General features: G+C 58.6%; 55 protein-coding genes (2 of these 55 cut by a window edge). 16 read left to right on the top strand and 39 right to left on the bottom strand.

Going from position 1 to position 57063, the window contains the following annotated elements; genetic code table 11:
• The 5 genes from cysB to FW796_RS09360 all read right to left on the bottom strand — a co-directional run.
• Positions 1-826: the 5' portion of an HTH-type transcriptional regulator CysB gene (gene cysB, locus FW796_RS09380; RefSeq protein ID WP_102860894.1), read on the bottom strand. 149 nt of this gene lie to the left of the window's left edge; the window shows 826 of its 975 coding nt (coding positions 1-826); its start codon is at positions 824-826; its stop codon lies beyond the left edge, outside the window.
• Positions 827-937: 111 nt separating this feature from the next.
• Complete coding sequence (locus FW796_RS09375) at positions 938-1438, bottom strand: universal stress protein (protein WP_102860893.1); 501 nt, start codon at positions 1436-1438, stop codon at positions 938-940.
• Between the two features lie 95 nt (positions 1439-1533).
• On the bottom strand, positions 1534-2439 hold the full coding sequence (locus tag FW796_RS09370; protein ID WP_346632170.1) for a 5'-nucleotidase: 906 nt from the start codon (positions 2437-2439) through the stop codon (positions 1534-1536).
• Between the two features lie 25 nt (positions 2440-2464).
• Positions 2465-3421 carry a putative 2-dehydropantoate 2-reductase gene (locus FW796_RS09365; protein WP_346632171.1) on the bottom strand — a complete coding sequence of 319 codons (957 nt, stop codon included), beginning with the start codon at positions 3419-3421 and terminating at the stop codon, positions 2465-2467.
• Positions 3421-3807, bottom strand: coding sequence for a thioredoxin (locus FW796_RS09360; protein ID WP_346632172.1), 387 nt, complete (start codon positions 3805-3807; stop codon positions 3421-3423). The genes FW796_RS09365 and FW796_RS09360 overlap by 1 nt, the downstream gene beginning before the upstream one ends.
• Between FW796_RS09360 and FW796_RS09355 the strand changes: the two genes are divergently transcribed.
• Both FW796_RS09355 and FW796_RS09350 read left to right on the top strand, forming a co-directional pair.
• Complete coding sequence (locus FW796_RS09355) at positions 3806-4240, top strand: PilZ domain-containing protein (RefSeq protein ID WP_102860889.1); 435 nt, start codon at positions 3806-3808, stop codon at positions 4238-4240. The two genes, FW796_RS09360 and FW796_RS09355, sit on opposite strands and share 2 nt — an antisense overlap.
• Positions 4241-4380: 140 nt before the next feature.
• Positions 4381-5457: a 3-deoxy-7-phosphoheptulonate synthase gene (locus tag FW796_RS09350; protein ID WP_016967428.1), complete on the top strand. Its 1077-nt coding sequence runs from the start codon at positions 4381-4383 to the stop codon at positions 5455-5457.
• Positions 5458-5517: 60 nt separating this feature from the next.
• Here FW796_RS09350 and FW796_RS09345 read toward each other — a convergent pair whose 3' ends face one another.
• Positions 5518-5799: a GNAT family N-acetyltransferase gene (locus FW796_RS09345; RefSeq protein WP_011062548.1), complete on the bottom strand. Its 282-nt coding sequence runs from the start codon at positions 5797-5799 to the stop codon at positions 5518-5520.
• Positions 5800-6444: 645 nt separating this feature from the next.
• Here FW796_RS09345 and oprI point away from each other — a divergent pair.
• Positions 6445-6696: an outer membrane lipoprotei OprI gene (oprI, locus tag FW796_RS09340; protein ID WP_003448337.1), complete on the top strand. Its 252-nt coding sequence runs from the start codon at positions 6445-6447 to the stop codon at positions 6694-6696.
• A gap of 127 nt (positions 6697-6823) precedes the next feature.
• On the opposite strand, the gene FW796_RS09335 is transcribed toward oprI, so the two are convergent.
• From FW796_RS09335 to FW796_RS09325, 3 genes are all read right to left on the bottom strand, one after another.
• Positions 6824-7798 carry a L,D-transpeptidase family protein gene (locus FW796_RS09335; protein WP_404937443.1) on the bottom strand — a complete coding sequence of 325 codons (975 nt, stop codon included), beginning with the start codon at positions 7796-7798 and terminating at the stop codon, positions 6824-6826.
• 134 nt (positions 7799-7932) lie between these two features.
• Positions 7933-8226 (bottom strand): hypothetical protein, encoded by a 294-nt coding sequence (locus tag FW796_RS09330; RefSeq protein ID WP_007931378.1) that lies wholly within the window; start codon positions 8224-8226, stop codon positions 7933-7935.
• A gap of 56 nt (positions 8227-8282) precedes the next feature.
• Complete coding sequence (locus FW796_RS09325; protein ID WP_346632174.1) at positions 8283-8888, bottom strand: arylesterase; 606 nt, start codon at positions 8886-8888, stop codon at positions 8283-8285.
• A gap of 10 nt (positions 8889-8898) precedes the next feature.
• Here FW796_RS09325 and FW796_RS09320 point away from each other — a divergent pair, with 10 nt between their 5' ends.
• Both FW796_RS09320 and FW796_RS09315 read left to right on the top strand, forming a co-directional pair.
• Complete coding sequence (locus FW796_RS09320; protein WP_102860886.1) at positions 8899-9582, top strand: ABC transporter ATP-binding protein; 684 nt, start codon at positions 8899-8901, stop codon at positions 9580-9582.
• Complete coding sequence (locus tag FW796_RS09315) at positions 9582-12086, top strand: ABC transporter permease (protein ID WP_404937444.1); 2505 nt, start codon at positions 9582-9584, stop codon at positions 12084-12086. The genes FW796_RS09320 and FW796_RS09315 overlap by 1 nt, the downstream gene beginning before the upstream one ends.
• A gap of 33 nt (positions 12087-12119) precedes the next feature.
• Here the strand turns inward: FW796_RS09315 and greB are convergent, their stop codons facing one another.
• Positions 12120-12593 carry a transcription elongation factor GreB gene (gene greB, locus FW796_RS09310; protein ID WP_346632176.1) on the bottom strand — a complete coding sequence of 158 codons (474 nt, stop codon included), beginning with the start codon at positions 12591-12593 and terminating at the stop codon, positions 12120-12122.
• 300 nt (positions 12594-12893) lie between these two features.
• Between greB and FW796_RS09305 the strand changes: the two genes are divergently transcribed.
• The gene (locus FW796_RS09305) at positions 12894-13523 is read left to right on the top strand and encodes a response regulator transcription factor (RefSeq protein ID WP_317069484.1); all 630 of its coding nucleotides are present in this window, start codon (positions 12894-12896) and stop codon (positions 13521-13523) included.
• Positions 13524-13668: 145 nt separating this feature from the next.
• On the opposite strand, the gene FW796_RS09300 is transcribed toward FW796_RS09305, so the two are convergent.
• The 3 genes from FW796_RS09300 to FW796_RS09290 form a co-directional block, all read right to left on the bottom strand.
• A complete protein-coding gene (locus FW796_RS09300) occupies positions 13669-13977 on the bottom strand; it encodes a class I SAM-dependent methyltransferase (RefSeq protein ID WP_346632177.1) in 309 nt (102 codons plus the stop codon).
• A gap of 298 nt (positions 13978-14275) precedes the next feature.
• A complete protein-coding gene (locus FW796_RS09295; protein WP_346632178.1) occupies positions 14276-14710 on the bottom strand; it encodes a DoxX family protein in 435 nt (144 codons plus the stop codon).
• Between the two features lie 102 nt (positions 14711-14812).
• On the bottom strand, positions 14813-16234 hold the full coding sequence (locus FW796_RS09290) for a transglycosylase SLT domain-containing protein (RefSeq protein WP_346632179.1): 1422 nt from the start codon (positions 16232-16234) through the stop codon (positions 14813-14815).
• A gap of 235 nt (positions 16235-16469) precedes the next feature.
• On the opposite strand from FW796_RS09290, the gene FW796_RS09285 reads away from it, so the two are divergent.
• The 3 genes from FW796_RS09285 to FW796_RS09275 all read left to right on the top strand — a co-directional run bounded on the left by FW796_RS09285 (position 16470) and on the right by FW796_RS09275 (position 19339).
• Positions 16470-17276, top strand: a complete 807-nt coding sequence (locus FW796_RS09285) for a TatD family hydrolase (protein ID WP_346632180.1) — start codon at positions 16470-16472, stop codon at positions 17274-17276.
• An 85-nt stretch (positions 17277-17361) separates the two neighbouring features.
• Complete coding sequence (locus FW796_RS09280; RefSeq protein ID WP_446439269.1) at positions 17362-18843, top strand: methyl-accepting chemotaxis protein; 1482 nt, start codon at positions 17362-17364, stop codon at positions 18841-18843.
• 145 nt (positions 18844-18988) lie between these two features.
• Positions 18989-19339, top strand: a complete 351-nt coding sequence (locus FW796_RS09275; RefSeq protein WP_446439268.1) for a terminase — start codon at positions 18989-18991, stop codon at positions 19337-19339.
• 4 nt (positions 19340-19343) lie between these two features.
• Here FW796_RS09275 and FW796_RS09270 read toward each other — a convergent pair whose 3' ends face one another.
• The 3 genes from FW796_RS09270 to FW796_RS09260 all read right to left on the bottom strand — a co-directional run bounded on the left by FW796_RS09270 (position 19344) and on the right by FW796_RS09260 (position 21441).
• Positions 19344-20141 carry an acyl-CoA thioesterase gene (locus tag FW796_RS09270; RefSeq protein WP_346632183.1) on the bottom strand — a complete coding sequence of 266 codons (798 nt, stop codon included), beginning with the start codon at positions 20139-20141 and terminating at the stop codon, positions 19344-19346.
• Between the two features lie 110 nt (positions 20142-20251).
• Complete coding sequence (locus FW796_RS09265; protein WP_346632184.1) at positions 20252-21019, bottom strand: CHAD domain-containing protein; 768 nt, start codon at positions 21017-21019, stop codon at positions 20252-20254.
• Between the two features lie 143 nt (positions 21020-21162).
• Complete coding sequence (locus FW796_RS09260; protein ID WP_213665776.1) at positions 21163-21441, bottom strand: hypothetical protein; 279 nt, start codon at positions 21439-21441, stop codon at positions 21163-21165.
• A gap of 221 nt (positions 21442-21662) precedes the next feature.
• Between FW796_RS09260 and FW796_RS09255 the strand changes: the two genes are divergently transcribed.
• Positions 21663-22697 carry a patatin-like phospholipase family protein gene (locus tag FW796_RS09255; protein ID WP_123727037.1) on the top strand — a complete coding sequence of 345 codons (1035 nt, stop codon included), beginning with the start codon at positions 21663-21665 and terminating at the stop codon, positions 22695-22697.
• 28 nt (positions 22698-22725) lie between these two features.
• Here FW796_RS09255 and FW796_RS09250 read toward each other — a convergent pair whose 3' ends face one another.
• From FW796_RS09250 to kdpF, 6 genes are all read right to left on the bottom strand, one after another.
• Entirely contained in the window at positions 22726-23421 is a 696-nt protein-coding gene (locus FW796_RS09250; protein ID WP_346632185.1) for a response regulator, read from the bottom strand.
• 103 nt (positions 23422-23524) lie between these two features.
• A complete protein-coding gene (locus FW796_RS09245) occupies positions 23525-26176 on the bottom strand; it encodes a DUF4118 domain-containing protein (protein WP_404937450.1) in 2652 nt (883 codons plus the stop codon).
• A gap of 74 nt (positions 26177-26250) precedes the next feature.
• Positions 26251-26796 (bottom strand): potassium-transporting ATPase subunit KdpC, encoded by a 546-nt coding sequence (kdpC, locus tag FW796_RS09240; protein WP_446439267.1) that lies wholly within the window; start codon positions 26794-26796, stop codon positions 26251-26253.
• Between the two features lie 36 nt (positions 26797-26832).
• Positions 26833-28911, bottom strand: coding sequence for a potassium-transporting ATPase subunit KdpB (gene kdpB, locus FW796_RS09235; RefSeq protein ID WP_346632558.1), 2079 nt, complete (start codon positions 28909-28911; stop codon positions 26833-26835).
• 16 nt (positions 28912-28927) lie between these two features.
• Complete coding sequence (gene kdpA / locus FW796_RS09230) at positions 28928-30622, bottom strand: potassium-transporting ATPase subunit KdpA (RefSeq protein ID WP_404937452.1); 1695 nt, start codon at positions 30620-30622, stop codon at positions 28928-28930.
• 11 nt (positions 30623-30633) lie between these two features.
• Positions 30634-30723: a K(+)-transporting ATPase subunit F gene (gene kdpF / locus FW796_RS09225; protein ID WP_016964080.1), complete on the bottom strand. Its 90-nt coding sequence runs from the start codon at positions 30721-30723 to the stop codon at positions 30634-30636.
• A 343-nt stretch (positions 30724-31066) separates the two neighbouring features.
• Between kdpF and eat the strand changes: the two genes are divergently transcribed.
• Positions 31067-32431, top strand: a complete 1365-nt coding sequence (eat, locus tag FW796_RS09220) for an ethanolamine permease (protein WP_346632189.1) — start codon at positions 31067-31069, stop codon at positions 32429-32431.
• A gap of 132 nt (positions 32432-32563) precedes the next feature.
• The gene (locus FW796_RS09215) at positions 32564-32731 is read left to right on the top strand and encodes a DUF2897 family protein (protein ID WP_016964082.1); all 168 of its coding nucleotides are present in this window, start codon (positions 32564-32566) and stop codon (positions 32729-32731) included.
• A gap of 45 nt (positions 32732-32776) precedes the next feature.
• Here FW796_RS09215 and FW796_RS09210 read toward each other — a convergent pair whose 3' ends face one another.
• Positions 32777-33628: an urea carboxylase-associated family protein gene (locus FW796_RS09210; RefSeq protein WP_404937453.1), complete on the bottom strand. Its 852-nt coding sequence runs from the start codon at positions 33626-33628 to the stop codon at positions 32777-32779.
• A gap of 15 nt (positions 33629-33643) precedes the next feature.
• A complete protein-coding gene (locus FW796_RS09205) occupies positions 33644-34297 on the bottom strand; it encodes a GntR family transcriptional regulator (RefSeq protein ID WP_404937454.1) in 654 nt (217 codons plus the stop codon).
• A 193-nt stretch (positions 34298-34490) separates the two neighbouring features.
• Here FW796_RS09205 and FW796_RS09200 point away from each other — a divergent pair, with 193 nt between their 5' ends.
• Positions 34491-35051: a TetR/AcrR family transcriptional regulator gene (locus FW796_RS09200; protein ID WP_346632192.1), complete on the top strand. Its 561-nt coding sequence runs from the start codon at positions 34491-34493 to the stop codon at positions 35049-35051.
• Between the two features lie 23 nt (positions 35052-35074).
• Here the strand turns inward: FW796_RS09200 and FW796_RS09195 are convergent, their stop codons facing one another.
• The 15 genes from FW796_RS09195 to mtnA all read right to left on the bottom strand — a co-directional run bounded on the left by FW796_RS09195 (position 35075) and on the right by mtnA (position 54208).
• Positions 35075-35869 (bottom strand): SDR family NAD(P)-dependent oxidoreductase, encoded by a 795-nt coding sequence (locus FW796_RS09195; RefSeq protein ID WP_446439266.1) that lies wholly within the window; start codon positions 35867-35869, stop codon positions 35075-35077.
• Between the two features lie 204 nt (positions 35870-36073).
• The gene (locus FW796_RS09190; protein WP_346632194.1) at positions 36074-36403 is read right to left on the bottom strand and encodes a ComEA family DNA-binding protein; all 330 of its coding nucleotides are present in this window, start codon (positions 36401-36403) and stop codon (positions 36074-36076) included.
• Positions 36404-36514: 111 nt separating this feature from the next.
• Positions 36515-38509: a polysaccharide biosynthesis protein gene (locus FW796_RS09185; protein ID WP_404937456.1), complete on the bottom strand. Its 1995-nt coding sequence runs from the start codon at positions 38507-38509 to the stop codon at positions 36515-36517.
• A gap of 92 nt (positions 38510-38601) precedes the next feature.
• Positions 38602-39621, bottom strand: a complete 1020-nt coding sequence (locus tag FW796_RS09180; RefSeq protein WP_404937457.1) for an MraY family glycosyltransferase — start codon at positions 39619-39621, stop codon at positions 38602-38604.
• Positions 39622-39733: 112 nt separating this feature from the next.
• A complete protein-coding gene (locus FW796_RS09175) occupies positions 39734-40696 on the bottom strand; it encodes a UDP-glucose 4-epimerase family protein (RefSeq protein WP_404937458.1) in 963 nt (320 codons plus the stop codon).
• Between the two features lie 376 nt (positions 40697-41072).
• Complete coding sequence (gene ihfB, locus FW796_RS09170; RefSeq protein WP_072442827.1) at positions 41073-41369, bottom strand: integration host factor subunit beta; 297 nt, start codon at positions 41367-41369, stop codon at positions 41073-41075.
• Positions 41370-41515: 146 nt separating this feature from the next.
• The gene (locus FW796_RS09165; RefSeq protein WP_346632197.1) at positions 41516-41797 is read right to left on the bottom strand and encodes a hypothetical protein; all 282 of its coding nucleotides are present in this window, start codon (positions 41795-41797) and stop codon (positions 41516-41518) included.
• Positions 41798-42002: 205 nt separating this feature from the next.
• Positions 42003-43697, bottom strand: coding sequence for a 30S ribosomal protein S1 (gene rpsA / locus FW796_RS09160; protein ID WP_007931318.1), 1695 nt, complete (start codon positions 43695-43697; stop codon positions 42003-42005).
• Between the two features lie 121 nt (positions 43698-43818).
• The gene (cmk, locus tag FW796_RS09155) at positions 43819-44508 is read right to left on the bottom strand and encodes a (d)CMP kinase (protein WP_011062580.1); all 690 of its coding nucleotides are present in this window, start codon (positions 44506-44508) and stop codon (positions 43819-43821) included.
• The gene (locus FW796_RS09150; RefSeq protein ID WP_446439311.1) at positions 44505-46712 is read right to left on the bottom strand and encodes a bifunctional prephenate dehydrogenase/3-phosphoshikimate 1-carboxyvinyltransferase; all 2208 of its coding nucleotides are present in this window, start codon (positions 46710-46712) and stop codon (positions 44505-44507) included. Before FW796_RS09150 ends, cmk begins: the two co-directional genes overlap by 4 nt.
• Positions 46713-46740: 28 nt before the next feature.
• Positions 46741-47853, bottom strand: a complete 1113-nt coding sequence (hisC, locus tag FW796_RS09145) for a histidinol-phosphate transaminase (RefSeq protein ID WP_346632198.1) — start codon at positions 47851-47853, stop codon at positions 46741-46743.
• 10 nt (positions 47854-47863) lie between these two features.
• A complete protein-coding gene (pheA, locus tag FW796_RS09140) occupies positions 47864-48958 on the bottom strand; it encodes a prephenate dehydratase (protein ID WP_007939916.1) in 1095 nt (364 codons plus the stop codon).
• Entirely contained in the window at positions 48958-50043 is a 1086-nt protein-coding gene (gene serC / locus FW796_RS09135) for a 3-phosphoserine/phosphohydroxythreonine transaminase (RefSeq protein WP_346632199.1), read from the bottom strand. Before serC ends, pheA begins: the two co-directional genes overlap by 1 nt.
• A gap of 64 nt (positions 50044-50107) precedes the next feature.
• The gene (gyrA, locus tag FW796_RS09130; RefSeq protein WP_346632200.1) at positions 50108-52777 is read right to left on the bottom strand and encodes a DNA gyrase subunit A; all 2670 of its coding nucleotides are present in this window, start codon (positions 52775-52777) and stop codon (positions 50108-50110) included.
• A 354-nt stretch (positions 52778-53131) separates the two neighbouring features.
• Positions 53132-54208: an S-methyl-5-thioribose-1-phosphate isomerase gene (gene mtnA, locus FW796_RS09125; protein WP_346632201.1), complete on the bottom strand. Its 1077-nt coding sequence runs from the start codon at positions 54206-54208 to the stop codon at positions 53132-53134.
• Between the two features lie 108 nt (positions 54209-54316).
• On the opposite strand from mtnA, the gene FW796_RS09120 reads away from it, so the two are divergent.
• The 3 genes from FW796_RS09120 to mupP form a co-directional block, all read left to right on the top strand.
• A complete protein-coding gene (locus FW796_RS09120) occupies positions 54317-55648 on the top strand; it encodes a TRZ/ATZ family hydrolase (protein WP_446439265.1) in 1332 nt (443 codons plus the stop codon).
• 62 nt (positions 55649-55710) lie between these two features.
• Positions 55711-56409: a bifunctional 2-polyprenyl-6-hydroxyphenol methylase/3-demethylubiquinol 3-O-methyltransferase UbiG gene (gene ubiG / locus FW796_RS09115; RefSeq protein WP_016964097.1), complete on the top strand. Its 699-nt coding sequence runs from the start codon at positions 55711-55713 to the stop codon at positions 56407-56409.
• Positions 56410-56412: 3 nt separating this feature from the next.
• Positions 56413-57063, top strand: partial view of an N-acetylmuramic acid 6-phosphate phosphatase MupP gene (mupP, locus tag FW796_RS09110; RefSeq protein WP_346632203.1) — the 5' portion only. The gene runs 21 nt beyond the window's last position; the window shows 651 of its 672 coding nt (coding positions 1-651); its start codon is at positions 56413-56415; its stop codon lies off the right edge, out of view.

Genomic DNA, 57063 nt, shown 5'->3' with positions numbered 1-57063 from the left:
GACGGAAACCGATCTTGGTGATGCTCGACTCGAACAGCTCGCTGGCGTCCAGTACCACCAGGTCATTGTCGAGCTTGGTATCGACCGCCATCTTGGCGACGATACCCACCCCCAGCCCCAGGCGCACATAGGTCTTGATCACGTCGGCGTCAGCGGCGGTGAACACCACTTTTGGCGTCAGGCCACGATGGCTGAAGGCTTCATCGAGCTTGGAGCGGCCGGTGAAACCAAACACGTAGGTAACGATGGGGTATTCGGCCAGGGTTTCCAGGGTCAGCTTCGGCAGCTTGGTCAGTGGGTGGCCCTGAGGCACGACCACGCAACGGTTCCAGCGATAGCACGGCATCATCACCAGATCACCGAACAGCTCCAGAGCCTCGGTGGCGATGGCAAAATCCACGGTGCCGTCAGCGGCCATTTCAGCGATCTGCATCGGCGAGCCCTGGTGCATGTGCAGCGCCACATCGGGGTATTGCTTGATGAAGCTGCTGATCACTGGCGGCAGGGCGTAACGTGCCTGGGTGTGGGTGGTAGCGATGGACAGGGTGCCCTTCTTCTCGTTGGAGAACTCCTGGGCGATCTGCTTGATGCTTTCGACCTTGCGCAGGATCTCGCCGGCGGTGGTGATGATCCGCTCACCGGCCGGGGTCACGCGGGTCAGATGCTTGCCGCTGCGAGCGAAGACCTCAACCCCAAGCTCGTCTTCGAGCAGACGGATCTGCTTGCTGATACCCGGTTGTGAGGTGTAAAGGCTTTGGGCGGTAGCGGAGACGTTGAGGTCGTGGTGCGCCACTTCCCAGATGTAGCGCAATTGTTGAAGCTTCATATGAATCCCTCAAAGCAGGTAGACGCCACGGGTATCAGCGACGGTATATAACTATATTAATGGTCAGGAGAATAAATCTAGAACTTTTATTCAGAATTTTCCATTCCGCCCTCAGACATCCCCCTGACGCCGACGCTGCACCAGAGGCACCAGATAAACCGGCACTTTGGCCAGTTGCAAAACCCGTGCTGCCGTACGCCCCAAAGGGGTTTGCGCACCGCCCCCGTGGCTGTGACTTCCTACGATCAGCAAATCCACCGAGAGTTTCGCCGCCTGATCCAGAATCACCTGGGATGGGTCCCCTTGAAGCACTCGCACCGACTGGATCAAGGTCAGGTCCTGCATGCCCTCCCCCAACTCCTCGCGAAAACTGTCCAGCACCCGCTGCTCGATATTGGCCATTACCGTGCTCAAGCCCTGGCGGTGAAACTCGTTCAAGGACTGCTCATCCAGATAGCTCTGCAACACCGATTCGGCAAATAGCCCCATGGGTTCCACTGCGTGCACTACATGTAAGTCGGCATTGAACGTTCGAGCCAGCTCCAGGGCATGCTGCATGACAAAGGGCGCATACAGACCGAGGTCGGTGGCATACAGCATCGAACGAATCATATGACCTCCTCAACTGCCAAGATGGCGGAGATTGATTCAGCTTAGCAGTGCCTGGAACTGTGGGAGGTTCGACGCAAAACCGGGGATTTTAGGGCTCAATCCCTGGCTTCGTTGCTGATGCCGTGGGGCACGTGACCGGTGGCAACCACTTCGCGGGCCAACTCGCAGTGCCCCGCCTGGTCGTCGAAAAAAACATCGGCGGCAAAGGCTTCAAGAAAGGCGGCTTTCTCCAGGCCGCCCAGGAACAAGGACTCGTCCAGACGAATGTCCCACTCGCGCAAAGTGCGGATCACCCGCTCATGGGCCGGCGCCGAACGCGCAGTGACCAAGGCTGTGCGAATCGGGCAGGCATCGTTGGGAAACTCGCCCTGAAGCAGATTGAGTGCCGCTAGAAATCCCTTGAACGGGCCGCCCGGCAATGGTTCCCGGGCCGATTGCTGCTCACTGGCCTGAAAGGCCTCCAGGCCACCGGCTTGATAGACCCGCTCCGAATCATCGGAAAACAGCACAGCGTCACCGTCGAAGGCGATGCGCAACTCGCCATTGGCGGCACGCCGAGCACCGCCGGAGAGGATGGTCGCGGCAGCAAACCCAGCCTCCAGAGCACTGCGTACGTCGTCGGCATGGGTAGAGAGAAACAGATCGCTGCCAAAGGCCGCCAGATAAGGATAGGGACTGCGACCGCCGACGAACGCCGCACGAGAAATACCCAGACCGTAATGCTGGATCGAGTTGAACACCCGTAGACCGGTGTCGGCACTGTTGCGTGAAACCAGCACCACCTCGACCCGCGCACGCCCCAGACTGGCATTGAAACTGAGCAGCTTCTTCACCAGGGGGAAGGCATCGCCCGGCTCGAGGATCTCCTCCTCGTGTTCGATCTGGTACTGCCTGTAAGCCTCGACACCCTGGGCCAGATAGACCTTATGACTGTCGCTCAGATCGAATAGCGCCCGTGACGAAATCGCCACCACCAGCTTGCCATCCAGGCCCTTTGCCATATTCCGTCCCCTTCAGGTAATCCGCTCAAGCGTGATGCCGATCGATGAAACTCAAGGCCTGGTACAACGCCTGGATTTTCGGCAGCTCACAGCCAGCGGCCCTGGCTGCCGCCAAAGGTGCGGCATAAATGGCTGCCAACTCCAGAGGGCGCTGGTGCAGGAAATCATGGTACATGCTCGGCCAGTAATCGGGCATGTGCTCGGTGGACTTGAACAGTTGCTGAGCGTAGGCATCTGGAATGACATGGCCACAAGCCGCAGCCCCCTGCAGCACTTCCTGCATGAGGTCCTGAATCAACTCGCGACTGTCCGGATCGGCCATCAGCGGCGTAGTACTGGCCTTGAGCAGCACCGACAGACCGTTGTAAGGCACATTCCACACCAGCTTCTGCCAACGCGCCTGATGCAGGTTGCCCATGGCCTGGGAATCAAGCCCGGCTGCACGAAACAACGCCGCCCCTTCTTCGACAATAGTCTGGCTCAACGCCGGATCAGCGCTTGCCGGACCACTGTGGTAGCCCAAATTGACCGCACCGAGAGCCTGGTGCTCAATCTGGCCGGGACCCGCCCGATGAACACAGATAAAGCACAAGCCACCCAATAGATGCAGCGACTCAGGAAGCACGGCGCGCAGGCCATCTTCAACGTCCAGGCCGTTCTGCAGTAACAGAACCTTGGCATCAGGCGCCGCCGCTTGAATGATCGCCGGCGCCAACTGGACATTGCTGGTGGTCTTGGCCCCCACCAGCAGCCAATCACAAGGCGGCATCTCCTCAGCGCTGGCGTACGCCTGAACCGGTTTCAGGCTCAACGCCCCGTGCTGAGCGCTGTTGACCTGCAGCCCCTGCTCCACCACCGTCGAGAACTCGCTGCGTAATAGAAAGTGCACGTCGAAACCGGCGCGTGCCAGCATCACCCCGTAAAAACCTCCGATCGCTCCGGTCCCGATAATGCCCACACGCGGTTTACGACCTGCATCCATCAAGGCAACTCCTCTGGTATTCGATTAAGCGCCTGACGCAGGCCCTCAGAGAGCTCCTTGTACGTCAGCCGCGACTGCAACGCCCCATAAAACTCACCGTCGCTCACCACGAACAGGGCCGGCAGGTGAAACACCTGATAGCGCTCCACCGCGCCTCCGCTGTCAGCGGCATCGACCCAGCACAACCGATCGACCGGCAAGCCCAGCCCCGGCAGTTGCGCCCGCGCCCAACGGCAACTGGAGCAGCCGACGCTGGTGAAAAGCACCAGGGAAACGCCGTCCAGGCCCAGCAATTGCTGGTCGATATCGAAGTCTGTCAGTTCCAATTCGACCACTATACTGGGGGAAACAATGTCAATTGGACGACACTCGGAGTCTGCGGTCATGGGACGTTTTTTGCCTCATCCTGATGATGTTCCGGTTGAGCTGACCCTGCGTAAATACGCCTGCATTTCCCGTCAGCGTTTGCACACTATCAGCCTCGGTGGCATGGCGTGCAATTACCACCGTGCCTGGCGCCACGGCACCGCACTTGAAGTGTATATGCCGACGCTGGGGGAAAATGCGCGCTACAACGGCTATGTCGCCTGGTGCCTGAAGCGCAAGCGCGGCTACCTGGTGGGCATCGCTTTCGTCGATGAACAAACGCTGTTCGGCGCCCGCATGGGCGAACAGGTGTGCCAGATCGCCCGATACTGCCGCCTGCATGAACCTCAGAGCGAACAACAATGCATCGAGGCCCTGGCTCTGAATTGGGTCGAGCAGCACGCAGAGGACTATTCCGAGGACCGCGTGCACCAGGCTTTTGTACAGCCTTAGCCCAATAAAACCGCCGCCAGCCCATTGTAGAGTCACCGGGTAACGCGCTAAGGTTCCGCTCCCCGACGCGCCCAAATCCGCTGTGCTCCGCCGCGCGGGGATCGCTGGCGGCCGGCACCCGTGACCTGACGAGTAACACGATGGCTGATTTACCGATCAACGACCTTAACGTCGCCTCCAACGAGACCCTGATCACCCCTGATCAACTCAAACGAGACATCCCGCTGAGCGACACCGCCTTGCGCACCGTGACCAAGGGTCGCGAAGTGATTCGCAACATCCTCGACGGCACTGATCACCGTCTGTTCATCGTCATTGGGCCCTGCTCAATCCACGACATCAAGGCAGCACACGAGTACGCCGAACGTCTCAAGGCCTTAGCAGCGGAAGTCTCCGACACTCTCTATCTGGTAATGCGGGTGTACTTCGAGAAACCCCGTACTACTGTCGGCTGGAAAGGCCTGATCAACGACCCTTACCTGGATGACTCGTTCAAGATTCAGGACGGTTTGCATATCGGGCGGCAACTGTTGCTGGACCTGGCTGAAATGGGCCTTCCTACCGCCACTGAAGCCCTTGACCCGATCTCCCCGCAATATCTGCAAGACCTGATCAGTTGGTCGGCCATCGGTGCCCGCACCACCGAATCCCAGACCCACCGGGAAATGGCTTCCGGCCTGTCGTCGGCCGTGGGCTTCAAGAATGGCACCGACGGTGGCCTCACCGTGGCGATCAACGCGCTGCAATCGGTATCCAGCCCGCATCGTTTCCTGGGGATCAACCCACAAGGCGGCGTATCGATCGTCACCACCAAAGGCAATGCCTACGGCCACGTGGTGCTGCGTGGTGGCAATGGCAAGCCGAACTATGACTCGGTGAGTGTCGCTGTCTGCGAGCAAGCCCTGAGCAAGGCCAAGATCAAGCCGAACATCATGATCGACTGCAGCCATGCCAACTCCAACAAGGATCCGGCGCTGCAACCTCTGGTCATGGAGAACGTCGCCAACCAGATATTGGAAGGCAACCAGTCGATCATCGGCCTGATGGTGGAAAGTCATCTGAACTGGGGTTGCCAGGCGATTCCCAAGGACCTGTCGGACCTGCAGTACGGCGTATCGATTACCGACGCCTGCATCGACTGGGAAAGCACCGAGAAAACCCTGCGCAGCATGCACGCCAAGCTCAAGGACGTACTGCCAAAACGCGATCGCAGCTGATCCTTTTCGCCAGATACAAAAACGCCGGGCCAAGCCCGGCGTTTTTCATGGTCGCCCCGATCAGAGCTTTGCGGCGTGACGCTGATGGCGTTCCATGTAGCGTTCTACATAAGAGCAGGATGGAATCACTGTGTAGCCCATACGCTCGGCATACTCCAGCGCCTGCTCAGTCAGTGCCGCGGCAATGCCGCGCCCACGCAATGCGTTGGGCACGAAGGTGCGGTAGATATCCAGGGTTTGCTTACCCAGGTCCATATAGGTCAGGTAGGCACGATGACCGTCCACATTGGTCTCGAACTGATGACCAGCCTGGTCATGGTGGATGGACAACGCCTCGCTCATCACTACTCCTTGCGGGTCTGGAATGCTGACCCCTACCTTACCGATGTTTTTCCGGCGAAGGAACAACTTACGCCACCTCGTGCCTGTCGGACGCCGCGAAGAAGGCATCGCTCTTACATCACGAGCACGTTACAAAATAGTAGGCGCCCTTGGCATAAATGCTCAAGCCATACTCGTCACAGATCAGCGCAAAATGCCCTCAGCAAGCCTTGCAGAAACCACCGTCAGGCCCAGTGCAAAAATGCGTTGAGGCTATACATCGCCGGATGCTGAAACTTAAGACGAGCGCCGCCTCTTAAAGTCACCGGCAAGATGGGCAAAGATAGGTCAAGGCTAGGCAGATTCTGAAGAAAAGTGCCATCGACACAATATAGACCGACTTTAGCCTAGACTCCGAAACAGCGCATGGAAAAGTCCAAGACCAATGCTGGCAAACAACCAGCCCCCTCTGACAGAGCCTTGCCGCTGAATATTTTTTATACAACCGCTTCAAAAGTTGCTCGAAAAAGAATCACCGCCTAGAATTTTTTTTGCTTCTTGCGCTACGTCAGTTTACTTACTACAAGTAATGGGTAGTATGTACGCCGGCTATTTCCTCACTCTGAGGTGATAGCTACTAATAGAAAGTCCTTGAAGGGGAACACGATGAACAACGTTCTGAAATTCTCTGCTCTGGCTCTGGCCGCAGTTCTGGCTACCGGTTGCAGCAGCGTATCCAAAGAAACCGAAGCTCGTCTGACTGCTACTGAAGACGCAGCAGCTCGTGCTCAGGCTCGTGCAGACGAAGCCTATCGTAAAGCTGATGAAGCTCTGGCTGCTGCTCAAAAAGCACAACAGACTGCTGACGAAGCTAACGAGCGCGCTCTGCGTATGCTGGAAAAAGCTAGCCGCAAGTAATAGTCCCTCGGGATTGTTATCAAGCCGATCCATTTTTTGGATCGGCTTTTTTATTGCCTGGGATTTTCCACAGGCAATAAAAAACCCGTCGATACCGGCAGGTATCAACGGGTTGTTGTTCTATCCCTTACTGCTGCAGATCGAACGGAGCGCTGGACAACGATGTTGCAGGCGCCGTGGTCGGTATTGCGATCTCCACTGGCAAGCCATCTTCGGCCGCCACTACATCCCTGACCACATCCCAGTTCATGCGCAGGTTGTTGGCCAGATCTTCGCGCTTGAGCAAGGCATTGATCACCGCAGTGTGCTTGTCGACCACTGAAGGATTACCCTTGTCATCCAAAGGTGTATGCGCCTCCAGATAGACTTTGCCATCGCTGATACCGAACTTGTACGGATCGTTGATGATACGCACGGAAGTTCCTACCGGAACCATGCCGGCCATTTCCAGCACGTTGTTGTTGAGCATGCGGAAACAGCCATGGCTGGTGCGCATGCCGATGCCGAACTTCTTGTTCGAACCGTGGATCAGGTAACCGGGCGTACCCAGGGTGAACTTGAACGGCCCGAGCGGGTTGTCCGGCCCTGCCGGCACGACGCTCGGCAGCGGATCACCGTCCGCAGCATGTTCGGCTCGGATTGACGCCGGCGGAGTCCAGGTTGGATTCGGGGTTTTCGCAGTAATGCTGGTATGCGCGATCGGCGAGCCCCAGCCCTCACGTCCAATGCCCAACGGGAAGGTGTAAACCACATTCCGCCCCTTGGGGAAGTAGTAAAGACGATACTCCGCCAGGTTGATCACAATGCCCTCACGGGGCCCGGGGGGCAGGATGAAACGGGTGGGCAGGATGACCTCGGTGCCCGCACCGGGCAACCAGGGGTCGACTCCCGGGTTGGCCGCCACCATCTCCAGATACCCCAGGTCATAAGCAGTACCCAGGTCGGCGAAGGTGTCTTCGTACTTGGCCTTGATCACCTGCACCTGGCCGACGATGTCGTCACCGGGCGGTGGTAGAGGCAATTCCAATGCTGCAACGGGACCGACCACACACAATGCGGCAAGTGTCAGGCAGCGGGTGACGGCGGGGAGGCGCGGCAACATCCGGATAATCCTTCGCATGAACAACGAGTGATAGAAACGCGATTGTACACCCCGCCCTCTGGCTGCGGGAGCCAAGCGGGAGACACAAGCACAGACACATGAAATCCCTGTCGAAACGGTCCGCTATCGACCGCCTACAGCTCGAAGCGCAACTCAGGCCAGATCGGCGGGGTGCCACGCTTTTGCGACTCCAGGATTGCCCGACACAAAGGGCAGAGTCGCTGATCCTGGAAAATCGTCCGATCCACACTCGACCAGCGCGGCTGCGCGGGCAACAAAGTGCCGCACAACGTCCGGTCGGCGGAACCGCCCAACTCCAGCTGACGCGTCACCAGATGCACTCGAACTTCCTGGCAGGCGAACAGGTCAAGCTGTTCATCAGGCTCGATCAGTTGATAGGCAAACAGGGACCAGGCGGGACGCGGCATCGAGGGCTCCAAATCGGGGGCGCCACATTAGCCGAAACACTGCCGCTAGAAAAGCGTCAAAGCAGCGGTTTTAGCGTCGGCCAGACATTTTCCAGCAACTTGTCCTGAGCCGCTGCTGCAGGGTGCAGACCGTCTGCCTGCATCAGCTCGGGATGACCACCGACCCCATCAAGAAAAAACGGCACCAGCGCCACCTTCTTGTCACTGGCCAACTGGCTATAAACCTGGGCGAACGCCTGTGTGTAGCGCACACCATAGTTGGGCGGCAATTGCATGCCCAACAGCAGCACCTTGGCTCCACCGGCCTGGGCACTGTCGATCATCGACGCAAGATTTTGTTGCAATTGCTGAGGCGGCTGACCGCGCAGGCCATCGTTGCCGCCCAACTCGAGGATCACCACCTCAGGCTTATGCTCTGCAAGCAGCGCCGGCAGCCGCGCCAGGCCACCGGCACTGGTGTCGCCACTGACCGAGGCGTTGACCACTTTGTCGGTGAAACCCTGGTCCTTGAGCCGCTTATCCAACAGAGCCACCCACCCTTCGCGGGTATCCAGGCCGAAAGCCGCACTGATACTATCGCCCACGATCAGGACCGTACCCGCCGCTGCGTTCTGGGCCATGCACATCAAGGCCAGGCCGGCACTCAAAAACCATACACGCATCGGATTCTCCATGGGCGCAAGCATTCTCACTGCGCGGAACCTTAGCAAAGTGGTTCCCAGCGCGGAAGGTGAACTGACCATCCTTCATGAACTCAGTCTGGAGCTGAACCAGGGCGACAGTCTGGCCATAGTCGGCGCCTCAGGGTCTGGAAAATCCACACTGCTCGGTTTGCTGGCGGGACTCGACCTGCCCAGTAGTGGTGAGGTCACCCTCGCCGGCCAAGCCTTGAGTCGCCTGGATGAAGATCAGCGGGCACGGGTCAGGGCCGAGCACGTTGGGTTCGTGTTTCAATCCTTCCAGTTGCTCGACAGCCTCAACGCCCTGGAAAACGTCATGCTCCCTCTGGAGCTGGATGGCCGCCGCGACGCCCGTGAGCGCGCCACCGAGCTGCTGCGACGGGTCGGCCTCGGCCAGCGCCTGAGCCACTCGCCCCGCCAGCTTTCCGGCGGTGAGCAACAACGAGTGGCCATCGCCCGGGCCTTTGCCGCCGAACCCGACGTGCTGTTTGCCGACGAACCTACCGGCAACCTCGACAGCCACACCGGTGAACGCATCAGCGACCTGCTGTTCGAGCTCAACAAGGAGAGCGGCACGACCCTGGTGCTGGTGACCCATGATGAACGCCTGGCCCATCGTTGCCGGCGCCTGATCCGTCTTGAAGCGGGCTTGCTGGTCGCCCCTCTGGAGCCTTGATGGCACGTCTGCCGCTGTTGCGCCTGTTCAGCCTCGCCCTGCGTCAGCTGTTGCGCGATGCCCGCGCCGGGGAGTTAAGGGTGCTGTTCTTTGCCATGCTGGTGGCTGTGGCGGCAAGCACCGCCATTGGTTATTTCGGTGCCCGCCTGAACGGAGCCATGCTGCTGCGGGCTACTGAATTCCTCGGGGCTGACCTGCTTCTGGAGGGCAGCTCGCCGGCACGCCCGGAACAGACCGACAGCGGGCGGGCACTGGGACTCGATCATGCGCGCATCGTCGAATTCTCCAGCGTTATCGCCACCGACAATGGTATTCAACTGTCGAGTATCAAGGCAGTGGACAGTGCCTACCCACTACGCGGCCAGCTCAAGAGTGCGCCAGCGCCCTACGGCGTTGAAGAGCCCGGAGGAGGTCCAAAGGCCGGCGAAGCCTGGGTCGAATCACGCCTGCTGACCGCGCTGAATCTGAAGATCGGCGACAGCATCGACGTCGGTACGCAGCCCCTGCGCCTGGCGCGGGTCCTGACCTATGAGCCCGACCGAGCCGGCAACTTCTATAGCCTGACGCCTAGAGTGCTGATCAGCCTGGATGACCTGCAAGCCACTGGCGTCGTTCAGCCGGGCAGCCGGGTCAGCTACAAGGAGCTCTGGCGCGGCCCGGCGCCGGCTCTTGAGAGCTATCGCCAACTGATCAAGCCGGGCCTGGCGGCCAACCAGCGACTACAGGATGCCCGCGATGGCAACCAGCAGATTGGGGGGGCCTTGGGCAAGGCTGAGCGTTACCTGAACATGGCTAGTCTGGTGGCCGTGTTGCTATCCGGGGTCGCCGTCGCCCTATCGGCCAATCGTTTCGCAGCCCGGCGCTTCGATGCCAGCGCATTGCTACGCTGCCTCGGCCTATCGCGGCGGGAAACCATGCTGCTGTTCAGCGTGCAATTGGGACTTCTGGGGCTCCTGGCCAGCCTCTGCGGCGCACTGCTGGGGTGGTTGGCCCAACTTGGCCTGTTCTATCTGCTGCATGACCTGCTGCCCAGCGATGTGCCTCCAGGAGGCCTGTTCCCGGCCATCGCCGGCATCGGCACCGGGCTGGTAGCCCTGGCAGGGTTTGCCCTACCCCCTCTGGCCGCCTTGGGGCGGGTCCCGCCACTTCGAGTGTTACGCCGTGACCTGCTGCCCATTCCTTCCAGTACCTGGATGATCTACGGCACCGCACTTTTTGCCCTGGGCCTGATCATGTGGCGCCTGAGCCTGGATCTGATCCTGACCTTTGCCCTGCTCGGCGGCGGCCTGATAGCGGCGCTGGTACTGGGCGGGTTACTGCTTTTGGTGCTGCAAAGCCTGCGGCGCCTGCTGGCCCGTTCTTCCCTGCCCTGGCGACTGGGGCTTGGCCAGTTGCTGCGGCATCCCTTGGCGGCGGCCGGACAGTCCCTGGCCTTTGGACTGATTCTGCTGTCCATGGCACTGATCGCCCTGCTGCGGGGCGAACTGCTGGATACCTGGCAGAACCAGTTGCCGAAGAATGCCCCCAATTACTTTGCACTGAATATCCTTCCCGCCGAAAAACAGGCTTTTAGCGAACGCCTGGTACAACTTTCTGCCCCTTCAGCGCCGCTGTATCCGGTAGTTCCAGGACGCCTGGTGAGCATCAACGGTGAGCCTGTAAGGGAGATTGTCAGTAAGGACTCCAGTGGCGACCGTGCGGTACAGCGCGACCTGAGCCTGACCTGGGCCGCCGACCTGCCGGCCGGCAACCGCATCACCGAAGGCGACTGGTGGTCAGCGCAGCCCGCCGGTGATGTGCCCGGCGTATCGGTAGAGGCCAAGGTTGCACAAAGCCTGAAACTGAAACTGGGAGACCAACTGACCTTCACCGTCGCGGGCGTTAATCGGGAAGCCCGGGTTACCAGCCTGCGCAGCATCAACTGGGACAACTTCCAACCGAACTTCTTCATGATCTTCCAGCCAGGCACCCTGAAAGACCTGCCTGCCACCTATCTGACCAGCTTTTATCTAAGTCCGGGACACGACCAGCAGGTCATCGAGCTATCCAGGGCCTTTCCAGCGGTGACCATTCTTCAAGTGGAGGCCTTGCTGGAGCAACTGCGTAGCATCCTGGCCCAGGTCACTCTGGCGGTGGAGTATGTATTGCTGTTTGTCCTGGCGGCGGGAATGGCAGTGCTGTTTTCCGGCCTGCAGGCCACATTGGACGAGCGCATTCGCCAAGGCGCGCTGTTACGCGCCCTCGGTGCCGAGAGGCGGTTGCTGGTCAAGGCACGGCGGATCGAATTCGGTCTTCTAGGTGCAGTCAGCGGCCTGCTGGCGGCCCTGGGTAGCGAATTGGTCAGCCTGGTGCTTTACCGGTTCGCCTTCGACCTGCCCTGGCACCCACATCCCTGGCTGTTGCTGCTGCCGCTGATCGGTGCCCTGCTGGTGGGCGGGGCCGGCGTTTTTGGTACCCGCCGGGCGTTGAACGCCAGCCCATTGAGCGTCCTGCGCGAAGGATGAAGAGCAACAGCTCGCCAGTACAGGCTGGCGAGCCTACTTCACATAGTCGATCTGATTGATCCACCAGCAGGTCTCGCCTGCCGGGGTATGGACGATGGCCTCATCACCCACTTCCTTCTTCAACAGCGCCCTGGCCATTGGCGAGTCGATGGAAATGTAGTCCTTGCGCAGATAAATCTCGTCGTATCCGACGATACGAAAGCGCTTGATCTCCTCAGCCTCGTTTTCCACCTCCACCCAGGCACCAAAGAACACCCGCCCCTCTTGCTCTGGCGCGTAGGAAACCACCTTCATGTCTTCCAGCCGCTTGCGTATGTAACGCACCCGGCGATCAATCTCCCGCAAGAGTTTTTTGTTGTACTGATAGTCCGCGTTCTCACTGCGGTCACCCAGTGAAGCGGCCCAAGTGACCTTCTGGGTGATATCCGGGCGTTTCTCCCGCCACAGATAATCCAACTCCTGCTTCAGAGCGTCGTAACCATCCTGTGTGATGAGCTTGGTACTCAATTGGCTTGTCACCTTCCAGCCTTGTACATGCTGTTCTGTTTTTGAATGAACCAATGCACTCGGCCTGTCGTGGGAGGCTGTTGCGCCCCCCTCAACCAGCCCGGCAGCACTATCAGATTTGTCCGATTTAGATTTCAGAGAGGTCAGCCAATCATAGGGCCAAACAGCTGGGGCTTACGTCACAAGACACACTTCAAGCATCAGTGTTTGCACCCAGCGCACAGTACAACGTGAAACCTACTTATCCAAAGCACCCGCCAACACTGACCAACACCTCTAAAAACAAAGGGAACGCACTAAATGGGCAACATCATTATCGTCGATGACCACCCTCTGATTCGACTGGCCATCAGGTCGGTGCTGGAACCCCACCATCACACCATCGTCGCCGAAGCCGACAACGGTGCGGACGCAGTGCAACTGGTGCGAAAGCACATGCCGGACCTGTTGATCCTCGACCTGGGTATACCCAACCTGGACGGCTTTTCGGTCATCGCCCATATCAAGTCCGCGGACCTGCTTGTAAAAACCCTGGTCCTGACTTCCAGTGATTCGAAGAACTTCGCCCTGCGCTGCCTGCAAGCTGGAGCAGCGGGTTTTCTGTGCAAGACCGAAAACCTTCACGAACTGGCCAATGCAGTTAAAGCCATTCTGTCCGGGTACAGCTACTTTCCGGAAGACACCATCAATATCCTGCAGCAGAACACCAATGCCGCCAGCCAGGAAAGCGTGTTGATCTCGCGCCTGACCGATCGCGAGATCACGGTCCTGAAGCTCCTGGCCACCGGCCTCAACAACCAGCAGATTGCCGACGCTCTGTTGATCAGCCACAAGACCGTCAGTACCTACAAGGTTCGCTTGCTCAAGCGCTTCAACATTTCCAACCTCGTGGCGCTGGCCGACCTGGCAAAACGTAACGCCGTAGTTTGAACACCAAACCGTTGTCGCTTCATTAATAACCGGCCGTAGCTGCAACTGGGAACTTCCCAATCAGTGCCTGTGTAGGTGGAGTCACGATCTGAATACGGCGCAGTTCAGCAGCAGACTGTACAGCGCCGTCGGAACCGCTCTGCAACTAGCGGCGAATGATCAGCCCTTGACGGGCGACACGGGTCAGTTGCTTGATGACTTCAGCGGCATCCGCTGCACTGGGGGCCGGAATGACCGCCAGATCAAAGCTGTCGCTGGCAAAACGCGCCAATGACTCGCCCTCTTCGACAAACTGAATCAAAAAGGCAGACGGGCCCGGGGAACGCCGTGGCCAGCCGTCGAGATAACGCAACAATGTAGGTTGGTGTTTGCCGCCAAGAAGGATTTTCGGGTTGCGCTGGGAAAGACTCGCCGTGATCGGCGCAAGACGTACAAGGGGGCGTGGTGCATTCATCGTATTGTGTCTCTGCCTCAAGTTTCTGCCGGGCAGGTGAGAGGCAACACCGAACCAGCGCTTTAGCGGTATTTCGAAGCCAGACTATAGCTTCTATCAGTGATCTTTCGACTCACTTGGCGCCCCGCAAGTAGCTGTTTAAATCGGCGCATAGGCAGCATCCTAGAGAAGCCGACAGGTCAGTGTCAAGATTTCCCAGCAACGAAAAAGGCCTGCATTGGCAGGCCTTGAAAATTTTCCTGGCAGTTGATCCAGAGCCTCCGGAGACCGCCTTGGCAGATGAATCAAGCCCATCAGGTCACTTGGTTATTGCTGCATCCACAGACAACTTGCCAGCCCCTTCGAACAGGACCGCGACAGTACCGCCCAGCAGAGCCAGGGCGAACTCATAACCGTTATTGGCCATGAACAAACCGTTGCCGATATGCACCGAGAAGATCGCCACCAGCAAGGTGAAGGACAAGCCCAAGGCTGCCGGACGCGCAAGCAGACCAATCACCAGCGCCAAGCCAGCGAAGAACTCGGTACCACCTGCCAACAACGCCATCAGATAGCCAGGAGCCAGGCCTATGCTTTCCATCCACTGAGCCGTTCCCGCCAGACCACCACCCCCGAACCAGCCAAAGAGTTTCTGCGAACCGTGGGCCGCAAAGATGATGCCGACGAAGATCCGTAAAACGGTCAAGCCGTAACCGGCGCGAGTACTCAGTAGGTTTTTGATCAGTGTGCTCATGTTCTGTAGTCCTGTGTAAGGTGGGGAAGTTGGTCGCCATATTAATCAGCTTTTATCATGTTAAAAGCGCAAAAAACCCAAGATAAAAATCAGTTTTTTCGATCATTTTCGAGACACAACTTTTCGTTCCGGAGGCTCCAGAGAGTCTCGCTCGCGGTCAAACGCCAGATAGTATTTATTGACGCTATTAACATAGCTGACCGCGCCCATGCCCACCTGCTCCATGGCAATACGCTCAACCTGGAAGAACCATTGATTGGGATTCAATCCGCGGCGCCGGGCCTCGCTGCGCATTCCCTGTACCCGTTCCGGGCCCATATTGTAGGCCGCCAGGACGAACGCCATACGCTCGCGCTCGTTGAGCTTGGGGCTGGCGAAGAACTTGCGGCGGATCATCGCCAGGTACTTGGCCCCGGCCTGAACATTGTTGTCCAGCGACTGGATATTGTTGACCCCGACCCGCTGCGCCGCCGAAGGGGTGATCTGCATCAGTCCGGTTGGGCCGCTGCCGCTCCTGGCGTTGGGCTGCAACGCCGACTCCTTGAAGGCCAGGGCCGCCAGATTCAGCCAGTCCATACCCTGCTCCCCTGCATGCTTCTGCAGCACCGGCCGAAGCTTTTCCAGGCGCTGTCGATCGGCACGAGCCAGGGGGTAATGCACCTGGTATTGGCGGCGGTAGATGCGCAGGAAGGCTACATCCTGGTCCGCCGGGGTTTTATAGGTCTTGAGGAAACGATCGATGCTTGCCCGCAACATCGAGGCATCGCGCCGAACAAACCAATGCTCCTCTCCCGGTTCACTGATCTTCAATTGCTTGTCAAAACGCAACTTGGGCAGGATCTTGCTCCAACGCTCGGCAATCGGCTGCTCGACAATGGTCAGGTGAAAGATCCCGCCCTGGACCATTTCCAGCACATCCTCCACCGCCAGACTGGGGTCCACCCACTCGACCTTGATCGGCGCCAGCTTATGCAGTGCCAGTTTCTGATTGATCTGGCTCACCGCGTCCCCGGCGGCGCTGCCGGTGGTCAGGGTCAAGGTCTTGCCGGACAACTGTTCGATACGCGTATAACGACGCTCGCCCTTGATCCCCACCAACAGTAAGGGAACATTGCTGACGATCGGGTCGCTGGAACTGACCGCATGCCCTGGCTGGGCCTCCAACAATTCCCCGGGTGCTACCAGGTCCCCTTCTCCTCGCTGCAAGGCGCCCAGCAGTTGATCCTTGGCTTTGGGGATGATCTTGAGGCTGATTTCCTGGCCGTCACGGGCATGGCCGTTGAGATACTGCTCGAACGAGCGCAGACGATGGTACTCGACGCCAATGGCCTGGCCCTGGACTTCACCGGAACTATTGCGGCTCTGATTGACCAGTACCCGCAGCACACGACTGCTGCGGATCTCCGCCAGGTCGCGGACCTTTCCCGCAGTCTGGGTTTCCGACGGCCCGGCCAAGCGCGCCACGGCCGGCATTGGCAGCAACAACGTCAGGCACAGCGCGAGCAATATCGAGGGTCGGGTCATCCGTTCTCCGCAAAGAATACTGTTCAACCCTTCGTCGTTTTTTGAAGAATTGATCGACAGAAACAGAGCGCCATGAGCACTGGCAGGGTGCGAAAGACAAGCGCAATGACAGCAAAAAGCCTGGACATCACGTTCTTCCGGCAGCAAAAGACAGCGTTAACTCGTTGTAGTTCTTGGTTTTTCTTATAAATCTACAGCTCTGATATGCTTTCCGGCCGCAGGCGGAGATAGCACCATGCAACTCATCGATATCGGCGTCAACCTGACCAATCCCTGTTTTGCCGAAAAACACCAAGCTGTTCTCGATCGTGCTTATGAGGCTGGGGTCTGCCAATTAATCCTGACCGGAACCAGCGTCGAAGGCAGCGAACAGGCCCTGGAACTGTGCCAGCAACTGGACAGCAACGGGCAGCGGCTGTTCGCTACCGCGGGCCTGCACCCTCACTCTGCCAGTGACTGGAATACCGACAGCTCCCGGCGTCTGCGTGCACTGCTCAGCGAGCCACGGGTACGTGCAGTGGGCGAATGCGGACTGGACTTCAATCGCGATTTCTCCCCCCGCCCACAACAGGAAAAAGTCCTGGAAGAACACTTGGCCCTGGCGGCCGAGCTGCAACTGCCGGTGTTCCTCCACGAGCGCGACGCCAATCAGCGTCTGCTGGATATCCTGCGGGACTTTCGTGACCGTTTGCCAGCAGCCGTGGTGCATTGCTTCACCGGTGAACAACGGGCGCTGTTCAGTTACCTTGATCTTGACCTGCACATCGGCATTACCGGCTGGATCTGCGACGAACGCCGGGGCACCCACCTGCACCCACTGGTGCGCAACATCCCCCGCGGGCGTCTGATGCTGGAAAGCGATGCCCCCTATCTGCTGCCGCGCAGCCTGCGTCCAAAACCGAAGAACGGCCGTAACGAACCGGCCTACCTGACTGAAGTATTGAGGGAAGTGGCACTGCACCGGGAAGAGACCCCGACAGACCTGGCCAACCACAGCACCGCCTGCTCCAGAGCTTTCTTCCGCTTGCCAGAGATTGCTTGACTCATATCAAGATTTTTCCGAGATCATGGCGGCACAATACTGGCACCTTGCCAATACTGTTTCGCTCAATCAGAGAAGACCTTCTATGGGTGCCTGGCTTAGCAATATCTCGTTGAAATACAAATTCTGGGCGGTCAATGCGGTCGCCTTTGTGACCACCTTGTTATTGGTGCTGTACGCCGTGCAACTGGAGCAGCAGGCACGTAGCCAGACCGCCCAAGCCGCCGCCCATAGCCAGGCCCTGCTGCTCAATGCCTGGCCTGCAGGACAGCCCCTGCCCACCGATGAACACCTACTGACTTTCTCCCAGGGACAGACGCCCAGTTTCAACGACCAGACGTTGCCCGAGCTGAACGGCGCCAACGGCTGGATCGAGATCAACCACATGCCGCTGTTCGGTGCCAACCCGTTGCTGGGCGCCGAAGTCGTCCATCGCGCCGACGGCCAGCAGGTCGCAGTACTGGCCCATGCTCCAAGCCTGGCCCAGGTTTTCAGCGACCGCTTCACCAACTATGCGGTGGCCGTATTCATCCTGATGTTCGCCATGCTCTGCGCCTCGCAGTTGCTGATTCGCTTTCTCCTCAGCCAGCTCAATACCCTCAAAGACGTCATGCTGCATGTTGAGAAGACCGGCGACCTGTCTGCCCGCGTACCGCTGTCCTGTAAGGACGAAGTGGGCCAGATGGCCAGCGCCTTCAACGCCATGCAGGCCGGTTATCAACGGGTGGTGAATACTGTGGCCAATACCGCTCGCCAGTTGGATCAGGGCGCCGCGCGCCTGGCCTCGAGCATGAATGATGTACGCCACGGCATGCTCGGCCAGCAGAGCGAAACCGATCAGGCCGCCACTGCCATCAACGAGATGTCCGCCACCGTCTACCACATTGCCCAGCATGCGGGTGCCACTCGGGACCTGTCGCAAACCGCAGACGCCCTGGCAGGCACCGGCCATGAAGTGGTCGGCCGAGTGCAAAAATCCATAGCCGGGCTGTCCAGTGGCGTGCAGCAAACCGCCGAGATGATTCAGAAACTCGCCGAGGACAGCCAGAAGATCAACGGCGTGGTCAACGTCATCCACAGCATCGCCGAACAAACCAACCTGCTGGCGCTCAACGCTGCCATCGAAGCCGCCCGAGCCGGTGAAATGGGCCGCGGCTTTGCCGTGGTGGCAGATGAAGTACGCAACCTGGCCAAGCGCGTACAGGCTTCCACCGACGAAATCACCGGCATGGTATCCGCCCTGCAAGCCGGCACCCGCGATGCGGTGGACTTCATGCAGGAAAGCTCGTTCAAGGCCGACGACTGCGTGCAGCAGGCACAGGAAGCCGGGGCGGCACTGGCGGAAATTACCGGTGCGGTGGCACAGATGCGCGAAAGCAACACTCAGATCGCCGTCGCCGCAGAACAACAGAGCCAGGTGGCCGAAGAAATGAACCGAGCGGTGGTCAGCATTCGCGATGTCACCGAAAACACCGTGCAACAGACCGTTGCTTCCGCCACCACCAGCAGTGAACTGGCGACCCTGGCCGGCGAATTGAGCAAGGCCATCGGCCAGTTGAAACTCTGATCCGGCAGGATAAGCGACCGCCCCATCGCAACCACTTGCCCCCCAACCCACTGGCTATCGAACCGATAGCCAGTCTTGATTCGCCGCCAAACCGACTGCGCCCTATTCTTGGTTCATGAGTTTTCAAGCACTAAGGATGATCATCATGGGCAAACGTCACCCCAACCTCCCCGCCTGGCAATGGCGCGTCTACCCACAAAACCATCAGCATCCGACCAACCTGGTTTTGCACCTGATTGCCGTCCCCCTGTTTATCGTCGGTTTTCTGTTGATTGCTTCGGGAGTGTTCTCGCTGAGTTTCCTGAGCCTGGCCATTGGCGTGCTCGGAGTGCTGGCTGCCCTGGGTTTGCAGCGTCACGGCCATAGCCTGGAGGCACAAGCTTCCGAGCCCTTCAGTGATCGCAAAGATGCGGTACAACGCCTGCTGGTGGAGCAGTTCGTGACCTTTCCACGCTTTGTCCTCAGCGGTGCCTGGCGGCAACGCCACCGTCACTGAAGGCTCAGGCGAAGATGGTTACCGTCTGCCGGCTCAGGGCAATCAGTTGTCCCTCAGGACTCCACAACGCTGCGGCGGCGTGCCCGTAACCATCCCGGGCATGCTCGATTTCCACCCGGTACTTGCACCAGTCCAGGGTGCTGACTGACAACAACGGCTGGACGAATTCGATGGTCCAGGTCAGGGTGCTGCCCGCCGCAGGCTTGTTCAAATGCGGCAACAGGGCCGGCGGCCAGGCATCCACCAGCGCCAGGATATGCGCCTCGGTCACTGGTTCCTCCTTGACATCCCCACGCAGGCGTACCCAGCCCCCCATGTCCCGGGAACGGTTGCCAGTGAAGGGCATGCCGCCGATGCTCCAACGCATTGCCAGATGACGCATGAATTCCGGCGTCACGCCCTTGATGTAGGGCAGTTCCTGGCACTCATCCCAATGCTTCATCTCAGGCGCCGGTAGGGCGCCAACACTGACCGCAGACTCACGGGAAGCGCCAAAACTGCCCTGCACCAAGGTCACCACTTGGCCGTCCTGCATGGCGCGTCCCAGCACCTGGCTGACAGCCTTGCCTTCGCGCAGCACATCCACTTCAAAACTGACCGGTACATCCGGTGACACTGGACCGACAAAGGTGACCGCCAGGGAGCGTACTGGCCTGTCCAGCGGGACCTTTGCCCGCATCGCTTCGTACTGCAAGGCAACCACCAGGCCACCAAAACTGGCGCGCCCCTGAGCCCACTCGGCCGGAATGGTCAGCGCCTGGGGTTGGCCGCGTACGGCCTCAAGCAAATCGTAAAAACGCATGAAAACCTCGGGGGGGCAAAAAATAGACTCAGGGATCTTAACCAGCGTCGTAGAGCCGCACAGCCACTATTCCGGCCAAAGCAGCGGACAGATAAGCCGCACAACAGCGATCAGTTCCTGAAGCAAGCGCCGTGAAGCTTGTCCAGCACCTGGTCGGCGCGGGCCTGGGACTGGAGCATGGTTTTACGCCAAGTGGCTACACAGGGCAGCAAGTCCATCTGCTGTTCGGCCTGAGCCAGCCATTGCCAGCAATCATGCCAATCGCCCAGTGCTCCCTGGGCTGCCTTGAGGCGTTTCATGGCTTGGGGTGGCAAACGATCCAGTTCCGGGTAGGCATCAGCGGCGTAGCGCACACGCTTGATCAACAGTCGCAGGCGATGACGATCATGGGCAGGATCGCGCAACGCCTCTCCCAGGACTTTCCACTGCTTGGACAAGCGCTTTTCAATCTTTCCCCGTAAACCACGCAGCAGCCCCTGCCGCTCGGAAGCCCGTAGAAACCGCGGAAACGCATCCAGTACCAGGAACAACTGCGCCAACTGCGGCCCTGCTGCTATCGCCGAATACTCCCCGTCCAACTGGGCAATGCGATGCTCGGCGGCAGCATGCAGACCATGCTGATGCAGATAGGCCGCCAGCACTTCACGGTCACGAATCGGCGTCGTCAGCTGTCCAACCGCACTGGCCGCGGCCTCCAACTGCTCGACACCGGGCAAACCGCGCAGTGGACGCAACAAGCTGCGCAAGCGGCGCACAGTAATACGCAAATCGTGCAGTGCCTCGGCATCGGTGACGGCAGACAGGCGCGCCTGACAAGCCAGCAAGCTCACTTCCAGGCCCAGGATCTGAGCCACCAATCGATCAACCAAGGCAGACATCTGGCTTTCCCCAACACGGCTCACAAGCCCGACATGGGCTTATCCGACTCAAGAATGGCACCCCAGGCCCAAGAACGGCATTGCGCCAGGTCATTCGGGTCCGGGGTGGTGATTGACCGCTTCAGCGTAGCGGCTGGCGCGGCTCAGCGCCCGGCGCGGGACTCACGAATATAGAAGCGCGCCTTCTCGGCTTTCTTGGTGCAACCTTCAAAGGCTTCGAATTGCTGCTGAGTCTTGGCGCCGGTCAGCAACGACAAGGCCTTGGAGTAACTCACAGTGCCGGCGAAGCCTTCGGCCTTGGCCAGGTCCAGTTCGTGCCAGGCGGCGTCCAGCTGAGTGCCGCAGCTGTCGCGGTAGGCGGTCTTGCCTGCACAACCGGTCAGTACCAATGCCATCAGGGGCAAGCAGATCCAGGCTTTCATCAATGACACCTCAAGAAAAGAAAACAGTCGTACAGGTTAAGACGATCACAGCGTAAAAAAGTGCCTGACTCATCCCTTGGAAAATATAGCCGCAGGAGCATAGCCGCACGGCCCGAGACCCCCTAGGAAAAAACACCGGGCAGGTCCGGCCTCGTATCAGCAATTGAACCCCGGGGCGCTATGGGTGCATTGTTGCAACCTGTTTGGCGAAGGGACGAATCATGAACAAACGTGTCGCATTGGTCCTCGGCTCGGGGGGCGCTCGCGGGTACGCCCATATCGGGGTCATCGAGGAAATCGAAAGACGCGGGTATGACATCGCCTGCATCGCCGGTTGCTCCATGGGCGCCGTGGTGGGCGGCATCTACGCCGCAGGCAAGCTCGCCGAGTATCGGGAGTGGATCGAAAGCCTGGATTACCTCGATGTACTGCGCCTGGTGGACGTGAGCTTCCGCCTGGGGGCGATTCGCGGCGAGAAAGTCTTTGGCCAGATCCGCAAGATCGTCGGAGAAGTGAATATCGAAGACCTGCGCATTCCCTACACCGCAGTAGCCACCGACCTGACCAACCAACAGGAAATCTGGTTCCAGGAAGGCTGCCTGCATCAAGCCATGCGCGCGTCCGCAGCCATCCCCAGCCTGTTCACCCCGGTGATGCAGGGCAACCGCATGCTGGTGGACGGCGGTCTGCTCAACCCGCTGCCGATCGTGCCGGTGGTCTCCAGCCATTGCGACCTGATCATCGCAGTCAACCTCAACTCCACCAACCAGCGCCATTATCAGTTGCCGGTGATCCAGCGCCCACCGGCGTTCAAAAGCCGCTTCGACAGCCTGATCAACTCCCTGGGTTCGCACTTGCCATTCCGGCGCAAACAGGCCGAGCAACTGTTGCTGCTCGAACAGGAAGCCTTCAAGAGCGAAGCCGCCGAGATCAATCCCTGGGTCGAGGGTGCCGAACCGGAATCCCAGCAACCGGCGGCTGCACCAGAAACTGACGGTGCCCCAAAGTCCGCCAGCGGTTCGTTCATCATCGACAACGTCGGTCCGGCCTCGCTACTGGACTTGGTGAACCAGAGCTTCGAGGTGATGCAGACGTCCCTGGCCCAGTACAAGATCGCCGGCTACCCACCGGACATATTGATCAACGTGCCTAAGCGCGTGTGCCGGTTCTTCGAGTTCTACAAGGCCCCGGAACTGATCGCCCTGGGTCGGGAAATCGCCAGCGACACCCTGGACCGCTACGAACAGGAACAGTAGCAAGCCCCGATATTCCGGGCCCTGAGGCTCAGGGCTCTCCCCCCAAGAGACGGTAGCCAACCCCCGCCTCGGTAACGATGAACCGTGGCTGGGTCGGATCATCCGCCAGTTTCTGGCGCAAATGCCCGACCACGATCCGCAGGTAATGGCTGTCCTCAGTGTGGGTCGGCCCCCAGATGTCCTTGAGCAGCTGCTGCTGGGTGATCACCCGCCCGGGGTGTCGTGCCAGTTGCGCCAGCACGGCGTACTCCTTGCGCGTCAGGGCCACTTCCTGGCCATCCAGCAATATCCGACGGTAGGCCAGGTCCACCGTCAGCGGCCCCACCTGCAATGCCGCTTCCTGTACCTCCCCCGCCGGCGCCTGGCGCAACAGGGCGCGGATGCGTGCCAGGAACTCCTGGATGCCGAAAGGCTTGGTCACATAATCGTTGGCGCCACCGTCCAGGGCTTCGACCTTCTGCACCTCGCTGGCACGTACCGAGAGCACCAGCACCGGTACCGTCGACCACTCGCGAAACTCGCGCAGTACCTGCTGGCCATCCATGTCCGGCAGCCCCAGGTCGAGCACCAGCAAGTCGGGCTTGTTCAGCGCCGCCTGGGCCAGGCCCTCGGTACCGGTACCGGCTTCAATCACTTTGTATCCTTGGGACGCCAAGCTGATGCGCAGGAACTTGCGGATCTGCGGCTCGTCGTCGATGACCAGGATGGTCGCGGTCTGGCTCATGGTTTCAATTCAAGACAAATAAGAGGCAAAAGAGTAGCGCAAGGCTGCTCCGGTAATCCGGGTAGCGCTTGCGGTGCGAGGCGTGACTGCGTTCTACAGGTATTCACAGATCCTGCTCAAGCTCCGGCTGGGTTTGCAATGGCAAGTGCAAGGCGATGCAAGTGCCATGGCCGTCAATACCGTCGGCGACACTGATATGCCCGCCGTGGGCGCCAACCATGCCCTGACAGATCGCCAGCCCCAGTCCCGTTCCGTGCCCGCCCCGATCGCCACGGGCAGCGGTGTAGAACATGTCGAAGATCTTCGCCCGCTCGTCCTCGGGAATCCCCGGGCCCTCATCGCTGACGGCAAAACTCAATTCGTGCTCATCGGCACTGACCTTGAGTTGCAGGCGACCCTGGTTTGGCGAAAAGCGCGCTGCGTTCTCCAGGACATTGACCAGTGCCTGCTCGATCAGGGCGGCATGCACATGGAGCAACGGCAGGTCTGGTGGCAATTCGGTGCTCACCTGCAGCGGCGCCAGCACCGCACGCAGGCGGTTCAGGGCACTGCCGACTATGTCCCCCGGCGCAACCCAGTCGCGAGCCAGTTTCAACGCGCCATGGCCGAGCCGGGTCATGTCCAGCAAGTTCTGGATGTAGCGATCCAGGCGCTCGGCCTCATCCCGGGTGCCTTCCAGGAGTTCTCGCCGGTCTTCCAGGGGAATCGCCTCCCCCAGCGCCAACAGGCTGTCGATGCTGCCGCGCATCGAGGTCAGCGGTGTGCGCAGATCGTGGGACACCGAGGCCAGCAAGGCACTGCGTAACTGCTCGGTTTCACCGTGCAGTCGCGCCGCCTCCAGATCCTCCGCCAGGCGCGCCCGGGCCAGCGCCTGGGCCAGGGGCTGGCTGAGGGCGGTGAGCAAGCGGCGCCGCTGGCCACTGAACTCTTCGCCTTCCCTGGGACACACACCCAACAAACCCAAGGGGCCGTCGTCCACCGACAATGGCCACCACCACCAGCGCCCGAAGGGCAAGGTCCCGGTTCCCAGCCCCGCGGGCTGATCGTGCTGCCAGGCCCAATCGGCCGCCGCACGTTCAGCCTCGGAGAACTGCGGCGAGCCACCGGTTTCGACTTTCCAGCCGCCTTGCCCGTCGCGATTGAGCAGACAGATACGCAACTCGTCACGCCCATTCAGGTGCTGAGCTGCAGCACTGATCACCGCTTGCCGGTCAGTGGCAGCGGTGAGCTTGCGCGACAGGTCCAGCAGTTCACCGGTTTCCTCCTGGGTCTCGCGTAGGGCCTGCAATTGCCGCCGCTGGCGCGCCGCAAGGTTGCCGGTGAGCGCGGCCATGAGCAGGAAAAACAGCAAAGTCAGCACATCCTCTTCACGCTGGATGGCAAAGGAGAAACTCGGCGGGATAAACAGAAAGTCATAGCTCAGGAACGACAGCGCCGCGCAAGCCAGGGCCGGCCCCAGGCTGCTGCGCACGGCCACCAGCAACACCGCGGCAAGAAACACCAGAGAGATGTTCGGCAACGGCAGCACACTGGCCACCCCCCAGGCCAGGGCACTGGCCAACACGGTCGCCAACAGCGCCAGGGCATAGTCGAACCACAGCAGCGAGTGCTTGGCCCGCAAGCCCGGCTGATGGGGTTGCGGCTCGCTGTCCAGGACATTGATTTCCAGGCCATCGGCATTACGCAAGAGGCGCGCCGCCAGGCCGCCACCAAACCAGCGCCGACGCCAGCGGCGGCTGGATTGCCCCACCAGCAACAAACTGGCGCGGCGTTCGCTGGCGTGCTGGATCAGGGTTTTGGCCACCTCGCCAGCCCGCAGCAGGACCACCTCCCCTCCCAGGCGCTCCGCCAGTTGCTGCGCCGCCTGCAAGCGCAGACGCGACTGCTCGTCCCGCAGCCGACCGTTGTCCACATGCACCAGGCTCCAGGGCAGATGCCGACGCTGAGCCACACGACTGGCATGCCGCACCAGGCGCTCGGCCTGGGCATCGCCGTCAATGCCCACCAGCAAACGTCCACGCACCGCCGGGGCCGCTTGCCCCAATTGGCGATAGCCCAGGGCCAGGTCGTTATCCACCTGAGCCGCAGCGGTCTGCATCGCCAACTCCCGCAACGCGGTGAGATTGGTCTGGGTGAAAAAGGCGTCGATGGCCGCCCGCGCCTGCTCCGGTACATAGACCTTGCCGTCCCGCAGGCGCTCCAGCAGCTCTCGCGGCGGCAGGTCCACCAGCAGCAATTCGTAGGCTTCCTGCAGCACCCAGTCGGGCAGCGTCTCGCGGACCTGGACTCCGGTGATGCCACGCACCTGATCGTTGAGGCTCTCCAGGTGCTGGACATTGACCGTGGTGAACACGTCGATACCCGCCGCCAGCAGCTCCTGGATATCCTGCCAGCGCTTGGCATGCCGGCTGCCCGGAGCATTGCTGTGGGCCAGTTCGTCCACCAGTACCAGCTTGGGCCTGGCCTTCAACAGGCCGTCCAGGTCCATCTCTTCGAGCAGCACCCCGCGGTATTCCGAGCGTACCAGGGGCTGCTGTGGCAAGCCGCTGAGCAGCGCTTCGGTTTCGGCACGACCATGGGTTTCCACCACCCCGGCGAGCACTTTGACCCCTTGGCGCATTTGCGTGTGGGCGGCCTGGAGCATGGCGTAGGTCTTGCCGACGCCGGGAGCGGCGCCAAGAAAGACCTTGAGCCGGCCGCGGCCATCCCGGGGCAGATCAGCAAGCAGCGCGTCGGCGCGGCCGGAATCACTCATGGGTTATCTCTCTGCAACAAAACATTCAGTTCAATCCGCACTCTAGACGCTGTCACCCATACCAACAGCAGCGGTTACAGATTCTCCAGGGCCTGATTCAGGGCCAGTACATTGACCACCGGCGGCCCCACCAGCGGCCGCTCGGTATGAGCCTGCACCAGCGCCTCTAGCTTGGCCGCCGGCAGATTGCGCGCCGCCGCGACCCGCGCCAGTTGATAGTCAATTGCCTCGGGTGGCAAGTGCGGATCAAGGCCACTGCCAGAGGTGGTCAGCAAGGCCAGTGGCACCGGCCCTTGACCTGGCACCTGGAGCTTTTGGGCATCGTCGATCACCCGCGTGGCCAAGGCCGGGTTGCTCGGCGCCAGGTTGCTGGCACCACTGGACACCGTGGCAAAGGCTCCCGCCGATGGGCGTGGATGAAACCAGGCATCGCCAACAAAATCCTGGGCGATCAGGGCCGAACCACGCACCTTGCCCTGGGCATCACGCACCAGGCTGCCATTGGCCTGGTCCGGGAATGCCACCTGGGCCACGCCGGTGACCACCAGTGGATAGGCCACGCCGGTAATCAGTGTCATCAACACAATCAGGCTCAAGGCCGGACGCAATACGCTAGTCATTTCTCTATCCTCGATTCATTCAATGCCGCAGGCGGGTTACACCAGGTGCAAGGCGGTCAGCAGCATGTCGATCAGCTTGATCCCGACAAAGGGCACTACTATCCCGCCCACACCGTAGATCAGCAGGTTGCGCCGCAGCAGGTGGGCGGCACTGGCGGCCTGGACCCTGACCCCGCGCAACGCCAGAGGGATCAGCACCACGATGATCAGGGCGTTGAATACGATCGCCGAGAGAATCGCGCTCTGCGGGCTGGTCAGGTGCATGATGTTGAGCACACCCAGCTGTGGATAAATCGCCGCGAACAGCGCCGGCAGAATGGCAAAGTACTTGGCGACGTCGTTGGCGATGGAAAAGGTGGTCAAGGCGCCACGGGTCACCAGCAGCTCCTTGCCGATCTGCACCACGTCCAGCAGCTTGGTCGGATCACTGTCCAGGTCGACCATGTTGGCCGCCTCGCGGGCCGCCTGGGTGCCGTCGTTCATCGCCATGCCGACATCGGCCTGGGCCAGTGCCGGGGCGTCGTTGGCACCGTCGCCGCACATCGCCACCAGGCGCCCGTCGTTCTGCTCATGACGGATGCGCGCCAGTTTCTTTTCCGGCGTGGCTTCGGCCAGTACGTCGTCGACCCCGGCTTCGGCAGCGATGGCGGCAGCGGTCAGCGGGTTGTCGCCAGTCACCATGACAGTGCGAATCCCCAGCTTGCGCAACTCGGCGAAACGTTCGCGGATACCCGGCTTGACCACATCCTTGAGGTGAATGGCCCCGAGCATCCGGCCTTCGCCGCAGACCAGCAGTGGAGTACCCCCGCTCTGGGCGATCTTGTCGATTTCCCGGGACAGGGCCGGCGCCAGGTCGCTGCGTTTGAGGCCGACAAAGTTCAGCACCGAATCCACCGCCCCCTTGCGATAGATCCGGCCCTGGTAATCGACGCCGGACAGGCGGGTTTCCGCACTGAATGGCACAGCAGTCAAGACTTCACTGGCCGGTTCAGGCTGTGGATAAAGTTCACGCAGGTACTCGACGATGGATTTGCCTTCGGCGGTGTCATCCGCCAGGGAAGCCAGCAATGCCGCTTCGGCCAGTTCTCGTGCGTTCACGCCGGGAGCGGGATGAATGGCGCTGCAACGACGGTTGCCGAAGGTGATGGTGCCGGTCTTGTCCAGCAACAACACGTGCACATCCCCCGCGGCCTCCACTGCACGCCCGGATTTGGCGATCACATTGAGGCGTACCAGGCGATCCATCCCGGCAATACCGATGGCCGACAGCAGGCCGCCGATGGTGGTGGGAATCAGGGTCACCAATAGCGCCACCAGGAACACCAGCGGCAGGCTGCCATTGGCGAAGTGGGCGAAGGGCTGCAGGGTCACCACCACCAGCAGAAAGATCAGGGTCAGGCCGATCAGCAGGATATCCAGGGCCACTTCGTTGGGGGTCTTCTGGCGCTTGGCGCCTTCCACCAGGGCGATCATGCGATCCAGGGTCGACTCGCCGGGATTGCTGGTGATACGCACCAGCAGCCAATCGGAAACCAGCCGGGTGTTGCCGGTCACCGCTGAGCGATCGCCACCGGACTCGCGGATCACCGGCGCCGACTCACCAGTGATCGCCGCCTCGTTGACCGCGGCAATGCCCTCGATCACCTCGCCGTCTCCCGGGATCATTTCCCCGGCTTGGACCCGCACCACATCGCCTTTGCGCAGGTTGATCGCCGGCACCACCTGAAAGGTGCCTTCGCTGGTGCGACGACGAGCACTCAAGCCTTCGCTGCCGGCCTTGAGGCTGTCGGCCCGGGCCTTGCCACGACCCTCTGCCAGGGCTTCGGCAAAGTTGGCGAAGAGCACGGTGAACCACAGCCAGAGGGCAATCTGTGCCGCGACGAACGTCGGTACCGAAGTATCCGGCACGAAACACAGCACGGTGGTCAGGATCGCCGTCAACTCCACCACCAACATCACTGGCGAACGTTGCAACTGGCGAGGGTCGAGCTTGACGAAGGCCTGAATCAGCGCTGGGCGCCACAGGGCAGAGATCGCGGTACTCGAAGATTCGGCCTGGGTGCGCTTGGCCTTGGCGGCCGAATCAACAGCCTTGTTCGAGGCTGGAACATGCATATTCATCATCAGGTCCTCAGAAGCCCATGCTCAAGTGTTCAGCGATTGGGCCCAACGCCAGGGTCGGCAGGAAGGTCAGGCCGCCCACCAGCAAAATGGTCACGGTCAACAAAGCCACGAACAACGGGCCGTGGGTGGGAAAGCTGTTCTGGCCGATGGGTGCGGTTTTCTTCAGCCCCAGGCTGCCAGCCAGGGCCAGCACCGGCAGGATGTAGCCGAAACGTCCGATCAGCATGCCCAGGCCCAGCATCAGGTTATGGAAGGGGCTGTTGGCACTGAAGCCGCCAAAGGCCGAACCGTTGTTGGCGCTGGCCGAGGTGTAGGCGTACAGCAACTGGCTAAAACCGTGGGGTCCTGGGTTGCTGATGGCGGCGGCCGGGCCAGGCAGGCTGGCGGCCAGGGCACCGAGAACGAGAACGCCAATGGGCATCACCATCAGGGTCACCACCAGCAATTGCACTTCCTTGGCCTGAAGCTTCTTGCCCAGGTACTCCGGGGTGCGACCAATCATCAGCCCAGCCAGGAATACCGCGATCAACACGTTCAGCAACATGCCGTAGAGGCCGGCGCCAACCCCGCCGAAGATCACCTCACCCACCATCATGTTGATCAGCGCCACCATCCCGCTCAGGGGATTCAGGCTGTCATGCATGCCGTTCACCGAACCGTTGGACGCGGCCGTGGTGGTCACCGACCAGAGCACCGTGGCGGTCGTGCCGAAGCGCGCTTCCTTGCCTTCCAGAGGCGCCGCCTGCTCCACCGCAGCATTCTGCAGCGCCGGGTTGGGTTGATACTCCGCCCACAACGAGGTGGCGCCGCCAATCAGGAACAGGGCAAACATGCAGGCGATGATGGCGCGGCTCTGGCGCAGATCCTTGACGTAGTGGCCGAAAGTGAACACCAGGGCCACGGGAATCAGGATGATCGACACCAGTTCGAACAGATTGCTCCAGGCGCTGGGGTTCTCGAACGGGTGAGCCGAGTTGACACCGAAGAAGCCACCGCCGTTGGTACCCAACTGCTTGATGGCGATCTGGCTCGCCGCCGGACCCAGGGGAATCACCTGGTCGTTGCCTTGCAGGGTCAGGGCATCCACGTAGTGGGCAAAGGTCTGGGGCACGCCCTGCCAGACCAGGAACAGCGCCAGCAGCAAACACAGCGGCAGCAAGCCATAGAGGGTCGCACGAGTCATGTCGACCCAGAAGTTACCCAGGGTGCGCACCGAACGCCGGCCAATGCCGCGGCACAAGGCAACCAGCACCGCCAGCCCGGTGGCGGCGCTAACGAAGTTCTGCACGGTCAGGCCGACCATCTGGCTGAGGTAGCTCAGGGAAGCCTCACCGCTGTAGGACTGCCAGTTGGTGTTGGTCATGAAACTGACGGCGGTGTTGAATGCCAGGGTCCATTCCTGTCCCGGAAGATTCTGCGGGTTGAGCGGCAGATGATCCTGGAACAGCAGGATGGCAAACAGCAGGACAAAACCCGCCAGGTTGAAGGCCAGCAAGGCCAAGGTGTATTTCTGCCAGCTCTGCTCGTCCTGTGGATCGACCCCGGAAATCCGGTAGCACGCATGCTCCACCGGCCCCAGGACCGGGGTCAGCCAGGTGCGCTGGCCTTCCATGACCTTGTAGTAGAAACGTCCCAGCCAAGGCGCGGGCAATAGCACCAGGGCGAAGAAGGCGAGGAGCAGCCAATAGTCATAACTGTGCATAGCCGCAGCTCCTAGTTCCGATCCGCGCGCAGCAGCGCAACCAGTAGATAAACGAACAGGCCCACTGCCAGTAGCAGTGACACCGCATCCAGAATGTTCATGGAATGTCTCCGAGGTACGGCGATTGCCGCGAATGCAGCCATTGTCCGCAGGGTGCCTGTAAAGGAACGAGATCGACGGGGTGGGCGGCCCATAAAGAAAGCGTAAAGACTGGCTTTATGCGGCGTTTACCCGGGCGGCTGGAGGACGGTACCGGCAGCACCGATGCTCCCTTGCCCCAATGGGAGGCACCGGGATGCACCAGACTGATATCGATCGACGACAAAAAGCTGGGAAACATCCTCGATACGACAGCTTTCCTGGCTTTACGACGGCCGTCACGAGACTGGCATAGGCGCTGCACAGACCAGTCCCGAGCACTTCCAACCGTTCAGGGAGCAACCGATGAACACACAACTCAAGCCCACTTTGGGCACGTTGCATTTATGGGGTATTGCGGTCGGTCTGGTGATTTCCGGGGAATACTTCGGCTGGAGCTATGGCTGGGGCGTGGCCGGTACCCTTGGTTTCCTTGTGACCTCTTTACTGGTCGCCACCATGTATACCTGCTTTATATTCAGTTTCACCGAGCTGACCACGGCCATTCCCCATGCTGGAGGCCCCTTTGCCTACAGCCGGCGCGCCTTTGGTGAGAAAGGCGGCTTGATTGCCGGGTTGGCCACCCTGATCGAGTTCGTCTTTGCGCCTCCGGCCATTGCCCTGGCCATTGGCGCTTACCTGAATGTGCAGTTTCCGGCGCTGGACCCCAAGCATGCCGCGGTGGGTGCCTACCTCGTCTTCATGGGCCTGAACATTCTCGGGGTGAAACTGGCGGCCACCTTCGAACTGGTGGTCTGCGTACTGGCGGTGGCTGAGCTACTGGTATTCATGGGCGTGGTAGCACCGGCCTTCAGCTTCAGCAACTTCGCCCTCAATGGCTGGGCCGGAGCCGACACCTTCGGTGCCCCGGCGATTGCCGGGATGTTCGCCGCCATCCCCTTCGCTATCTGGTTCTTCCTGGCCATTGAGGGCGCGGCCATGGCCGCCGAAGAAGCCAAAGACCCCAAACGCACCATTCCCAAGGCCTATATCAGCGGCATCCTGACCCTGGTACTGCTGGCCATGGGGGTGATGTTCTTCGCGGGTGGCGTAGGTGATTGGCGTACCCTGTCAAATATCAACGACCCGCTGCCCCAGGCGATGAAAGCCGTGGTGGGTGACAGTTCCGGCTGGCTGCACATGCTGGTATGGATCGGCCTGTTTGGCCTCGTGGCCAGCTTCCACGGGATCATTCTCGGATATTCACGGCAGTTCTTTGCCCTGGCCCGTGCCGGTTATCTGCCTGCATCCCTGGCCAGGCTGTCACGTTTCCAGACGCCGCACCGGGCGATCATCGCCGGCGGCTTGATCGGTATCGCCGCGATCTACAGCGACGGCCTGATCAACCTGGGCGGCATGACCCTGACCGCCGCTATGATCACCATGGCGGTATTCGGCGCCATCGTGATGTACATCATGAGCATGCTCAGCCTGTTCAAATTGCGCCGGGCCGAACCGGACCTGCCACGCAGCTTCCGCGCCCCGGGCTACCCGCTGGTACCCGCCATCGCACTGGCCCTGGCGCTGGTGTGTCTGGTGGCCATGGCCTGGTTCAACGCACTGATTGGCCTGATCTTCCTCGGCTTCATGGTGCTGGGTTTCATTTACTTCCAGCTCACCGCACAACTGCGGGCCGATGCCCCGGCGGATGCCATGCTCACCGGTTTGTAAGCATAGAGCGCTACTGGCCAGAACAATCAGGCATACAATGGAACCAGTGCGAAACGCTTTAACTCAAAGCATTACAGGCAGTCCCGAGGGCGAACCTTCGCCCTCGGGAAACTGCCGTTCAAGGAGAGCCCTATGCCCTGGTATGCCTGGTTGATTCTGGTGGTTGCTATCGGTTCGATCGTCGGCGGCTTGATGATGCTGCGCGACACCGCCAACAAGGTGGAGCTGACTGATGAGCAACGTAAACGCGTAGCCGAACGCAACGCGGAAATGGATGCCAAGGAAGCGCGGGATCGTTGAGCCCGTCAGCCCCTTCGTCCAACGCTGAAGGGGCTGTTCAAGGCTCTACTTTTCCCATTCGGCCTTGGCGATGTGCAAGCCGTGCTGACCGTTGTAGGCCGCCCGTTCCGGCTGGCTCCAGCCTTCGAGCAGTAACTCTTCGAGACGATAGATTTCCACCCCCAGTGGACGGCACACACTCAAAGGGTCCTGAGCCTCGGGGCCCCACATAGGCAAGGAAAGATCGCCCCCCGGGCAGGTCGACAGTGCACACAGCAGGTCGATTTCGGCAAAGAACTCCAGATAGTCACCCTTCTGCGCCGGGCAGGCCTTCATGAAATACATGTCGTCATGATTAAGGCCGGTGCACTGAAAAATATTCAATACGTCATGTACGTCGAACTCGGTCAGGCCATGGGGCAGGACCGCCCGCGTCAGGTTGGAATGGCAGTGATGATGAAAATCCTCGCCTGTAAGCATTCGATTCACATAAGGATCGCAACGGGTGCCCAATAAATCGTGCAGGCGCCCGCCATGCTCGTCGATGCCATAATTCGCCAGGCTGTCATCGGTGATCGTGACCAGTGGCCGTAAGAAAGGCAGGTTCGACCAGAGCCGATCATGGGTGCTGACATGGGCTCCCTGGAGTTGCCGAGTACGTGCGGCCCATAGACGTTCCCGCGGGTCATTGGCATTCCAGACGTTGAAGTCACCCACTTGCGGGCCTGCCGGCGTGGTCACTCGAAACACATGACCGGCGGGCACCTTCCAGGCCCGGCCGGTACGGATCGGAACCTCGAACTGCTCAATCAGCGTACGTTGTGCCCGGTTATCACGGATACGTTCATAAAAGGTCGTATCCACCTGCAGCGCCGAACCTTTGCTGACCTGATAAGCCGCTGGATAGTCTTTGTACATGGGTATGGCCCTCACTCAGTGACGGAAGGATTGACTGAACATATTCAGCAGCAGGCGCTCGGAGTCATCCAGGTATGCCTCCATTGCCTCGCCGGCGCGGGCCTTGTCACCCTCCACCAGCCATTGGTAAATCTGCCGGTCACGAACCAGCCAGGGCGCCTGGAACAACGCTTCATCCGGCGCCGCACAAAACACCAGACGCAATTGCGCCACTACATTGGTGAAAAACTCATCGAACAGGGGGGAATCCAGTAGCCCCACCACCTGCTGATGAAAGCGCAAACCATGGGTACCGACAGCACGCCAGTCCTCACGCTCCCTGGCCAGTTCGGCCGCCTCGATGGCATCGAGCATCCGATCGGTCTGGCTCTCACTCAGCGGCCTTGCACTGGCGATCGCCTGCAACTCCAGAGTCCGACGCACTCGGAACAGATCCCTTACCTCATCACTGCTCAGGCGTCTGACCACAACGCCCTTATGACGGACATAGTGGGTCAACCCCTCCTGGCCCAAGCAGTGCAAAGCTTCACGTATGGTGTTGCGGGAAGCGTTGTAGATGTTGACCAACTCGCTCTCCACCAACGGCATGCCAGGCGACAGGCGACCACCGATAATGTCCCCACGCAGCTCCACCCTAATCTGGTCTGCCAGGGATAAACCGCTGCTCATGGAAATACCTCGAGTATTGTTCAACAATTCGTGATCAAACCTTAGTCACTTATCGTGCCAACTCCTGATAACCCTTCCACACCCTCCATACCTGTCGGAAAGCTGTAAATACGCAAAAAACCCCACTGATAAGTAGGGACAAGATCTGATGATCCTTGGTTAAAATAGCGCTCTAGTTGTGGAGGTTTCTCAAATGCGTTATTCAGCAGACCATAAAGCTCAGACACATCAACGCATTATCAAAGAAGCTTCGGAACGTTTTCGTCGTGATGGAATAGGGGGAACAGGTTTACAACCCCTGATGAAGGCCCTGGGCTTGACCCATGGTGGTTTCTACTCCCACTTCAAGTCCAAGGATGATCTGGTAGAAGAAGCCCTTTGCGCAGCAGCACAAGACCTTGACGCCCACTGCGCAGCACTGTTCGCACAAGAACAGCCTTTGCAAGCGTTTATCGACAACTATCTTTCCGAGTGGCACCGCAGCTCACCTCATCAAGGCTGCCCCCTACCAACCATGAGCTCGGAACTCGGCCAGCGCGGCCAACCCAGCCCCACAACCGATGCTGTGCTCAATGCCAGGCTCGCCCAAGTGGAAGCGACCCTGCAAGGTGGAGATAAGGCGCAACGCAGCCTGATGATCATGTCGACCCTGGTGGGAGCGTTGATGCTATCGCGCAGCGTGGAAAATCCTGAACTGGCGGTACAGATACTGGAGGTCGTCAGTGAGGGCCTGAAGAAACAGGAGCGGGAATAATACAATCCGCTCCAAGCTCCCCCTTACTTGTAACGCGCGGCGGCACTGTTCCTGGAAAGATTGGGAGCCAAGGCCAGTCGTGCGGCCACCAGCGCTTGCCAATCCGCCGGGTCGGGAAGCGAAGGCAGCGTGATCAACTCTCCCTGGTCGAAACCACTCAATGCCGCGTCCACCATCTCAGCCGCCTCCATCACCATCTCTGGCGGGATGGCCGTTGCATCCAGGCCTGAACGCTCCCAGATCTCGGTACGGGTAACCCCGGGCAAGACCGCCTGAACCTGAACGCCACTGTCTTTCAACTCAGTCTGCAGCGACTGAGTCAGACTGAGCACGTAAGCTTTGGTAGCACTGTAAGTTGCATTGAAGCGCTCAGGGATTAACGCCACCACCGAGGCAATATTGATGATCGCCCCTCGCCCAGCCGCGGAAAAACTCGTCGCGGCCACTCCAGCCAGACGAGTCAAGGCCAACACATTGAGCTGGATCATGCGCTCCATCTGATCCAGATCGGCGCCGGCCAAAGGCCCGTTGGCAGCCACGCCCGCATTGTTCAGCAGCAAGCTGATGCCTGGGTCTTCACGCAACCGTTGCTCTACCTTCAACAGGTCATCCTTGAGCGTCAGATCCGCCTTCAATACCTCAACCTGAACCTGATACCTAGTACTGAGGGCTGCGGCTGCCGCCCGCAAACGGCCCTCATCCCTGGCGACCAGTAGCAAATCGAAATCCCGCGCCGCCAAACGTTCAGCGTAAATTGCACCGATACCGGATGACGCACCGGTAACCACCGCCGTACCTTGGGATCGAACCGAACTCATAGCAGTGCTCCTGACAATACTTGAAAGTAATGAACGCCTCCGATTGGAAGATCCGGCGAACGAAAAAACATTACACCTATAATATTTTTACGACACCATGAAAAAAATCTAACCCAGTGATACAGATTCACTGCCAGGCTCCAAATCCGCCCTGAAATGCAGAAGGCCGGTCAGTGACCGGCCTTCGACTGCTACTGGATCAGGTCAGTTGACGACGAGCTTGTCTCGATTGCGCTCCAGAATAGTCTTGCCGATACCTTTGACCTCCAGCAGTTCATCCACCGAAGCAAAGGGACCGTTCTCTTCACGATAAGCGACAATCGCCTTGGCCTTGGCCTCGCCAATACCAAAAAGCTCGCGCTGCAGGACAGCCATATCGGCAGTATTAAGGTTGATTTTGCTGACTTGAGGTGTTGCCTGCTCTACTGCCTCAGGAGCTGCAGCTTGCGCCTTGACGACAGGCGCTGCTTGAGCTGCGAGCGAAAGGCTGGCTAGAAAGGCAAAGATCAGCGAGAAGAAATAAGAGTTACGCATAGTGACGCTCCATGACATCGAGTAAGGAAAGCAGCTTTTCCGAAGCTGCCTTCCAAACCTAGGTGATGCCGCAGGCAAGTCAAAAGCAGGAGGGTTACCGGTTGTGTAGATTCAAGGCTTAAGACGCCGTTGTTGATAAACCCAGTCGACGATTTCACCGTCCGGTGTATAACCACTCACCGTCTCACGAAGCAGTTGTCGAACTCTTGCATAATCATCTGACTCAAGCGCAGCAAGGAGTTCGCTGAGCTTGGCCTTGAGCACATCCCAAGACAGATGATCCTCATTAGCGCTCATGATCATTGGGTGTTGCGTGGCCACTACGTTGTCACCAATCAGCAACTCTTCGTAAAGCTTTTCACCGGGACGAAGGCCGGTGAACTCGATGGCGATATCGCCGTGAGGATTTTTTTCCGAGCGGATGCTCAGCCCGGATAGATGAATCATTTTTTCTGCCAACTCGACAATTTTCACTGGCTCGCCCATATCCAGCACAAATACATCACCGCCCTGCCCCATCGATCCAGCCTGGATCACCAACTGAGCGGCCTCCGGAATAGTCATGAAATAACGCGTAATCTTCGGATGAGTAACCGTTAACGGACCACCTGATTTGATCTGTTTGTGGAACAGTGGAATGACCGAGCCTGAGGAGCCCAATACATTACCGAAGCGCACCATGGTGAAACGAGTTTTATTTACCCTCGAAATATTTGAAGAGTCATTGAACAACACTGGCGCCACTTCTTCGCTCAACGCCTGAAGAGTGAGTTCCGCCAAACGCTTGGTGCTACCCATTACGTTAGTTGGGCGAACAGCCTTATCAGTGGAAATCAGTACAAAGTTAGCTACGCCGGATTGCAACGCGGCCTGCGCGGTATTGAGCGTACCCATCACATTATTAAGCACGCCTTCGGCAATATTATGCTCCACCATAGGTACGTGCTTATAAGCAGCAGCATGATAAACCGTCTCGACACTCCAGGTTTTCATGACAGACAACAGCTTTTCGTAGTTACGCACAGAGCCTAAGATCGGGAGCAGTTTTACAATACGCGCCTCTCTCGACACACGCTGTTCAAGCTCAGACAAAATACTGTATAGATTGAACTCACTATGATCGAGCAGTATCAGAGTGGTGGGGCTCAAGGACAGAATCTGTCGACAAAGCTCGGATCCAATAGAGCCCCCCGCACCTGTCACCAGAACAGTTCTCCCTTTTATACAGTGCGCTAACAAATCGCCTTGAGCAGGCACAGAGTCACGTCCAAGCAAGTCCGCGATGTCTACCTCTTGAATGTCATCGACCTTCACTCGTCCGCTGGCCAAATCCATGAAACCAGGAACACTTCGAACATGAAGGGGGAAACCTTCCAGATAACCCAGAATCTCTCTGCGGCGACTACGAGTGGACGAAGGGATAGCCAGAAGTATCTCTTCCGCACCTGTTTCGTCGATCATCTGTTGCAAATGCTTGGGTTTGTATACTTGTAGTCCCGCGATCATCCGGTCAGCGATGCTGCTGTCATCGTCGATAAATGCCACCGGACGCATCAGTCGCCCCAATCGCAACGCTGCTACCAGCTGATTGCCCGCCGCGCCTGCACCATAAATGGCTACCTTGGGTAAACCATCATCCCGATTGGTGAACGGCACATGCTGGGCTGTAGTGAACCAATCCCCCAGAAAGTACTGGCGCATAGCAAGCCGAAGCCCACCGATCATTACCATACTCAACCACCAATAGTTGAACACGATTGAGCGTGGCACCACAGTTTGATGATTGCTATACAGATAAACGACCAAAGCAAGAACCAAGGCCGACAGCGTCACAGCCTTAACTATTGCAATAAGGGCATCGTTACCAAAATAGCGCATGACCGCACGATACATTCCGAACCGTACAAACAAAGGTATGGCAACGACGGGTGCGCTAGCAAAGAGCCAGAAATGCACAATAAAGGGATTGTTCAGGTCATCAAAGCCCAACCGAACGACAAACGCCATCCATAACGCAGTCCACACCAAAAAAATGTCGGTGATGACTTGCAGGACTCGCTTCTGTCGACGTGGAAGCCTTAACAGACATGTTCGTATTTTATCCATAATCTCTTTTTTCGAACCCCGGCCTCTTGCCTCGATCTATGTTACACACTGATGCGGAGCACTCACTTCCCTACCCCTGGCATCGAGCCTTATCAGCCGGTTTTCTCCAACTCCCCCGCATGAAACCGGATAGCAAGGACCACCAAAGGCGCATAAGCCAGCACCAGTCCAATACTACCATCCAAGTCGAAAAGCCCCACGCACATGGCAATTGGCAGCAGCCAAAGGACGTTGATGACCATGACTGCCAGAGTCACCGGCAGATGTCGACCAAACTGACGGGAGGCAAACTGATAAGCATGGCTACGATGAGCCTCATAAACTTTATCTCCACGTAACAATCTACGAATCAGAGTAAAAGTCGCATCAACGATGAATACTCCAAGAAGAATCAACCAAACCCAAAGAAAACGTGAGGAGGTCCAAGCAGCCTGTACTGAAAACACACCTAAAATAAGCCCGAGAAAACCACTGCCCGCATCTCCCATAAAAATGCGCGCGGGAGGAAAATTCCAATAAAGGAATCCCAATACTGCTACGGCTAATAGCAGTGGCATCCAGATCAACGATATGTCTCCGGCCAACCAATAGATAACGCATGCGCCAAGACATGCGCTCACTGCCTGCACGCTAGCTATTCCATCAATACCATCCATGAAGTTATATAGATTAAGCATCCAGACTAGATAGAAAACAGCGAAAAAATGACCAACCCATGAAAGGTTGAAGTCAACCCCCAGCAACTGTACAGGAGGCAAACCACCCAGCCAGGCCAACGCCCAAATCGAGGCAAAAAAATGAGCAAGTAGCCTCCAACGTGCGGCTATATGTCCATGATCATCCAGAAAACCAATCACAGCAGTCAGCGCACCCGCTCCCCATAGAGACCAAATATACGGCCAAGGCACATCAGCAATAAAAGTCAGAAGAGGACTGGCTACAAGAAAACTCAAGACAATTGCAACCCCGCCCCCTCTTGGGGTAGGCACCGAATGAGAGCTACGGTTATTGGGAATATCCATCAGGCTGCGGGCTAGCGCATAGCGCCGTAGCACCCAAGTCAACAAAAGCGAAATGCCGAGCACCGCCAACATCAACCACCAGATTGCCATGTATATTTTTTTCCCTAATTCAAAACAAGAGAGCAACTACAACTAGAACTAGAACTGCTCAATCTAAACAATGAAAAATCTCATGAATAACACTCTTGATATGCACGAAGAGTCAGGAGTGACTGTCAAGAAAATGCTTGGCCGTAAGACTAAGCGCGACATCTACAGATATAGGTGGAGTCCACCCCAGTAACTCGCGATTCTTAGCGATATCAACTTGAAGCGAGCCGCACAATCGTTGAGACAGGGCTTTTTTCCCAAAAATGGCCGCACCAAACTTCAAAAACCCACTCGGCACAGGCAACAAGCGAGCAGACCGCCCTAGTGCAGTTCCCATTTTTTCCAACAACACAGTTGTTGACAGATCATCACCGTCACTAACCAAAAATGTCTGATTTGCGGCTTTGGGATGGTCAATGCACGTAACAATCAGGTCTACCAAGTTACCCAGCGCAACTAAACTGCGGCGATTATGTATAGCACCAAAAGGTAAAGGAACACCTCTATACAACCATTGCATCATACTCAAGAAGTTCGCCTTAACCCCAGGACCATATACAAGCGTAGGGCGAATGATCACTACTTCCATTCCAGTTTGAGATGCGATGGTCATAAGCCCCTTTTCCGCTTCCATCTTGGAAATTCCGTAGGGATCCACCGGAGCTGGCTCAATATCTGCTGTGTAGGGAGCATCAAGCGAAGTCTCCTCACCGTTCACTTTTATGGAGCTAATGAATATCAAACGACGCACCCCTCTTTGCGCAGCTTGTCGCGCAAGATTCAGCGTTCCGTCAACATTAACTTTCCGAAATTCAGCGAGAGGATCAAGAGAGGAATCATGCATTACATGAACACGAGCAGCCGCGTGTATTACGACATCACAATCCAACAGGGCCTGAGCCCAGTCCGTAAAGCCATCAATCTGATCAATCTGAGCAGTGAGCGTAGTGGATAGCAGCCCTTGTACTGGCTTACGTACTGCCAAGGTTAGCTTCTGAGTTGAAATCTTAGACAAGCATTCATGAACAGCTCCTCCCACAAAACCGGATGCTCCTGTCAAAAGGATCCTGCTCATTTCCTACTATACCTTCTTAAACTGGCGCCACAGGATAGTATCTGAAGCACTCGAAAAGCGGCATTATGCGCTTATAGAGCCCTGACGATCCACATCCAGTAGCAAAAAATCCTCGCAACCTTATAAAAATTTAGCGAAGCACCAAGCTTTTACAAAACACACACCAACAAATCAAATAAAAGTTCTACTTAAAAACACACTAGAAAAACAACCCAACACATACATCAATCTATAAAACACCGAAATACTTTAGAAGAACCAGAGCTCCATATAACAACTTTCAAAAAACTTTATTCATTAAAAAACACCAATAAACGCACTAAAGAAGCTAACTTTAAGTAAAATCAGAATGGTGATGACTCCTTAGCCTACAGACTCAGAGCCCATCCCCCTCCTCTTCATTTACTCGATCTCGAAGCTCCTTACCCGGTTTAAAATGGGGCACAAACTTCCCATCCAAGCTAACTGACTGACCCGTTTTTGGGTTCCGACCTACCCGAGGAGCGCGATAGTGAAGCGAGAAGCTACCAAACCCTCGAATCTCAATCCGATCCCCAGTAGCCAAACACTGAGACATTTGCTCAAGCATCGTCTTGATGGCCAACTCGACATCCTTGGATGACAGCAGCCCTTGATGGGTGACAATTCGTTCGATCAACTCCGACTTCGTCATATTTTTCCCTTCTTTTTCAAGCAGCTAGGTCAGTGCTCAAAAGGTTTTAGCATGCCCTGAAGGTTTTGAACAGCCCAAGCGCTGAGTTGCTAACACAAACTTCTTTTGCCACTGGTAGAGACCCAGATACAAGAATCCAAGCCTCTCTATCGACACATCACGAGCATCGTACGTGTGAGGTACCCCGCTGGATTCCAGCCGAACGGATAATCTCCCTCCTCGTCCCTGGCGTCGCTCGACTTGGTGATAACTCTGTAACCACTAGCCTGACACTCACTCGCAGCACGTGCGTAGCACTTCTCCCAACCCGACCCCAAACCTGAACAATCGATCTCGATACCACTGCCCCCACGAACAGCATAGGTTTTTACATTGGCCGTACAGCCAACCAATAGAAGAACCAAAACAACCACACCCAGCCTGCTCATACTCTTCCTTATGCCATGCCAGCCCTTGCTACTCGAATGGTGCACTTCCAAAGTAAAGCCTAGCTCCAAATATGCAGCCGCCCCACTCAAGAAAGAGACAACTCACGGCATGTGTTGGTTTCCCACATGGAGAACTCTCAAACTAACGATTTTTGAGCAAAAAAAAGAGCGACCGAAGTCGCTCTTTTTTATGGTCTGACAGAACTTAGTTCTGCTTTTCCATCTGTGCACGCAGCAGGTCGCCCAGAGTGGTAGGACCAGCAGCGATATCAGAAGCAGCTGGCTTGTCGCGCAGGCTCTGGATAGCTTCTTTCTCGTCTTCAACGTCTTTCGACTTGATCGAGAGCTGGATTACACGGCTCTTACGGTCAACGCTGATGATCTTGGCTTCAACTTCTTCGCCTTCTTTCAGAACGTTACGAGCATCTTCGATGCGGTCACGGCTGATTTCGGAGGCTTTCAGAGTAGCTTCGATATCGTTAGCCAGGGTGATGATGGCGCCTTTGGCGTCAACTTCTTTTACAACACCCTTAACGATTGCGCCTTTGTCGTTCTCTTGTACGTACTCGGAGAACGGATCGCTTTCCAGTTGCTTGATACCCAGGGAGATACGCTCACGCTCTGGGTCAACAGACAGGATAACGGTGTCCAGCTCGTCGCCCTTCTTGAAGCGGCGTACGGCTTCTTCGCCCACTTCGTTCCAGGAGATGTCGGACAGATGAACCAGACCGTCGATGCCGCCGTCCAGACCAATGAAGATACCGAAATCGGTGATCGACTTGATGGTACCGGAGATTTTATCGCCCTTGTTGAACTGGCCAGAGAAGTCTTCCCATGGGTTGGACTTGCACTGCTTGATGCCGAGGGAGATACGACGACGCTCTTCGTCGATGTCCAGAACCATAACTTCCACTTCGTCGCCAACTTGTACGACTTTCGAAGGGTGGATGTTCTTGTTGGTCCAGTCCATTTCCGAAACGTGTACCAGACCTTCAACGCCTTCTTCCAGCTCAGCGAAGCAGCCGTAGTCGGTCAGGTTGGTTACACGAGCGGTAACGCGGGTGCTTTCTGGGTAACGAGCCTTGATAGCGACCCATGGATCTTCGCCCAGCTGCTTCAGGCCCAGGGAAACACGATTGCGCTCGCGATCGTATTTCAGAACCTTGACATCGATCTCGTCGCCAACGTTGACGATTTCGGAAGGATGCTTGATACGCTTCCAAGCCATGTCGGTGATGTGCAGCAGGCCATCGACGCCGCCCAGATCAACGAATGCGCCGTAATCGGTGAGGTTCTTGACGATACCTTTGACTTGCTGACCTTCCTGCAGGGATTCCAGCAGAGCTTCACGCTCAGCGGAGTTCTCGGCTTCGAGGACGCTACGACGGGAAACGACAACGTTGTTGCGCTTCTGGTCGAGTTTGATGACTTTAAACTCGAGCTCTTTGCCTTCCAGGTGCGTGGTGTCGCGCACTGGACGGACGTCAACCAGAGAACCTGGCAGGAACGCACGGATGCCGTTAACGTCGACAGTGAAGCCGCCTTTAACCTTACCGTTGATAACGCCCTTGACCACTTCTTCGGCTGCGAAGGCTGCTTCCAGAACGATCCAGCATTCAGCGCGCTTGGCTTTTTCACGGGAGAGCTTGGTTTCACCGAAGCCGTCTTCAACCGAGTCCAGAGCAACGTGAACTTCATCACCAACATTGATGGACAGTTCGCCAGCATCGTTGTAGAACTGCTCAAGCGGGATAAGCGCTTCAGACTTCAGACCAGCGTGAACGGTTACCCAACGCGCTTGGTAGTCGATGTCGACGATAACACCGGTGATGATGGAGCCTGCCTGAAGGTTCAGGGTTTTTAGGCTTTCTTCAAAGAGTTCCGCAAAGCTTTCGCTCATTTTAATTCCTGTTGATAAGGGCGAAGAATCCGCCCATCTGCCACATCCCAGACAATGTGGGTTACGTTCATATAAAAGAAAGATCGCAGGACTATGACTGGTCCCCCGCGATCTTCCTTGTTCACCCGGCAATATCGCGAATGGCGATCTCGCTCAAGATGCGTTGCAACACCTGATCGATGGACAACTCCGTGGAATCCAGCTGTATGGCGTCAGCCGCCGGCTTGAGCGGGGCTACCGCTCGCTGGGTGTCGCGCTCGTCGCGCGCACGTATCTCATCTAGCAGACTCGACAGACTAACACCATCGACTTTTCCCTTCAACTGCAAGTAGCGCCGACGAGCGCGCTCTTCGGCACTGGCAGTCAGGAAAATCTTCAATGGAGCATCAGGAAACACCACGGTGCCCATATCGCGACCATCCGCAACCAGGCCCGGCGGCTCCTGGAATGCGCGCTGGCGCTGCAACAAGGCATCACGCACAGCCGGCAGCGCTGCCACTTGAGACGCCCAGGCTCCAACCTGCTCATTGCGCAGGTCGTCGGTCACATCATCGCCCTCGAGGATGATCCGCTGTGGGTGATTTTCAGTGGCACCGAGAAACTGCACATCCAGATGAGCCGCCAACAGCTTCAGCGATTCTTCGTTAGTCAGGTCAACACCATGATTGCGTGCAGCGAAAGCCAGCAGCCGATAAAGAGCCCCGGAGTCCAGCAGACACCAACCCAGATGCTTGGCCAGCTTGCCAGCAATGGTGCCTTTACCTGAACCACTTGGCCCATCAATGGTGATCACGGGCGCCTTGATATTCACGACTGAGCCTCTTGCGCGACACGAATCCCCACCTGCGCGCACAACGCAAGAAAGTTCGGGAACGAGGTAGCAACATTCGCACAGTCATGGATACGAATCGGCGCATTGGCGCGCAACGAAGCAACGCTGAATGCCATGGCGATACGGTGATCACCATGACCATGCACTTCACCACCGCCAATCTGGCCACCATCAATGATGATGCCGTCAGGAGTCGGCTCACACTTGACTCCCAAGGTCAGCAAACCATCAGCCATTACCTGGATACGATCGGACTCCTTGACCCGCAGCTCTTCCGCGCCACGCAGCACAGTACGCCCTTCGGCGCAGGCGGCAGCCACAAATAGCACAGGGAATTCGTCGATCGCCAATGGCACCAACTCTTCAGGAATCTCGATCCCCTTGAGCTTGGCGGCACGTACATGCAAATCGGCGACCGGCTCACCGCCGACTTCGCGCTGGTTTTCCAGACGAATATCACCCCCCATCAGGCGCAGGATATCGATCACGCCAGTACGGGTCGGGTTGATGCCCACATGCTCCAGCACCAACTCGGAGCCTTCGGCGATGGAAGCAGCTACCAGAAAGAACGCCGCAGAAGAAATGTCCGCGGGGACTTCGATATGAGTCGCCTTGAGCTTACCGCCCGACTCAACGGAGGCGGTTGCGCCATCAACATTCACCGAGTAGCCAAAACCACGCAGCATACGCTCAGTATGGTCGCGGGTCGGCGCTGGCTCAGTGACTGTGGTCTTACCCTCAGCATACAAGCCAGCCAGCAGCAGACAGGACTTAACCTGAGCACTAGCCATTGGCAAGGTGTAGGTCAACCCTTTGAGCTGGTGACCACCACGAATCACCATCGGCGGGCGACCTTCGGCCGCCGTCTCGATCACCGCACCCATTTCCCGCAGCGGGTTGGCCACGCGATTCATCGGACGCTTGGAGAGCGAGGGGTCCCCTGTCAGGGTGCTATCGAAGCTCTGTGCAGCCAGCAGACCGGAGAGCAGGCGCATCGAAGTACCGGAGTTACCCAGATAGATCGGGCCCGGCGCCGGCTTCAAACCGTGTAGACCAACACCATGAATAGTCACACGCCCATGGTGCGGACCTTCGATGACCACTCCCATGTCGCGGAAGGCCTGCAGCGTCGCCAGAGCATCCTCACCCTCGAGGAACCCCTCGACTTCGGTGGTACCTTCAGCCAGGGAGCCAAGCATGATCGAACGGTGGGAAATCGATTTGTCGCCCGGTACACGAATCCGCCCAGACAGGCGGCCACCAGGATTTGCCAGGAAAATCAGATCGTTGGAGTTCATAGCGTCCACATAGGCCCGGCGGGCCAGGATTTTACCGAAATGCTCGCGGGCAACCCGGGCGCGAGTGAATACGCCCAATAACTGATGCCCGTCCCCTGCATCAACCGCGTCGCGCAAGGCGTCGAGGTCGTTGCGAAATGTATCGAGTGTGCGCAGAACTGCTTCGCGGTTGGCGAGAAAGATGTCATGCCACATGACCGGGTCGCTGCCGGCGATTCTCGTGAAATCGCGGAACCCGCCCGCAGCGTAACGGAAGATGTCGAGATTTTCACTGCGCTTGGCCAAGGAGTCGACCAGACCAAATGCCAGCAAGTGCGGCAGATGACTGGTCGCGGCCAGGACTTCGTCGTGGCGCTCGACCTGCATGTGCTCAACATCTGCTCCCAACTCACGCCAAAGCTTGTCGACAAGATCCAGCGCGGCAGGATCGGTTTGCTCCAGAGGCGTCAGAATCACTTTGTGACGACGGAACAACTGCGCATTGGAGGCCTCGACGCCGCTCTGCTCGGAGCCGGCAATCGGATGCCCCGGGACGAACCGCGTCGGCATGCCTGCAAAGGCCACCTGCGCCGCACGCACCACATTGCCCTTGGCACTGCCGACGTCAGTCAGCACAGCCGCCCCCAGATCCATTCCGGCCAACAGTGCCAGCAGTTTTTCCATGGCCAGGATCGGTACTGCGAGCTGAATCACATCGGCGCCCTGGCAAGCCAGAGCCAAGTCTTCTTCACAGCGATCCACTACCCCCAGTTCAACCGCCAACTGGCGAGACTGCGGGTCCAGATCGACACCAACCACTTCGCGGCATACACCACTTTCACGCAACCCCTTGGCAAAGGAGCCACCAATCAACCCCAGGCCGATCACCACCAGGCGACCGATCATAGGCACAGCAGATTGCATTGGAATGACATCAACCACGAGCCAGAACCTTGGCCAAAGCCTCAAGGAAGCGAGTATTTTCCGCCGGCAAGCCAATAGTGACGCGCAGATGGTTCGGCATCCCGTAGTTAGCCACCGGACGCACGATCACACCTTCGCGCAACAACCCCTGGAACACTGGCGCGGCTTCACGCCCCAGGTCCACAGCGATGAAATTGCCCTTGGAAGAGATCCAGCTCAAACCCAGACCACGGAAACCCGCCTCCAGCTGCTGCATGCCCGACTCATTCAAACGACGGCTTTCAGCCAGATAATCCGCATCCTGCAGCGCGGCGCAGGCCGCCGCCAAAGCCAGGCTGTTGACGTTGAACGGCTGGCGGACTCGGTTCAGGACATCCGCCACCACCGAGGTCGAGAGTCCATAACCGACCCGCAGGGCCGCCAGGCCGTAGGCCTTGGAGAAGGTCCGCGATACCAGCAGGTTCGGGTAGGCCGCCAGGAAGTCCAGACCGTCCGGCAGGTCACTGCCTTCGGCATACTCGATATAGGCCTCATCCAGCACTACCAGCACATGGGCCGGCACGTCCTGAAGAAACTCATCCAGCTCCTCGGCACCAAACCAGGTCCCCGTCGGGTTGTTCGGATTGGCGATGAACACCACACGGGTCTGCTCATCGATAGCCTTGAGCATGGCCGGCAAGTCGTGCCCCCATTTGTTGGCGGGAATGACTTTTGCCTGAGCACCGACTGCTTGGGTAACGATGGGGTAGACGGCAAACGCGTGCTCACTGAACACCGCATTCAGGCCTGGCGCCAGATAGGCGCGAGCCACCAGCTCCAGAATGTCGTTGGAACCGTTACCCAGGGTCACCTGCTGAATCTCCACGCCGCAGCGCTCGGCCAACAGAGACTTGAGAGCAAAGCCGTTGCCATCGGGGTAACGAGTCAGTTCCGCCAACTCGTCGCGAATCGCCGCCAGCGCCTTGGGACTGGCGCCCAGCGGATTTTCATTGCTCGCCAGCTTGACGATGGTGGCCGGATCGATGTCCAGCTCACGGGCCAGTTCGTCCACGGGCTTGCCCGGAACGTAAGGCGAAAGTTGTTGCACGCCTGGTTGTGCCAGTGCGAGGAAGTCGCCACTCATTGTTAAAGCCTCAGAGAACCGCTTTCGGGTAGGAACCCAGCACCTTGAGTGCCACTGCTTCCTGACTGATCTTCTCCAGCACACCCTTGACCAACGGATCACGGTGGTGGCCGACGAAGTCGATGAAGAACACATAGGTCCATTTGCCACTGCGCGAAGGTCGGGTCTCGATTCGCGTCAGGTCGATACCGTTGTCGTGGAACGGCACCAGAAGCTCGTGCAATGCGCCCGGCTTGTTGCTCATGGACACGATGATGGAAGTCTTGTCGTCGCCGGTAGGCGGCACTTCCTGATTGCCGATCATCAAGAAGCGCGTGGAGTTGTCCGGACGATCTTCAATCTTCTCCGCCAGACGAGTCAGCCCATAAAGGCCTGCAGCCATGTCGCCGGCGATGGCTGCCGAATTCCACTCGCCCTTGACCCGCTTGGCCGCTTCGGCGTTGCTGGATACCGCCACACGCTCGACATTCGGATAGTGCGCGTCCAGCCACTTGCGGCACTGGGCCAATGATTGGGCGTGAGAGTAGATACGGCTGATGCTGTCAGTTTTAGTGTTTTCACCCACCAGCAAATGGTGGTGAATACGCAGCTCGACCTCTCCGCAGATCACCATGTCGTGCTCGAGGAAACTGTCGAGGGTGTGGTTGACCGCACCCTCAGTGGAGTTTTCCACCGGCACCACACCGAAGTTCACCGCACCAGCAGCCACTTCACGGAACACTTCGTCGATCGCAGCCATCGGCTTGCTGATCACCGCATGGCCGAAATGCTTCATCGCCGCGGCCTGAGTGAAGGTGCCTTCAGGACCGAGGTAGGCCACTTTCAGCGGCTGCTCCAGGGCCAGGCACGAAGACATGATTTCGCGAAACAAACGCGCCATCTCTTCATTGCCCAGCGGCCCCTGGTTGCGCTCCATCACCCGCTTGAGCACCTGAGCCTCACGCTCCGGACGATAGAATACCGGCACTTCGCCTTCTGCCAGGGAGGCCATCTTGACCCGGGCGACTTCCTGGGCGCACCGCGCACGCTCACTGATCAGTTCCAGGACCTTCTCGTCCAGGGCGTCAATGCGCAGGCGCAGGGCCTTGAGTTCTTGCTCAGACATCAGCCATGTTCCTTCTCGAACTCCGCCATGTAGGCCACCAGCGCATTGACTGCGTTGATGTCCACGGCGTTATAGATGGAGGCGCGCATGCCGCCCACCGAGCGATGCCCCTTGAGATTTAACAGGCCACGAGCCTCAGCACCCACCAGGAACGGCTTGTCCAGACGATCGTCCGCCAGGCGGAAAGGCACGTTCATCCATGAGCGATCGGACTTGTTGATCGGGTTGCTGTAAAGACCGCTGGCGTCGATGAAGTCATACAGAGTGCGCTGCTTGGCCTCGTTGAGCTTGGCAATGGCTTGCACCCCACCTTGCTCCTTGAGCCATTCGAACACCAGACCGGACAGGTACCAGGCCAGGGTCGGCGGCGTGTTGTACATCGAGCCGTTGTCTGCCGCGACCTTGTAGTCAAGCATGGTCGGGCACAGAGAACGGGCACGACCCAACAGGTCTTCGCGAATGATGTTCACCAGGATGCCGCTGGGGCCAATGTTCTTCTGCGCGCCGGCGTAGATCATGCCGAAACGGGAGATATCCACAGGGCGCGAGAGGATGTCCGAAGACATGTCGGCCACCAGGGGAACGTCGCCGGTTTCCGGGATCCAGTTGAACTCCAGGCCACCGATGGTTTCGTTCGGCGCGTAGTGCACGTAGGCGGCGTCTTTCGACAACTGCCATTCGTTCTGACCGGGAATCGCAAAGTAGTCATAAGGCTTGGCAGTGGCCGCAACATTGACCTGACCGTAACGAGAGGCCTCTTCAATGGCTTTCTGCGACCAGATACCGGTGTCGATATAGTCGGCCTTACCGCCTTCAGGCAACAGGTTCAGTGGAATCTGGGCAAATTGCTGACTGGCGCCGCCTTGCAGGAACAGCACTTTATAGTTCGAGGGGATATTCAGCAGGTCACGCAGATCCTGCTCCGCCTTGGTGGCGATGGAGACAAACTCATCGCTGCGATGACTCATCTCCATGACTGACAGGCCCTTGCCATGCCAATCCAGCAATTCGGCCTGGGCACGCAACAGGACAGCTTCAGGTAGCGCAGCGGGACCTGCGCAGAAGTTATAGGCTCGTTTGCTCACATCCACTCTCGCTATGCATTCACGGTAGCGGACAGAGCAAACACTCTGCCCTGCTACGATTTATTTAGTCTTTCGACTCTTCTTCGCCTGCGGCGTCTGCCTGTTGGCCATCGGTTGCATCATCCGGCTCGGCTACCGCATCCAGCACGGTGCCCTCGAATTCAGCGCCCTCTTCACCTTCGTACTCTTCGCCTTCGATCTCCGATGGCTCCTGCACCCGCTCCAGGCCCACCAGGGTTTCATCGCTGGCCAGCTTGATCAGAGTCACGCCCTGAGTGTTACGGCCCAGGCTCGATACTTCGTCGACACGAGTACGAACCAGGGTGCCCTGATCGGAAATCAACATGATCTCCTCACCGTCCAGTACCTGAACCGCGCCTACCAGGCGACCGTTACGCTCGTTACTGACCATGGCGATAACGCCCTGACCGCCACGCTTGTACTCAGGGAATTCGCTGATGGCGGTGCGCTTGCCGAAACCACGCTCGGAAGCGGTGAGGATCTGGCTGCCCTCCTCCGGAATCAGCATGGAGATCAGCTTCTGGCCTTCAGCCAAGCGCATGCCGCGAACACCGCGAGCGGTACGACCCATGGCGCGTACGTCGGACTCCTTGAAGCGAGTCACTTTGCCACCATCGGAGAACAGCATGACTTCACGCTCGCCATCGGTAATGGCAGCACTGATCAGCACGTCACCTTCGTCCAGCTCCAGAGCGATCAGACCGACGCTGCGCTGACGGCTGAAGGATTCCAGCGGGGTCTTCTTCACAGTGCCGTTGGCGGTAGCCATGAAGATGTAGTGACCTTCGGTGTATTCCTCTACCGGCAGCATGGTGGTGATGTACTCACCATCGTCCAGCGGCAGCAGGTTCACCAGCGGACGGCCGCGAGCAGCACGGGATGCTTCAGGAATCTCGTAAGTCTTGAGCCAGTACACCTTACCCTTGCTGGAGAACAGCAGCAGCGTGGTGTGGCTGTTGGCTACCAGCAGGTGAGCGATGTAGTCCTCATCCTTGACGCCAGTGGCCGATTTGCCTTTACCGCCACGACGCTGGGCCTGATACGCAGCCAGCGGCTGGGTCTTGGCATAGCCGCCGTGGGAGATGGTCACTACACGCTCTTCTTCCGGGATCATGTCGCCCAGAGTCAGGTCCAGGCGCGCATCGAGGATCTCGGTGCGGCGCACATCGCCGTATTCGGCGCGGATCACTTCCAGCTCTTCGCGGATCACTTCCATCAGGCGCGTGGCGCTGTTGAGGATGCGGATCAGTTCACCGATCTGGTTGAGAATCTCCTGGTACTCGGCCAGCAGTTTTTCGTGCTCGAGGCCGGTCAGGCGGTGCAGACGCAGTTCCAGAATGGCTTGCGCCTGCTCCGGGGACAGGAAGTACTTGCCATCGCGCAGACCGTATTGCGGATCGAGGTTTTCCGGACGGCAGGAGTCTGCACCGGCACGCTCGACCATGGTCATCACCGCGCTGGACTCCCAAGGGGTGCTGATCAGCGCTTCCTTGGCTTCCGACGGCGTTGGCGAGGCCTTGATCAGGGCGATGACCGGGTCAATGTTGGACAGGGCAACGGCCTGACCTTCAAGGATATGGCCACGCTCACGCGCCTTGCGCAGCTCGAATACGGTACGACGGGTCACCACTTCGCGGCGGTGACGAACGAAGGCTTCCAGCAGATCCTTGAGATTGAGGATCCGCGGACGGCCGTCAATCAGCGCCACGATATTGATGCCGAACACGGCTTGCAGTTGGGTCTGGGCGTAGAGGTTGTTGAGGATCACCTCAGGCACTTCGCCGCGACGCAGCTCGATGACCACGCGCATACCGTCCTTGTCGGACTCGTCCCGCAGCTCGGTAATGCCTTCGAGCTTCTTCTCTTTCACCAGCTCGGCGATCTTCTCGATCAGACGGGCCTTGTTCAACTGGTACGGCAGCTCGGTGATGACGATCTGCTGGCGGCCACCGACTTTGTCGATGTCTTCGATGATCGAGCGGGCACGCATATAGATGCGTCCACGGCCAGTGCGGTAGGCCTCGATGATGCCTTCACGACCATTGATGATCGCCGCGGTCGGGAAGTCCGGACCGGGGATGTACTGCATCAGCTCGTCGACGGTCAGCTCGGGGTTGTCGATCAGCGCCAGGCAACCGTCGATGACTTCACCGAGGTTGTGCGGCGGAATGTTGGTCGCCATGCCCACGGCAATACCGCTGGAGCCGTTGACCAGCAGGTTGGGGATCTTGGTCGGCATGACCGCCGGGATCATCTCGGTGCCGTCGTAGTTCGGCACCCAGTCCACGGTTTCCTTGTGTAGGTCGGCCAGCAGCTCGTGCGCCAGCTTGGTCATGCGCACTTCGGTGTATCGCATGGCCGCCGCGTTGTCGCCGTCGACCGAACCGAAGTTACCCTGGCCGTCTACCAGCAGGTAGCGCAGGGAGAATGGCTGGGCCATACGAACGATGGTGTCGTACACCGCGGTATCACCGTGAGGGTGATACTTACCGATCACGTCACCGACAACACGGGCAGATTTCTTGTACGGCTTGTTCCAGTCGTTACCGAGCTCGCTCATCGCGTACAGCACACGCCGGTGCACGGGCTTCAAGCCATCGCGCGCATCAGGCAGTGCCCGCCCGACGATTACGCTCATCGCGTAGTCGAGGTAGGACTGTTTCAGCTCGTCTTCGATATTGACCGGGAGGATTTCTTTGGCCAGTTCGCCCATGAGAAGCCTGATTCCTTTTTCTGGTGAAACTTCGTCACATCCATATGGGACGAACGAAGCTCGCCGCTGCAGGCCTAGTGCCATGCACCGACTTACGACAAATCAACAAGTTATGCCATGGATTTGCGCAGTGAAGGCAGTCGCATCGGACCGCCTTGGAAACCGCCGGATGTTATCACAATCGCCGCCACGCACCTATCCCCCTGACGCGCATGGAGCATAGTTAGTTGACCGGTGACAGCCTGATAAGAGACGAGAGAGGCTCAGAGGCCAAATTCGCACACATTTATGTGTTTTTTCTGACCCGACGGCCCGCCTCGGCAGGTCATAGAGAGCAACGTTCGAGGCCGCACATCAATGCAAGCGCTTACGACACATCAATTGCGCCATTTTTGCCGTGTCAGGACGTTCGACAATGCCCTTTTCGGTGACGATGGCGTCGATCAGGTCCGCAGGCGTCACATCGAATACCGGATTGAAGACCTCCACATCCGCCCCCACCCGCTTGCCAGCGAGCTCCAGCAACTCTGCGGCGTCGCGCTCCTCGATGGGAATGTCATCTCCACTCGCCAGATTCAAGTCGATGGTCGAACTGGACGCCACCACCATGAAGCGCACTCCGTGATGCATGGCATTGACCGCCAGTTGATAGGTGCCGATCTTGTTCGCCACATCGCCATTGGCGGCGATTCGGTCAGCACCGACAACGACCCAGGTCACACCTTTGGTCTTCATGATGTGGGCGGCGGCGGAGTCGGCGTTCAAGGTCACAGGAATGCCCTCACTGGCCAATTCCCAGGCCGTCAGGCGCGACCCTTGCAGCCAGGGACGAGTTTCATCGACATGAACTCGCTCCACCATGCCTTCCAGCCAAGCCGCACGAATCACCCCCAAAGCCGTACCGAAGCCGCCGGTCGCCAGAGCGCCTGTATTGCAGTGGGTCAACAAGGCTTGGGGATTGCCCTGATGCCGGCGAATCAAATCCACACCCAACTGGGCCATGGTCAGGTTGGCCTCACGATCACTCTCATGGATCGACATGGCTTCGGCTTCCAGCGCCGCCAGCGGCTCAGCCTGGTCCCTGACCCGACCCAGACGCTCGCGCATGCGATTCAAGGCCCAGAACAGATTGCCACCGGTCGGGCGAGACTCCGCCAACAGGGCGAAATCCGCCTCCAAAGCGGCGAGCCAATCGCCGCCTGCGACAAAGCGCGCACGAGCCGCCAAAACCAAACCATAAGCTGCGCTGATGCCAATGGCTGGAGCGCCGCGCACCACCATTGAACGAATCGCCTCGGCGACCCCGGCCACGCTGTCGCAGGCAACCCAGGTCTCCTCGAAGGGCAGGTTCCGCTGATCGAGCAGGTACAGAGTGTTATCCCGCCAATCAATGGCCTTGACCTTCTCCGCAGCCAACAGACGATCGCGCATCCCTCACCCCGCACTCATGAACAAAAGCCGCGGATTATAGCGATCCCCCCGCCAAGACGCTCGGGTATACTTCGCCATCCTTTATATGAAGCCTTGGACCGATATTCGATGCCGAACCGTGAGACTGCGCTCGACCTGCTGCTGTTACCGACCTGGTTGGTACCGGTGGAGCCAGCCGGCGTCGTCCTCAAGGAACACGGCCTGGGCATCCGCGACGGGCGCATCCTGTTCATCGGCCCGCGAGCCGAGGCGCTGAGGTATCGCGCCACCGAAGTCCGCGAACTGCCTGGCATGCTGCTCAGCCCGGGACTGATCAATGCCCACGGGCATGCAACCATGACACTGTTTCGCGGTCTGGCCGACGATCTGCCGCTGATGACCTGGCTGGAAAAGCATATCTGGCCTGCCGAAGCCAAGTGGGTGGATGAAGCCTTCGTCCGAGACGGTACCGACCTGGCCATCGCCGAGCAGATCAAAGGCGGTATCACCTGTTTCTCTGACATGTACTTCTATCCGAAGGTTGCCAGCGAGCGCGTTCACAACAGCGGCATACGTGCCCAGATCGCCATCCCGATCCTCGACTTCCCCATTCCTGGTGCCCACGACGCCGACGAAGCCATTCGTCAGGGCGTCGAACTGTTTGGCGATCTCAAGCATCATCCAAGGATCAAGATCACCTTCGGCCCCCATGCGCCCTATACCGTAGGCGACGAGAATCTGGAAAAAGTCCGGATGATCGCCGAAGAACTCGACGCCCCGATCCACATGCATGTACATGAAACCGCGTTCGAAGTGCAGCAATCCCTGGAGCAGCGTGGCGAGCGCCCCCTGGCCCGCCTGGCTCGACTGGGCCTCCTGGGGCCGCGCTTCCAGGCCGTTCATATGACCCAAATCAGCGATGACGACCTGGCTTTACTGGTAGAAACCAACACCAGCGTCATTCATTGCCCGGAATCCAACCTGAAACTGGCCAGCGGCTTTTGCCCGGTAGAGCACCTGTGGCAAGCCGGGGTCAACGTCGCGGTGGGTACCGATGGTGCGGCCAGCAACAACGATCTGGACCTGCTGGGGGAAGTTCGTACCGCCGCCCTGCTGGCCAAAGCCGTGGCTGGTTCGGCAACCGCCCTGGATGCCCATCGCGCCCTGCGCATGGCCACCCTGAACGGCGCCAGAGCCATGGGACTGGAAAGCGAAGTAGGCTCTCTGGAAATCGGCAAGGCCGCAGACATGGTGGCCTTCGACCTGTCCGGCCTGGCCCAGCAACCGATTTACGACCCAGTGTCGCAACTGATCTACGCCACTGGCCGGGACTGCGTAAAACACCTGTGGGTCGCCGGCAAGCAACTGCTGGATGACCGGCGCCTCACCCGCCAGGACGAACAACAGCTGAGCGCCACTGCCCGCGGCTGGGGCCAGCGCATCAGCGGCCATACCCAATAACCCGGACCTTGAGCGGACGCTTGAGGCCCAACAGAGAATTTCTTAGCTTTGGAGTATCACTCATGAGCAACGTCGACCACGCTGAAATCGCCAAATTCGAAGCCCTGGCCCATCGCTGGTGGGACCGCGAAAGCGAATTCAAGCCCCTGCACGACATAAACCCGCTACGGGTCAACTGGATCGACGAACGGGTCGGACTGGCCGGCAAGAAGGTGCTCGACGTCGGCTGTGGTGGCGGCATCCTCAGCGAGGCCATGGCCCAGCGCGGTGCCACCGTGACCGGGATCGACATGGGCGAAGCCCCTCTGGCAGTTGCCCAGTTGCACCAGCTGGAATCCGGCGTGAATGTCGAGTACCGGCAGATCACCGCCGAAGCCCTGGCCGAGGAGATGCCCGAGCAGTTCGACGTGGTCACCTGCCTGGAAATGCTTGAGCACGTCCCCGACCCTTCGTCGGTGATCCGCGCCTGCTTCCGCATGGTCAAGCCCGGCGGTCAGGTGTTTTTCTCCACCATCAACCGCAACCCCAAGGCTTACCTGTTCGCCATCATCGGTGCGGAATACATCATGAAACTGCTGCCTCGCGGCACCCATGATTTCAAGAAATTCATCCGTCCTTCGGAGCTCGGCGCCTGGAGCCGCTCTGCCGGCCTGACCGTCAAGGACATCATCGGCCTGACCTACAACCCCCTGACCAAGCACTACAAACTGGCAGCGGACGTTGACGTCAACTACATGATCCAGACCCTGCGAGAGGAGTGAGACATGGCCATCAGAGCCGTTCTTTTCGATATGGATGGCACCCTGCTCGACACCGCGCCCGACTTCATCGCAGTCTGCCAGGGCATGCGCCGTGATCGCGGCCTGCCGCCGATTGCCGACCAACATATCCGCGACGAAGTCTCGGGCGGCGCCAAGGCCATGGTAGCCGTGACCTTTTCCATGGACCCGGAATCCCCGGGGTTCGAGGAGTTGCGCCTGGAGTTCCTTGAGCGCTACCTCAAGCATTGCGCCGTGCACAGCAAACTCTTCGACGGCATGGCCGAACTGCTGGCCGATATCGAAAAGGCCAATCTGATCTGGGGGGTGGTGACCAACAAGCCGCTGCGCTTCGCCGAGCCGATCATGCAGCAATTGGGACTGGCCGAACGCTCGGCGTTGCTGATCTGTCCCGACCATGTGAAAAACAGCAAGCCCGACCCCGAGCCGCTGATCCTTGCATGCAAGATGCTCGAGCTGGACCCGTCCACCGTGCTGTTCGTAGGCGACGATCTGCGGGATATCGAATCCGGCCGCGACGCGGGCACCAAGACCGCCGCCGTGACCTACGGCTACATCCATCCGGACGATAATCCCCGGCACTGGGGCGCCGACGTGGTGGTCAACCATCCGCTGGAGTTGCGCCAGGTTCTGGAT

It is taken from the genome of Pseudomonas sp. 910_21 (genome assembly GCF_052850735.1).
Note: the sequence above shows the minus strand (reverse complement) of the source record. Positions and strands in the feature narration are given on the sequence as shown.

Coding starts and splice junctions, on each gene's coding strand:
- FW796_RS09375 (WP_102860893.1), bottom strand. CDS start 1,438: ATGATTCGTTCGATGCTGTATGCCACCGACCTCGGTCTGTATGCGCCC.
- FW796_RS09370 (WP_346632170.1), bottom strand. CDS start 2,439: ATGGCAAAGGGCCTGGATGGCAAGCTGGTGGTGGCGATTTCGTCACGG.
- FW796_RS09365 (WP_346632171.1), bottom strand. CDS start 3,421: ATGGATGCAGGTCGTAAACCGCGTGTGGGCATTATCGGGACCGGAGCG.
- FW796_RS09355 (WP_102860889.1), top strand. CDS start 3,806: ATGGGACGTTTTTTGCCTCATCCTGATGATGTTCCGGTTGAGCTGACC.
- FW796_RS09360 (WP_346632172.1), bottom strand. CDS start 3,807: ATGACCGCAGACTCCGAGTGTCGTCCAATTGACATTGTTTCCCCCAGT.
- FW796_RS09350 (WP_016967428.1), top strand. CDS start 4,381: ATGGCTGATTTACCGATCAACGACCTTAACGTCGCCTCCAACGAGACC.
- FW796_RS09345 (WP_011062548.1), bottom strand. CDS start 5,799: ATGAGCGAGGCGTTGTCCATCCACCATGACCAGGCTGGTCATCAGTTC.
- oprI (WP_003448337.1), top strand. CDS start 6,445: ATGAACAACGTTCTGAAATTCTCTGCTCTGGCTCTGGCCGCAGTTCTG.
- FW796_RS09335 (WP_404937443.1), bottom strand. CDS start 7,798: ATGTTGCCGCGCCTCCCCGCCGTCACCCGCTGCCTGACACTTGCCGCA.
- FW796_RS09330 (WP_007931378.1), bottom strand. CDS start 8,226: ATGCCGCGTCCCGCCTGGTCCCTGTTTGCCTATCAACTGATCGAGCCT.
- FW796_RS09325 (WP_346632174.1), bottom strand. CDS start 8,888: ATGCGTGTATGGTTTTTGAGTGCCGGCCTGGCCTTGATGTGCATGGCC.
- FW796_RS09320 (WP_102860886.1), top strand. CDS start 8,899: ATGGGCGCAAGCATTCTCACTGCGCGGAACCTTAGCAAAGTGGTTCCC.
- FW796_RS09315 (WP_404937444.1), top strand. CDS start 9,582: ATGGCACGTCTGCCGCTGTTGCGCCTGTTCAGCCTCGCCCTGCGTCAG.
- FW796_RS09305 (WP_317069484.1), top strand. CDS start 12,894: ATGGGCAACATCATTATCGTCGATGACCACCCTCTGATTCGACTGGCC.
- FW796_RS09300 (WP_346632177.1), bottom strand. CDS start 13,977: ATGAATGCACCACGCCCCCTTGTACGTCTTGCGCCGATCACGGCGAGT.
- FW796_RS09295 (WP_346632178.1), bottom strand. CDS start 14,710: ATGAGCACACTGATCAAAAACCTACTGAGTACTCGCGCCGGTTACGGC.
- FW796_RS09290 (WP_346632179.1), bottom strand. CDS start 16,234: ATGACCCGACCCTCGATATTGCTCGCGCTGTGCCTGACGTTGTTGCTG.
- FW796_RS09285 (WP_346632180.1), top strand. CDS start 16,470: ATGCAACTCATCGATATCGGCGTCAACCTGACCAATCCCTGTTTTGCC.
- FW796_RS09280 (WP_446439269.1), top strand. CDS start 17,362: ATGGGTGCCTGGCTTAGCAATATCTCGTTGAAATACAAATTCTGGGCG.
- FW796_RS09275 (WP_446439268.1), top strand. CDS start 18,989: ATGGGCAAACGTCACCCCAACCTCCCCGCCTGGCAATGGCGCGTCTAC.
- FW796_RS09270 (WP_346632183.1), bottom strand. CDS start 20,141: ATGCGTTTTTACGATTTGCTTGAGGCCGTACGCGGCCAACCCCAGGCG.
- FW796_RS09265 (WP_346632184.1), bottom strand. CDS start 21,019: ATGTCTGCCTTGGTTGATCGATTGGTGGCTCAGATCCTGGGCCTGGAA.
- FW796_RS09260 (WP_213665776.1), bottom strand. CDS start 21,441: ATGAAAGCCTGGATCTGCTTGCCCCTGATGGCATTGGTACTGACCGGT.
- FW796_RS09255 (WP_123727037.1), top strand. CDS start 21,663: ATGAACAAACGTGTCGCATTGGTCCTCGGCTCGGGGGGCGCTCGCGGG.
- FW796_RS09250 (WP_346632185.1), bottom strand. CDS start 23,421: ATGAGCCAGACCGCGACCATCCTGGTCATCGACGACGAGCCGCAGATC.
- FW796_RS09245 (WP_404937450.1), bottom strand. CDS start 26,176: ATGAGTGATTCCGGCCGCGCCGACGCGCTGCTTGCTGATCTGCCCCGG.
- kdpC (WP_446439267.1), bottom strand. CDS start 26,796: ATGACTAGCGTATTGCGTCCGGCCTTGAGCCTGATTGTGTTGATGACA.
- kdpB (WP_346632558.1), bottom strand. CDS start 28,911: ATGCATGTTCCAGCCTCGAACAAGGCTGTTGATTCGGCCGCCAAGGCC.
- kdpA (WP_404937452.1), bottom strand. CDS start 30,622: ATGCACAGTTATGACTATTGGCTGCTCCTCGCCTTCTTCGCCCTGGTG.
- kdpF (WP_016964080.1), bottom strand. CDS start 30,723: ATGAACATTCTGGATGCGGTGTCACTGCTACTGGCAGTGGGCCTGTTC.
- eat (WP_346632189.1), top strand. CDS start 31,067: ATGAACACACAACTCAAGCCCACTTTGGGCACGTTGCATTTATGGGGT.
- FW796_RS09215 (WP_016964082.1), top strand. CDS start 32,564: ATGCCCTGGTATGCCTGGTTGATTCTGGTGGTTGCTATCGGTTCGATC.
- FW796_RS09210 (WP_404937453.1), bottom strand. CDS start 33,628: ATGTACAAAGACTATCCAGCGGCTTATCAGGTCAGCAAAGGTTCGGCG.
- FW796_RS09205 (WP_404937454.1), bottom strand. CDS start 34,297: ATGAGCAGCGGTTTATCCCTGGCAGACCAGATTAGGGTGGAGCTGCGT.
- FW796_RS09200 (WP_346632192.1), top strand. CDS start 34,491: ATGCGTTATTCAGCAGACCATAAAGCTCAGACACATCAACGCATTATC.
- FW796_RS09195 (WP_446439266.1), bottom strand. CDS start 35,869: ATGAGTTCGGTTCGATCCCAAGGTACGGCGGTGGTTACCGGTGCGTCA.
- FW796_RS09190 (WP_346632194.1), bottom strand. CDS start 36,403: ATGCGTAACTCTTATTTCTTCTCGCTGATCTTTGCCTTTCTAGCCAGC.
- FW796_RS09185 (WP_404937456.1), bottom strand. CDS start 38,509: ATGGATAAAATACGAACATGTCTGTTAAGGCTTCCACGTCGACAGAAG.
- FW796_RS09180 (WP_404937457.1), bottom strand. CDS start 39,621: ATGGCAATCTGGTGGTTGATGTTGGCGGTGCTCGGCATTTCGCTTTTG.
- FW796_RS09175 (WP_404937458.1), bottom strand. CDS start 40,696: ATGAGCAGGATCCTTTTGACAGGAGCATCCGGTTTTGTGGGAGGAGCT.
- ihfB (WP_072442827.1), bottom strand. CDS start 41,369: ATGACGAAGTCGGAGTTGATCGAACGAATTGTCACCCATCAAGGGCTG.
- FW796_RS09165 (WP_346632197.1), bottom strand. CDS start 41,797: ATGAGCAGGCTGGGTGTGGTTGTTTTGGTTCTTCTATTGGTTGGCTGT.
- rpsA (WP_007931318.1), bottom strand. CDS start 43,697: ATGAGCGAAAGCTTTGCGGAACTCTTTGAAGAAAGCCTAAAAACCCTG.
- FW796_RS09150 (WP_446439311.1), bottom strand. CDS start 46,712: ATGATCGGTCGCCTGGTGGTGATCGGCCTGGGGTTGATTGGTGGCTCC.
- hisC (WP_346632198.1), bottom strand. CDS start 47,853: ATGAGTGGCGACTTCCTCGCACTGGCACAACCAGGCGTGCAACAACTT.
- pheA (WP_007939916.1), bottom strand. CDS start 48,958: ATGTCTGAGCAAGAACTCAAGGCCCTGCGCCTGCGCATTGACGCCCTG.
- gyrA (WP_346632200.1), bottom strand. CDS start 52,777: ATGGGCGAACTGGCCAAAGAAATCCTCCCGGTCAATATCGAAGACGAG.
- mtnA (WP_346632201.1), bottom strand. CDS start 54,208: ATGCGCGATCGTCTGTTGGCTGCGGAGAAGGTCAAGGCCATTGATTGG.
- FW796_RS09120 (WP_446439265.1), top strand. CDS start 54,317: ATGCCGAACCGTGAGACTGCGCTCGACCTGCTGCTGTTACCGACCTGG.
- ubiG (WP_016964097.1), top strand. CDS start 55,711: ATGAGCAACGTCGACCACGCTGAAATCGCCAAATTCGAAGCCCTGGCC.